This window comes from Microbulbifer halophilus, from assembly GCF_026183675.1.
Taxonomy (GTDB): domain Bacteria; phylum Pseudomonadota; class Gammaproteobacteria; order Pseudomonadales; family Cellvibrionaceae; genus Microbulbifer; species Microbulbifer halophilus.
The window spans coordinates 1-57,671 of sequence record NZ_JAPIVK010000026.1; the positions used below are offsets into that span (position 1 = coordinate 1).

General features: G+C 61.3%; 46 protein-coding genes (1 of these 46 running past the window's edge). 22 read left to right on the forward strand and 24 right to left on the reverse strand.

All coding sequences use genetic code 11. The annotated features are described in order from the left end of the window. The first annotated feature begins 82 nt into the window (after positions 1–82). From OQE62_RS13695 to OQE62_RS13735, 9 genes are all read left to right on the forward strand, one after another. Complete coding sequence (locus tag OQE62_RS13695; protein WP_265722606.1) at positions 83–568, forward strand: DUF6795 domain-containing protein; 486 nt, start codon at positions 83–85, stop codon at positions 566–568. Between the two features lie 60 nt (positions 569–628). Beyond that, on the forward strand, positions 629–1,093 hold the full coding sequence (locus OQE62_RS13700) for a DUF6795 domain-containing protein (RefSeq protein WP_265722607.1): 465 nt from the start codon (positions 629–631) through the stop codon (positions 1,091–1,093). A gap of 13 nt (positions 1,094–1,106) precedes the next feature. Then, entirely contained in the window at positions 1,107–2,279 is a 1,173-nt protein-coding gene (locus OQE62_RS13705) for a lipase family protein (RefSeq protein ID WP_265722608.1), read from the forward strand. Positions 2,280–2,502: 223 nt separating this feature from the next. Beyond that, on the forward strand, positions 2,503–4,284 hold the full coding sequence (locus tag OQE62_RS13710) for a trans-sulfuration enzyme family protein (protein WP_265722609.1): 1,782 nt from the start codon (positions 2,503–2,505) through the stop codon (positions 4,282–4,284). 329 nt (positions 4,285–4,613) lie between these two features. Next, positions 4,614–5,915 carry a S1C family serine protease gene (locus OQE62_RS13715; protein WP_265722610.1) on the forward strand — a complete coding sequence of 434 codons (1,302 nt, stop codon included), beginning with the start codon at positions 4,614–4,616 and terminating at the stop codon, positions 5,913–5,915. Then, entirely contained in the window at positions 5,906–6,982 is a 1,077-nt protein-coding gene (locus OQE62_RS13720; RefSeq protein WP_265722611.1) for an FHA domain-containing protein, read from the forward strand. Before OQE62_RS13715 ends, OQE62_RS13720 begins: the two co-directional genes overlap by 10 nt. Further along, entirely contained in the window at positions 6,979–8,079 is a 1,101-nt protein-coding gene (gene hisC / locus OQE62_RS13725) for a histidinol-phosphate transaminase (RefSeq protein WP_265722612.1), read from the forward strand. Before OQE62_RS13720 ends, hisC begins: the two co-directional genes overlap by 4 nt. Positions 8,080–8,328: 249 nt before the next feature. Beyond that, the gene (gene mepA, locus OQE62_RS13730) at positions 8,329–9,186 is read left to right on the forward strand and encodes a penicillin-insensitive murein endopeptidase (protein ID WP_265722613.1); all 858 of its coding nucleotides are present in this window, start codon (positions 8,329–8,331) and stop codon (positions 9,184–9,186) included. 174 nt (positions 9,187–9,360) lie between these two features. Further along, a complete protein-coding gene (locus OQE62_RS13735; RefSeq protein WP_265722614.1) occupies positions 9,361–10,386 on the forward strand; it encodes a D-alanine--D-alanine ligase in 1,026 nt (341 codons plus the stop codon). 150 nt (positions 10,387–10,536) lie between these two features. Here OQE62_RS13735 and OQE62_RS13740 read toward each other — a convergent pair whose 3' ends face one another. Continuing rightward, on the reverse strand, positions 10,537–11,109 hold the full coding sequence (locus OQE62_RS13740; RefSeq protein ID WP_265722615.1) for an HNH endonuclease: 573 nt from the start codon (positions 11,107–11,109) through the stop codon (positions 10,537–10,539). A gap of 653 nt (positions 11,110–11,762) precedes the next feature. Between OQE62_RS13740 and OQE62_RS13745 the strand changes: the two genes are divergently transcribed. The 5 genes from OQE62_RS13745 (at position 11,763) to OQE62_RS13765 (ending at position 18,557) form a co-directional block, all read left to right on the forward strand. Then, a complete protein-coding gene (locus OQE62_RS13745; RefSeq protein WP_265722616.1) occupies positions 11,763–13,283 on the forward strand; it encodes a PQQ-dependent sugar dehydrogenase in 1,521 nt (506 codons plus the stop codon). A 30-nt stretch (positions 13,284–13,313) separates the two neighbouring features. Continuing rightward, the gene (gene xseB, locus OQE62_RS13750) at positions 13,314–13,562 is read left to right on the forward strand and encodes an exodeoxyribonuclease VII small subunit (protein WP_265722617.1); all 249 of its coding nucleotides are present in this window, start codon (positions 13,314–13,316) and stop codon (positions 13,560–13,562) included. Positions 13,563–13,580: 18 nt separating this feature from the next. Further along, complete coding sequence (locus OQE62_RS13755) at positions 13,581–14,474, forward strand: polyprenyl synthetase family protein (RefSeq protein ID WP_265722618.1); 894 nt, start codon at positions 13,581–13,583, stop codon at positions 14,472–14,474. Between the two features lie 241 nt (positions 14,475–14,715). Next, positions 14,716–16,641 (forward strand): 1-deoxy-D-xylulose-5-phosphate synthase, encoded by a 1,926-nt coding sequence (gene dxs, locus OQE62_RS13760; RefSeq protein ID WP_265722619.1) that lies wholly within the window; start codon positions 14,716–14,718, stop codon positions 16,639–16,641. Positions 16,642–16,697: 56 nt separating this feature from the next. Further along, the gene (locus OQE62_RS13765; protein WP_265722620.1) at positions 16,698–18,557 is read left to right on the forward strand and encodes a DUF885 domain-containing protein; all 1,860 of its coding nucleotides are present in this window, start codon (positions 16,698–16,700) and stop codon (positions 18,555–18,557) included. Positions 18,558–19,029: 472 nt separating this feature from the next. Here OQE62_RS13765 and rsgA read toward each other — a convergent pair whose 3' ends face one another. Next, the gene (gene rsgA, locus OQE62_RS13770) at positions 19,030–20,154 is read right to left on the reverse strand and encodes a ribosome small subunit-dependent GTPase A (RefSeq protein ID WP_265722621.1); all 1,125 of its coding nucleotides are present in this window, start codon (positions 20,152–20,154) and stop codon (positions 19,030–19,032) included. A 567-nt stretch (positions 20,155–20,721) separates the two neighbouring features. Between rsgA and pulA the strand changes: the two genes are divergently transcribed. Beyond that, positions 20,722–24,078, forward strand: coding sequence for a pullulanase-type alpha-1,6-glucosidase (gene pulA / locus OQE62_RS13775; RefSeq protein WP_265722622.1), 3,357 nt, complete (start codon positions 20,722–20,724; stop codon positions 24,076–24,078). A gap of 466 nt (positions 24,079–24,544) precedes the next feature. Here pulA and ribA read toward each other — a convergent pair whose 3' ends face one another. From ribA to OQE62_RS13845, 14 genes are all read right to left on the reverse strand, one after another. Beyond that, positions 24,545–25,150 carry a GTP cyclohydrolase II gene (gene ribA / locus OQE62_RS13780; protein ID WP_265722623.1) on the reverse strand — a complete coding sequence of 202 codons (606 nt, stop codon included), beginning with the start codon at positions 25,148–25,150 and terminating at the stop codon, positions 24,545–24,547. A gap of 16 nt (positions 25,151–25,166) precedes the next feature. Next, positions 25,167–25,799: a retropepsin-like aspartic protease family protein gene (locus tag OQE62_RS13785; RefSeq protein WP_265722624.1), complete on the reverse strand. Its 633-nt coding sequence runs from the start codon at positions 25,797–25,799 to the stop codon at positions 25,167–25,169. A 21-nt stretch (positions 25,800–25,820) separates the two neighbouring features. Next, positions 25,821–26,300 (reverse strand): phosphatidylglycerophosphatase A family protein, encoded by a 480-nt coding sequence (locus OQE62_RS13790; RefSeq protein WP_265722625.1) that lies wholly within the window; start codon positions 26,298–26,300, stop codon positions 25,821–25,823. Between the two features lie 7 nt (positions 26,301–26,307). Continuing rightward, positions 26,308–27,243: a thiamine-phosphate kinase gene (thiL, locus tag OQE62_RS13795; RefSeq protein ID WP_265722626.1), complete on the reverse strand. Its 936-nt coding sequence runs from the start codon at positions 27,241–27,243 to the stop codon at positions 26,308–26,310. Positions 27,244–27,250: 7 nt separating this feature from the next. Next, positions 27,251–27,694: a transcription antitermination factor NusB gene (nusB, locus tag OQE62_RS13800; RefSeq protein ID WP_265722627.1), complete on the reverse strand. Its 444-nt coding sequence runs from the start codon at positions 27,692–27,694 to the stop codon at positions 27,251–27,253. A gap of 129 nt (positions 27,695–27,823) precedes the next feature. Then, positions 27,824–28,294, reverse strand: coding sequence for a 6,7-dimethyl-8-ribityllumazine synthase (gene ribH, locus OQE62_RS13805; protein WP_265722628.1), 471 nt, complete (start codon positions 28,292–28,294; stop codon positions 27,824–27,826). Positions 28,295–28,307: 13 nt separating this feature from the next. Further along, positions 28,308–29,423, reverse strand: coding sequence for a bifunctional 3,4-dihydroxy-2-butanone-4-phosphate synthase/GTP cyclohydrolase II (ribBA, locus tag OQE62_RS13810; protein WP_265722629.1), 1,116 nt, complete (start codon positions 29,421–29,423; stop codon positions 28,308–28,310). A 220-nt stretch (positions 29,424–29,643) separates the two neighbouring features. After that, a complete protein-coding gene (locus OQE62_RS13815; protein WP_265722630.1) occupies positions 29,644–30,300 on the reverse strand; it encodes a riboflavin synthase in 657 nt (218 codons plus the stop codon). A gap of 12 nt (positions 30,301–30,312) precedes the next feature. After that, on the reverse strand, positions 30,313–31,458 hold the full coding sequence (ribD, locus tag OQE62_RS13820) for a bifunctional diaminohydroxyphosphoribosylaminopyrimidine deaminase/5-amino-6-(5-phosphoribosylamino)uracil reductase RibD (protein WP_265722631.1): 1,146 nt from the start codon (positions 31,456–31,458) through the stop codon (positions 30,313–30,315). Continuing rightward, positions 31,458–31,934 (reverse strand): transcriptional regulator NrdR, encoded by a 477-nt coding sequence (gene nrdR, locus OQE62_RS13825; protein ID WP_265722632.1) that lies wholly within the window; start codon positions 31,932–31,934, stop codon positions 31,458–31,460. The genes ribD and nrdR overlap by 1 nt, the downstream gene beginning before the upstream one ends. A 127-nt stretch (positions 31,935–32,061) precedes the next feature. Next, positions 32,062–33,165 (reverse strand): extracellular solute-binding protein, encoded by a 1,104-nt coding sequence (locus OQE62_RS13830; protein ID WP_265722633.1) that lies wholly within the window; start codon positions 33,163–33,165, stop codon positions 32,062–32,064. 357 nt (positions 33,166–33,522) lie between these two features. Beyond that, complete coding sequence (gene glyA, locus OQE62_RS13835) at positions 33,523–34,785, reverse strand: serine hydroxymethyltransferase (RefSeq protein WP_265722634.1); 1,263 nt, start codon at positions 34,783–34,785, stop codon at positions 33,523–33,525. Between the two features lie 137 nt (positions 34,786–34,922). Next, the gene (locus OQE62_RS13840) at positions 34,923–35,414 is read right to left on the reverse strand and encodes an outer membrane beta-barrel protein (protein ID WP_265722635.1); all 492 of its coding nucleotides are present in this window, start codon (positions 35,412–35,414) and stop codon (positions 34,923–34,925) included. A 155-nt stretch (positions 35,415–35,569) separates the two neighbouring features. Further along, positions 35,570–36,058: an outer membrane beta-barrel protein gene (locus OQE62_RS13845; protein WP_265722636.1), complete on the reverse strand. Its 489-nt coding sequence runs from the start codon at positions 36,056–36,058 to the stop codon at positions 35,570–35,572. A gap of 353 nt (positions 36,059–36,411) precedes the next feature. Here OQE62_RS13845 and OQE62_RS13850 point away from each other — a divergent pair, with 353 nt between their 5' ends. Continuing rightward, on the forward strand, positions 36,412–36,813 hold the full coding sequence (locus OQE62_RS13850; RefSeq protein WP_265722637.1) for a hypothetical protein: 402 nt from the start codon (positions 36,412–36,414) through the stop codon (positions 36,811–36,813). A gap of 192 nt (positions 36,814–37,005) precedes the next feature. Here OQE62_RS13850 and mmsB read toward each other — a convergent pair whose 3' ends face one another. Continuing rightward, on the reverse strand, positions 37,006–37,908 hold the full coding sequence (gene mmsB / locus OQE62_RS13855) for a 3-hydroxyisobutyrate dehydrogenase (protein WP_265722638.1): 903 nt from the start codon (positions 37,906–37,908) through the stop codon (positions 37,006–37,008). 91 nt (positions 37,909–37,999) lie between these two features. Beyond that, positions 38,000–39,103, reverse strand: a complete 1,104-nt coding sequence (locus OQE62_RS13860) for an enoyl-CoA hydratase/isomerase family protein (RefSeq protein WP_265722639.1) — start codon at positions 39,101–39,103, stop codon at positions 38,000–38,002. A 164-nt stretch (positions 39,104–39,267) separates the two neighbouring features. Here OQE62_RS13860 and ettA point away from each other — a divergent pair, with 164 nt between their 5' ends. The 3 genes from ettA (at position 39,268) to OQE62_RS13875 (ending at position 42,907) form a co-directional block, all read left to right on the forward strand. Then, entirely contained in the window at positions 39,268–40,932 is a 1,665-nt protein-coding gene (ettA, locus tag OQE62_RS13865; RefSeq protein WP_265722640.1) for an energy-dependent translational throttle protein EttA, read from the forward strand. Positions 40,933–41,091: 159 nt separating this feature from the next. Next, positions 41,092–41,901 (forward strand): MOSC domain-containing protein, encoded by an 810-nt coding sequence (locus OQE62_RS13870; protein WP_265722641.1) that lies wholly within the window; start codon positions 41,092–41,094, stop codon positions 41,899–41,901. A gap of 10 nt (positions 41,902–41,911) precedes the next feature. Continuing rightward, positions 41,912–42,907, forward strand: a complete 996-nt coding sequence (locus OQE62_RS13875) for a questin oxidase family protein (RefSeq protein WP_265722642.1) — start codon at positions 41,912–41,914, stop codon at positions 42,905–42,907. A gap of 357 nt (positions 42,908–43,264) precedes the next feature. Here the strand turns inward: OQE62_RS13875 and OQE62_RS13880 are convergent, their stop codons facing one another. Then, entirely contained in the window at positions 43,265–46,210 is a 2,946-nt protein-coding gene (locus tag OQE62_RS13880) for a TonB-dependent receptor (RefSeq protein WP_265722643.1), read from the reverse strand. A 483-nt stretch (positions 46,211–46,693) separates the two neighbouring features. After that, complete coding sequence (locus OQE62_RS13885) at positions 46,694–49,753, reverse strand: TonB-dependent receptor (protein WP_265722644.1); 3,060 nt, start codon at positions 49,751–49,753, stop codon at positions 46,694–46,696. Between the two features lie 344 nt (positions 49,754–50,097). Here OQE62_RS13885 and OQE62_RS13890 point away from each other — a divergent pair, with 344 nt between their 5' ends. Further along, positions 50,098–50,625, forward strand: a complete 528-nt coding sequence (locus OQE62_RS13890; protein ID WP_265722667.1) for a thioredoxin family protein — start codon at positions 50,098–50,100, stop codon at positions 50,623–50,625. A gap of 66 nt (positions 50,626–50,691) precedes the next feature. On the opposite strand, the gene OQE62_RS13895 is transcribed toward OQE62_RS13890, so the two are convergent. Beyond that, positions 50,692–51,393 carry a glutamine amidotransferase-related protein gene (locus tag OQE62_RS13895; protein ID WP_265722645.1) on the reverse strand — a complete coding sequence of 234 codons (702 nt, stop codon included), beginning with the start codon at positions 51,391–51,393 and terminating at the stop codon, positions 50,692–50,694. A gap of 166 nt (positions 51,394–51,559) precedes the next feature. On the opposite strand from OQE62_RS13895, the gene OQE62_RS13900 reads away from it, so the two are divergent. Beyond that, a complete protein-coding gene (locus OQE62_RS13900) occupies positions 51,560–52,246 on the forward strand; it encodes an OmpW/AlkL family protein (RefSeq protein ID WP_265722646.1) in 687 nt (228 codons plus the stop codon). A gap of 10 nt (positions 52,247–52,256) precedes the next feature. On the opposite strand, the gene OQE62_RS13905 is transcribed toward OQE62_RS13900, so the two are convergent. The 3 genes from OQE62_RS13905 to OQE62_RS13915 all read right to left on the reverse strand — a co-directional run bounded on the left by OQE62_RS13905 (position 52,257) and on the right by OQE62_RS13915 (position 54,862). Further along, the gene (locus OQE62_RS13905; protein ID WP_265722647.1) at positions 52,257–54,140 is read right to left on the reverse strand and encodes an AMP-binding protein; all 1,884 of its coding nucleotides are present in this window, start codon (positions 54,138–54,140) and stop codon (positions 52,257–52,259) included. Positions 54,141–54,218: 78 nt separating this feature from the next. Beyond that, a complete protein-coding gene (locus OQE62_RS19440; RefSeq protein WP_322746580.1) occupies positions 54,219–54,443 on the reverse strand; it encodes an amidohydrolase family protein in 225 nt (74 codons plus the stop codon). Next, positions 54,356–54,862, reverse strand: a complete 507-nt coding sequence (locus tag OQE62_RS13915; protein ID WP_265722648.1) for a hypothetical protein — start codon at positions 54,860–54,862, stop codon at positions 54,356–54,358. Before OQE62_RS13915 ends, OQE62_RS19440 begins: the two co-directional genes overlap by 88 nt. A gap of 701 nt (positions 54,863–55,563) precedes the next feature. Between OQE62_RS13915 and OQE62_RS13920 the strand changes: the two genes are divergently transcribed. After that, positions 55,564–57,671 carry the 5' portion of a TonB-dependent receptor gene (locus OQE62_RS13920; RefSeq protein WP_265722649.1) on the forward strand. Its footprint extends 148 nt past the window's final position, so only the first 2,108 of its 2,256 coding nucleotides appear in the window; the start codon lies at positions 55,564–55,566; the stop codon falls past the right edge of the window.

Here is a 57,671-nt window from a genome sequence, read left to right on the forward strand (position 1 = left end):
CGCGGCGCGCATGGGAGACAGCACGGCGCACGGTGGGAAGATTGTTGTGGGGTGCCCGACCGTTCTTATTGGGGGCTAAAGTTTGAAATTTGCCACCCTTTCTATATTCGCTGTTTTTATTCTTACGGCAAATACAGGCTTCGCAATGTCACTTATAAAGACGAAAGAGGTTGACGCCATCCTATTCTCCGAGATGTCAGGCGTTATCACGTATAACGGCAAACCTGCAGAGGGCGTAGTATTAAACCTCTCCGTAAGATGGAATGAAGATGAGAGCATCAAGAAAACTTTTAAAACCGGTAAGAATGGTTACTTTCAAATACCACAAATTGAAAGAAAAATAACGACACACCCATTGGTACAATTATCCATAAGCCAGATAATAATTGCTCACTACAACGGAGAATCCTATAAATTATGGATCAGAGGAAAGCTTGATGCCAAAGAGCATTCAGAAACAGATGGCAAACCGGAGAACTTTCGCTGCGAACTAACCGATCCATTAATTAGAGTCGAAGTCAATAATGGACAACTAGGAACACCCTGCAAATGGGAAAAATCTAAGTAAGGAGCTGAAACATGGAAAGATTGTGGTCGAGCGCCCGGCTACTCTAATAGGGAGATAAAATTGAACAAGTTATTCTTACTCATAACTCTATTATCAATAGCTATTTCTGGAAACTCTATGTCTATTTTTTCAGCAAAAGAAACAATACTTTTCTCTCCAGTTGACGGTATTATCACATACAAAAACGAACCTGCAGGAAAAGCGATAGTTCACAGGCAGGTTAAGTACAATGACGAGGTCTATGAAGATAGTGCGGAGACAACGGATGATGGCCACTTTTCTTTCGAACCCATAGCAAAGAAAGAACGATATATCGTTCGGAACTCATTTGTGGCACATCAAAAAATATTCGTTGAGTATGACGGAAATCAGTTTTTAATATGGGAAACAGCCAAACGAGAAGAGGAAAAAAACTCAGAACTTGAAGGGAAGAATCTCTCCTTCAAATGTGAGCTAACAGATGAAAATCGATTTGTTCATCTAATGCTTAACTCCATTGAAACAAAATGCACCTGGAGCGGATAAAGGAACTAAAAGAATGAGTTTAATTTCAAACAAGGATGCTGCAAGCCTGGCAAGTGTTGTATACGAAATTGAGAACACATCCTTTGAAAAAAGGACTATCGATCGATTTAAGACTAAATGGGATTTTTCAAACCATGGCGATGTAGTAAATGGTTCATCAGGGACTCTATGGGTTATCAAAAAGGAAACGGGATTTGGAGTAATCGCCCAAGGCAAGGGTGAATTCGAAAACGACCTATTGATATTATTAAGAGGTACCTCTAATGCTTTTGACTGGGCCACTGATGGAACGGTAGGCTTTTCCCCATCCGAAACAGGAAGGTTTGTTCATACCGGATTCAATAAATGCTTTGGCTCTATGTTACCAGAGTTAAAGGAGCATCTTTCTAAAATCAAAGGTTCCGTGCGGACCATCCATTGTATAGGACATAGTCTGGGAGGAGCTCTAGCCACCTTAACCGTAGAGTGGCTAAAGAAATCCAACTTCGTAAGTGCAAGTAAAATAAAATTGTATACCTTTGGTAGCCCGAGGGTTGGGGCGCACAGCTTTGCGAAGTTGGTGACACAAGATCTATCGCAGGGTAAAGATATATACCGCGTTTACCATAAATCCGATGTGGTTCCTATGGTACCAATGTGGCCTTTCTATCATATTCCGGAGAAGAGTGGAGCCTTTTGCCTTGATAATTATGTAAACCCAGGAGACATGATCTCTTTCGCCGACCACAAGATGGAGAATTACGTTAAAAGTATTAGTAAAATATCCTCCTGGAAAACCATGCCACAACTAGAGCCTGAAGTTTCAGAGTCTGCTATCGAAAGGTGGCTATCATCAGACGGCCCTATAAGTTTCACATTTAACACAATGAATATGATACATAGAGCCATTGCATATGTAATATCAAAAGTTTTAAAGCTGACTGGTATTAGCGTGCAGTTCGGCATTGCGTCTGGGGTTACACTCCTTGACCTTTTGGCTTATGTACTTAAAAAAGGAATCGACTTTTCAAAGAGCTTATCAGGCTGGATATACAAACTTATTGTAAGAATAATGTCTGCACTAGGCATGAAAATAAAGAAAGATATTCAGCTTACAACGCAGTTTATAAGATATATTTTTACAACTCTAAAAAATAAAGTTGACCGCCTGGTCCAAGCTGCACTGCATGGAATTTTTGATCACTAAATTGCAATCACTCTGAGATTGATGGGCAAGTCGCTACGCCCCTTTGCCCATCCTACAAAACTATTGGCAGACATTGGCATCCAGTGGGGTGATGATCACCATCTAGCCGCGCCTTGCGCGGTCGCCCATCATGAGTCCGACACGACTCAACCGTTCTTTTTCTCCTTTTGTAAAGCCTGCTACAGTCAGTGCATAACAATAAATAGCAATTGAAGAGGACAGAATGAAACCCAAGCTGGACGACGCAAAAATACTCTCGCCGCGGCGCAATACCAGCTCCGCGTCGGACATCGAGGCGCTGGCGCGGGAGCAGCTCGAGCATTTCCATATCGCGCCAGACAGCGAGCACGGCCGCCTGCTGCTGGACACAGCCGGGCTGCTGTACCGCGCCCAGGGCAATATCGGCCAGTTGTGGGCGCAGAGTGCGGCGCTGCTGCCGCAGATGGATCGGGCCGATCGTGTCGCCTATTTCAACGCGAAGCGCTTCATAAGTTTCCAGTTGGCGAAGCTGCTGCACAATCTGCAGGACCCGCTGCGCGCCAGTTTTCAGAGCCTGCAGGGGGAGGATTTCAACAGCGCCACCCGCGGCGGCTACCCGCTGTTCGACAATATCCCGGCGATCTTTTCCGCCACGCCGGTGATCGCGCGTACCGCCACCTATATCTACGCCTGCACCGAGTGGATCGACGACGCCTTCCGCGGCCGCGAGTTGAGCCACGATATCTACTCGCGGCTGATGAACCCTACCTCCATCTCGCTGGCCAATGCCATGGTGGCGCTGGAGTGCGGCGCCAATGCCGGCGATTATATGGCCTGGAATTTCAATTCCGGCATGGCGGCCATCGACGCGCTGCTGGCCAACCAGTTGCGCCGCGGCGATATCCTGATCGTGTCGCGCAATGTCTACGGCGGTGTGCACCAGTTGCTCGCGGATTTCTACGCCCGCGGGGATCGCCTGGCGATTGAACTGGTGTGGTTCGACGGCACCGGCGGAGAGGAATTCGAGCAGCTATTGCAACGCACGCGATCGGACGGCGCGCAGGCCCTGGCGGACGGCGCGCAGATCCACGTCTATATCGAGTCTCCCTGCAATCCCCACGGCATTGTGCTGGATGTCCCCGCCATCTGCTCCATTGCCCATGCACAGGGCCTGCGCGTCACCCTTGACTCCACCCTGGCCACCCCCTATCTGCAGCGGCCGCTGCTGCGGGAAGACCCCGCCGAGCGGCCGGACTTTGTGGTGCATTCCTATACCAAGGATATCGGCGGCATCGGCGGCGCCACCGCCGGCGTGGTAATCGGCGAGAACCACCGTATGTTCATTCCCAAGGGCGACAGCGCCGGCGGGCTGGAATGGCACCAGTGTCTGTTCTGGGATGTGTACTACATCAAGGGCGGTTTCCTGGATGCGGACAAGGCCTGGGAGGTACACGCGGGCATGCGCACCCTGGAGATGCGCATGCTGAGCAAGTGCATCAACACCCTGTGCCTGAGCCATTTCTTTGCCAGCCACCCGCAGATCCGTGTCAACAGCCACGCGCTGGCGGAACACGACAACAGCGCCCTGCGGGAAAAGCTGCTGCGTTACGGCCTGCCGGTGCCACTGTTCAGTATCGATATGGAGGCGGCGGAGCTGCCCCTCGAGGCGTTCAAGCGCTTTTTCGATGCACTGGAACCGGCCTTCGGGCAGATGGTAAGCCTGGGGCAGACCAACACCATGGTGCTCTGCCCGGCGCTCACCTCCCACTCGGAGCTGTCGCCGGAGGCGCAGCGGGCAGCGGATATCCACCCCTCCACCATCCGTATTTCCGTGGGAGACGAGAATATGGCGCAGCTGGCGGCGCATGTGTTGTGTTGCACGCAATTGCACCTGGATCCGGCCTGCCCCGGATTCAGCGACGGATTTATGGCCGCCAATGAGATTGATGACATGTTTGCGCGGTTTTACCGGGAAGTCCACGAGAAGGTGGCGGAGGGGTTTCCGCGGGTGGTGGATTATCTTTGATTCCGACTTGGGGGCATCTCCAGGCGCCCTCTCCCCCGGCCCCTCTCCCGGTGGGAGAGGGGAGCTCAGTCGGAGGCATTCGGGTTTGAATTTACCCACCGGGTTTCGCTGAGGCTCGCACCAGTCCCCTCTCCCTCCGGGAGAGGGTTAGGGGGAGGGCTGGTTGGGAGGCTCCATAAGTTGAAGTGGCCACTCCAACCACCCTCTCCCCCGGCCCCTCTCCCGGCGGGAGAGGGGAGCTACGCTTTCAGGATCCGGGCTGACGCTTGTTGCACTATCCTATATCCCGTAATATCAACCGTCTTCTGCCCATAATTTAATCAAACAGGATGTCGACAATTTCCATGCGCCTACTGGCCCTGCTGTTGTGTTGTTTTTCCGGAATGGCGTTTTCGCAGAGCTATGAACAGCTCTACAGCGACTACCGCGGCAGTCTCTACCAGGTCCGGGTAATCGAGAAATCCTCCAATTCCAAGGCCGGGCTGGGTTCCGGCTTTCAGATCTCCGAAGACGGCCTGATCGCCACCAACTATCACGTGGTGGCCGGGGCGGTGAGCGATCCGGAAAAGTACCAGCTGGAGTACCTGTCGGTGGACGGCGACAGGGGCACACTCGAGCTGCTGAATATCGATGTGATCAACGACCTGGCGATACTGCGCCAGGAAACGCCCGGCCCGCAGTTCATGCAGCTGGCCGGGAGCACCCCCAGGAAGGGCGAGACCATCGCCGCCATGGGCAACCCGCTGGACCTGGGCATGACGCTGATTCCCGGTACCTACAACGGCATCGCCAGCGGCAGCTTCTACGACCGCATCCACTTCTCCGGCTCCATCAACCCCGGCATGAGCGGCGGCCCCACGGTGAATACCGACGGCGAGGTGGTGGGTATCAATGTGGCCACCGCCGGCAACCAGGTGAGCTTTCTGGTGCCGGTGGAAAAACTGTCGAAACTGTATCGGCATCTCCGCGAACACGGCAATCACACCGACCTCAAGGCAATGACCCACCGGCAACTGCTGGCCAACCAGAAGGCCATCATCGACACCATCCTCGATGCCGAATGGAAGACCCGCGCCCTGGGCGAGGCCAGGGTGGTGGGCGAAATCGTGCCGTCGATCCAGTGCTGGGGCAACACCCACGACGACGAAGACAGCGCGATCACACGTATCGACAAGGGTTGCACCGGCCAGGATGTGGTCTACCTGGAAGACGATTTCAACACCGGTCGTGTGGAGTACGAGTTCTTCTGGCTCGAGTCGAAGGACCTGCAGCCGTCGCGTTTCTACAGCGCTTACAAGCAGCAGATGAGCAGCTTTTATCCCGGCAATACCGCCGGCGAAGACGACGTCACCAATTTCCGTTGCCGCCAGAAATTCACCTCCCAGGAGCTCGGCGAGGCGCCGCCGGAATCCGACCCGGAACGGGAAGACGCGGAGCCGGTCATCGCCCGTACCAGTTACTGCGTGCGCCGCTACAAGGATTTCCCGGACCTCTACGACATTTTCTACCTGAGCCTGAGCGTGAATGAGAAGGACCGCGCCCTGGTGAGCCACTTTACCCTGTCCGGGTTCACCCGCGAGTCCGCTGCTGCCTTTACCGAGAAGTTCACAAGCGAGATCCAATGGCACTGATTATCGAAGAGCTGAACCGCGCCCAGCGGGTTCAGGCCCGCTATCGTATGGAGGAAGACCGACTCACCCTGGGCCGCGGCTACCACAACGACGTCATTGTCGACGACCCGCACGCGGATCCGGCACACGCCGAGATCCGCCGCGGCGAAGACGGCTGCTATTACCTGCGCGACCTGGACACGGTCAACGGCACGCAGCTGGTCCGCAACAGCCGCGACAAGTCCGTCAGGGCCACCAGTATCGACGAGCGGATGATCGAATCCGGCGACGAAATACAACTGGGCAAGACCCATTTCCGCATGACCGACAGCGATGCCGCCGCGGTGCCGACGGTGCCACTGCACTCGGTGGAAAACCTGTTCGGGCGGCTGTCGCACCCGGTGCCGGCCATCGGCCTGCTACTGGCGGTGGCGGGCAGCTTTGTGCTGGTCAGCTATTTCGGCAGCACCGGCGAGTACCGCTGGGGCACCGCCCTCAACCTGGTGGCCGGCACGTCGGTGGGCCTGCTGCTCTACGCCGCCGCCTGGGCGTTTATCGGCCGCGTGGTGCGCCACGAAATGCATTTCTTCACCCACCTGGCGATCGCCTCGCTGGCGGCGCTGACCTACCTGGGCTGGGAGCGTATCAGCGGCCTGCTGGGCTTCAATTACGCCATGGACCAGGCGATACCGCTGATCAACTTCGCCGTGCTGGCCGTGATCCTGCCGGCGATGCTCTGGTGCGCCTGCTACCTCGCCACAAACATCGGCCCGCGCTGGCGCTGGGGCGTGGCGCTGGCGCTGCCGCTCGCCTTCCTGGGGCTGGAACTGGTTAGCCTGGTGGGCAGCATCCGCGACTTCAACGGCGTACCGCAGATTTCCACCGAACTCAAACACGACAACCTGATGTGGCGCAGGCCGGTGCCGATGGAGGAGTTCCTCGCCGGTTCGCCGGAACTGTTCGATATCCCGATCGAAAAAGAAGAAGGCGAAGGGGATGTCGCCGCAGAGGCAGAAAATGCGCCGGACGAGGAGGACGGCGACGGCCCCCAGAGCCCGGCCACCGACAGCGAGGAGACCGCATCGTGAGCAATCCATTCTGGAGCCCGGCACTGGCCGGGCTCGAGCCCTATGTGCCCGGGGAGCAGCCCCGCGGCCGCAAGCTGATCAAACTGAACACCAACGAGAACCCCTACCCGCCGTCGCCGCGGATCCGGGAAGCGCTGGCCGACCCGGCGCTGGTGCAGGCGCTGCGCCGCTACCCGGATCCGGAATCGGCGGACCTGTGCGCCGCCATCGCCACACAGTACGGCGTGGAGAGCGACCAGGTGTTTGTCGGCAACGGCTCCGACGAGGTGCTGGCCCACAGTTTCTACAGTTTCTTCCGCCACGACGAACCGCTGCTGTTCCCGGATATCACCTACAGCTTCTACCCGGTCTACTGCCAGCTCTACGGCATCGACTACCGCACGCCGGCACTGCGGGACGACTTCAGTATCGCCGTGGAGGACTACGCCGGCCCCGCCGCCGGCGCCATACTGCCGAACCCCAACGCCCCCAGTGGCCGCTGCCTGTCCCTGGACGAGATCGAGAAACTGCTGCAACTGCAGCCCGAGCGGGTGGTGGCCATCGACGAGGCCTACATCGCCTTTTCCGGGGAGCGCGGCGGCGACAGCGCGATTTCCCTGATCGATCGCTACCCCAACCTGCTGGTGATCCAGACCCTGTCCAAGTCCCACGCACTGGCGGGCCTGCGCCTCGGTTTTGCGCTGGGGCAGAAACACCTGATCGAGGGCCTGAACCGCACCAAGAATTCCTTCAACTCCTACCCCATCGACAGCGTCGCCCAGCGCCTGGCCGTCGCCGCCATCGGCGACGGCGGCCACCTGGCCGAAAGCTGCAACAGGGTGGTTGCCACCCGCGAGCGGGTGGCCGCCGCACTGGCGGAACTGGATTTCGAGGTGGTGCCGTCCCGGGCCAATTTCCTGCTCGCCAGCCCCGGAACCATGGATGCGGAAGCGCTCTACCTGGCGCTGCGAGAACGGGATATCCTGGTGCGCCATTTCAACAAACCGCGACTGGCCGGCTACCTGCGTATTTCCATCGGCACCGACGAAGAAATGGACCAGTTGTTGGCCGCCGTGCGGGAGATCCAAACAGCGCAGGGCACTTCACAGACGCGCTGAAGTCAGATTCTATAATGGTTACCGCTGGCCTGGTCGGTGCGCACGGCGCACCCTACGCCACCCGAGAATGTCTCGAGACGCAGCACATCCCCTAAAAGCAAACTCCCCTCTCCCGCGGGACAAATTTGACGGGATCAAATTTGGACGCCGAAGGTGCCCGTAGGGTGGGCGCCAGGGATGGCGCCCATCGTGGGGCCGGGGGAGAGGGGAGCCGATCGAAGCCCAAAAAACCAACAGCAGTACGACCCCATGCGCCATTCCATCACCAGCATACTTGCCGCCGGCATCCTGCTTATCTCCAGCGCCGCCACCGCCAACCCTTGGGAAGAGGTACAGCACCCCTCCTCCCAGGTCTCCGCCAGCATCGGCAGCTACACCAACGGCTGCCTCAGCGGCGCTGAGGAAATGCCGCTGCGCGGCGAGGGCTTCCAGCTGGTGCGCACCGGGCGCGACCGCCACTACGGCCACCCCGCCACCATCAGGTTTCTCAAGGATTTCTCCCGCAACGTGGCGCACCACGACCTGGGCCGGCTGCAGATCGGCGATATGTCCATGGCCCGCGGCGGCCCCTTCTCATCGGGCCACAAAAGCCACCAGATGGGACTGGATGCGGATATCTGGTACTCCCAGGACTGGCGCGCGGCCAAGCGGCCGCTGAGCGAGTGGGAGCGCGACAATATCTCCGCCATCCCGCTGGCGGACGCGCGCGAGCACCGCCTGATCGAGGACAACTGGGATCCGAAGGTGCCAAAGATATTGCGCCTGGCGGCGGAGGACGAACGTGTGGCGCGCATCTTCGTGCACCCCACCATCAAGCGGCGCATGTGCAAAATGGCCGGAAACGACAACGAGTGGCTGCGCAAGATACGCCCCTGGTGGGGACACAACTATCATTTCCATGTGCGCCTCACTTGCCCCGAGGGCGACGACCACTGCAAGCCCCAACACCCGGTGCGCAACCCGCCCTGCGGCGAGGACCTGGACTGGTGGTTCAGCGACGAATTCTACGCACTGCTGAGGGGCGAGGCACCCAAGAGCAAGAAGCCGAAACCCAAAAAGCCGAAGCCGATGCCGGCGCAGTGCAAACAGGTGCTTGCCGCCCCATGACCTATTTATCGGTAGGATGCGCCGTGCGCACCGGACACTGCAGGCGGCGCCCTCTCCCCCGGCCCCTCTCCCGATGGGAGAGGGGAGCTACTCTTTGAACACTTGCACCGTTCATCCCGTTTCCCGGCATGAGCTGAAACAGGGCAGGCACAACACGAACATTCCGACATGAGCATGAACTCCCGAGTCCCGAATCCCGAGTCCCGAGTCCCGATCAACGTCCTGCTGATCTGCGGCGGTGGCGGCAGCGAGCACGACGTCTCCCTGCGTACCGCGGATTTTATCCAGCGCCACCTGGAAGCCGTGGACGATATCTCCCTGGCGCGCGCGGAGATGGACGGCAACGGCCGCCTGACCGCCCCCGACGGCCGCGAGCGCCGCCTGGGGCAGGACCGGATGCTGCGCGACGACAACGGCGCCTGGGAAGTGCACTATGTGGTGCCCTCCATCCACGGCTATCCCGGCGAGACCGGCGACCTGCAGTCGCAACTGGAGCTGTTCGGCATTCCCTACTACGGCTGCGGCCCCGAGGCGAGCAAGCTCTGCTTCAACAAGGTCACCACCAAGCTGTGGCTGAGTGCCCTGGGAATCGACAACAGTCCCTACCAGTTCCTGTGCAGCAACGAACCGGAGGAAATCGCCAAGGCGACCATGGCGCTGCAGCAGTGGGGAGCGGTGTTCGTGAAGGCCTCCAACCAGGGCTCGTCGGTGGGCTGCTACAAGGTAACGGCGAAGGAAGAACTGCAGCGGGCGCTGGCGCGGGCCTTCGAGCTGTCTCCCTACGTGCTGGTGGAGAAATGCCTGAAAGTGCGCGAGCTGGAAGTGGCCGCCTACACCTACGAGGGCGAGCTGATCATCACGCCGCCGGGGGAGGTCTGCGCGCCCTCCGACACCTTCTACAGTTACGAGGAAAAGTACGCCGAGGGCAGCCGCGCCGTCACCCACGTGGAGGCGCAGGGTCTCAGCAACGCGCAGCTCGGCTGGATTCGCGAGGCTTCACGGCGCGCTTTTGTCGGCCTGCAGTTAAAAGACCTGTCGCGTATCGACTTCTTCCTGACCGACGACGGCGGACTCTATCTCAACGAGGTCAATACTTTTCCCGGTATGACGTCCATCTCGATGTTCCCGAAAATGCTGGAGAACGCCGGCCACGACTTTTCCCGTTACCTGACCAGCCTGATTCGAGCGGCTGTGCGCTGATTTTGTAAATCTCCCGCTGCGGCAGCACAATAAACCGCGATCCACGTCTGGCTATCAAGGTTACCCTCCGTTTTTGCACTTCTGAAAAACTGCAGTAATGCAAGCCTGTTGCCGACGGCACCCCGCCCCGGCGCCCGGAAAAGAACAGATCTAACAATGCTGCAACCAGCCCTCCTTCCGCCGCCGGGAAAACTGGCCGCGCAGAAACTCCATCTGGTCGCCGCGAATCCGCTCGCTGTTGATCAGCGCCAGGTACTCCGCCGCATTGGGGCAGAAAGGCAGCGCCAGCAGGTCCATCTCCATGTCCTGCAGCAAGCGGTTGCCCTTGTGCTGGTTGCAGCGCCGACAGGCGGTCACCACGTTTTCCCACACGTCGCGCCCGCCCTTCGAAACCGGGTAGACATGGTCGCGGGTGAGTTCGCGGGTCGGAAACCCCTGGCCGCAATAGAGACAGGTGTGGATGTCGCGGAAAAACAGCGCGCGATTGGTCAGCGGCGGCCGCCGCCGCGGGCGGGCCATCCGCTCGCCACCGCAGGCGATGATCGCCGCCAGGTCCAGCGACGAACGCTCCCCGAAGCGATTGATGCCCCCGTGTACCCGCTGCACCACACCGCCAAGGGACCAGGTCACCAGATCGCGCACATACAGACAGGCCGCCTCCTGCCAGTTCAACCACTCCAGCGGCTGGCCCGCCAGGTTCAGACGCAGGATTCTCGCTTGCATCAGTTCGCCTCCCCACCAATGGATTCTTCCGGCAACCGGGTGCGCTGCCGGAAAGCGCACATACAAAAAAGCCCCGCAGGCGCGCCTGTGGGGCTTTCGTGAAAATTCGGGGGTGAGAGGGGCATCGCCCGCCACTGAACTGGAGGCTGTTGGGAAACGGACGTGTCTGGTATTGACTTACTGAATGCGTCACCCTCCGCCGGCCGACGGGTTTTGTGGCCGTACTGCCCTGATTAAAGCGGATAATTGTTTCAATTTCCAGACAGGAAGAGTAGGAGAGGAGGAATTTTCAGGAGAGGAGGTGGCGCCCGGAATTTTCCGGTTCCCGAATAAAACACCGCCCAGGCAATCCGGCCCGGGCGGTGCGTCTCACAGGATGGTGCCAATGTCCTTTTGGCGAGCGGCGCAATCCCTTTATCCCTTGCCGCTTAAGTGCAGTCCCTTATGCATCCTTGCAACTTCATTATGGCAACTGATTGAAGAAAAGGTAGGGGCAATCGGCTGAATTTATTGTGCGAGATATCTCACAAAGCTGCGATATATCTCACGCCCGGGTGATGGCAGAGACGAGAGGCGACCGATGTGGTAAAACTGGCGCCCGATAAAGGAGAGCGACAACTATAGCCACTTTGTTTACAGGATCAATCGCCACCGTGAATCGCTTGTTGAAATACACGCTAATTTTTTCATTTTCTGTGGTCGCGGCCCTTCCCCTCGTCATCTTCTTCTACCCCGGCGTCAGTATCCCCTGGAAACAACTGACCGGCAGCATCGGTACCGATACCGCTACCGTAGAAAGGCAACTGCACACAGCCGCCGGTTTTCACGTTGAACTCTTCGCCGGGGATCTCCCCAACGCGCGCTGGTTGGCAGTGACCCGCCGCGGCGACCTGCTGGTGTCCCAACCCAAACACGGCCGGGTGAGCCTGCTGACAGCCGACGGGGATGGCGACGGTCGCGCCGATGGCCAGCGGGTACTGATCGACGACCTCACCCGCCCGCACGGACTTTTCCTTTACGAGGACTGGCTGTATATCGCCGAGAGCGACAGCGTCGGCCGCGTCGCGTTCGATCACTCCGACGGCCGCCTGGCCGGCAGCTACCGGAAAATCGTCACCGACCTCGCCGACAGCGGCAACCACTGGACCAAGACCATCGCCATGGGGCCGGACGGCCGGGTCTACCTCACCGCCGGCTCCAGCTGCAATGTCTGCGTCGAGGAGGACCCGAGGCGCGCCGCGATGATGCGCTTCCGCCCCGACGGCAGCAACTTCGAGATCTTCGCCAGCGGCCTGCGCAACGCCGTCGGCTTCGACTGGTCGCCAAAAGACGGCGCCCTCTACGCCACCGACAACGGCCGCGACTGGCTCGGCGACGACTTTCCGCCCTGCGAACTGAACCGCGTGGAAAAGGGCGGCTTCTACGGCTGGCCCTACGCCAACGGCGACCGGGTACCCGATCCGGACTTCGGCGTCGACGCAGGACGGGAAGTGCAACGGAAAATCGCCAATTCGATCCCGCCCGTGCACAATTTCCCGGCTCACAATGCGCCGCTGGGCATCACCTTCCTGCGCAGTCCCACCCAGCCGGCCGACTACCGCGACGCCGCGCTGGTGGCCCTGCACGGCTCCTGGAACCGCAGCGTCAAGGACGGCTACAAGGTGGTGTCCCTGCACTGGGACGAACAGGGCAATATCCGCCGGGAAGATTTCCTGTGGGGCTTCCTCGGCGAGGACAGAAAGGAAGTGCACGGCCGCCCGGTGGCCATCGCCGAGGACGCCGATGGTAATATCTATATTTCCGACGACTATGCCGGGGCCGTCTACCGGGTTGCCGGCGGTGACGGCAGTTCAACGGCGCCCACCGCGGCCGGCGACAAACCGCGTATGCGGGCACCGCGAAAACCCCTCGCCATCGACAGCGGCGCGGCCCGTCGGGGCGAGGAACTCTACCGGCGTCACGGCTGCGCCGAATGCCACGCGGAGCAGATCCCGCTGCGGGAGCTGTCGAAAAAATACAGCCTGCAGACACTGGCGGACTACTTTGACAACCCCACACCGCCGATGCCCGACTACGGCTTCAGCGGCACCCAGAAACGCGCCCTGGCGCACTACCTGATGTCCCTGGAAGCCGGGATATCATCCTCAATTGACCAGTTACCCGCCAGCGGCTAAGGTTGCGCGGCGATTGAGAGAGGCGAGGCAATGGCAGCGAAAAAACAAGCGGCAACCTTTGAACAGGCCCTGGAAGAACTGGAACAGCTGGTGGAACGCCTCGAGGCGGGCGATCTGCCGCTGGAGGAAGCACTGTCGGATTTCGAGCGCGGTGTGAAACTGACCCGCGAATGCCAGCGGAAACTCGCCAACGCCGAGCAGAAGGTCAAGGTGCTGATGGAGGAAAACGGCAATATCCGCGAGCTGCCGTTTGACGAAGATGACGCGGAAGACGCCTGAGTGGCCGAGACAGCCCCCATGTCCCCACAACTGCAGGACTTCCTGCAACAGGCCGCCGGCCGCGTGGAAGCCGCACTGCAGCGGGCCCTCGCCGGCACGGTGCCCGGGGCCGAAACCCTGTCCGCCGCCATGCGCTACGCCGCGCTCGGCCCCGGCAAGCGCCTGCGCCCGGCGCTGGTCTATGCCAGCGCCAGGACACTGCGCGGCGACACCTTCGATCCCGCCGCCTGCGACGCTGCGGCTGCCGCGCTGGAATGCATCCACGCCTACTCCCTGGTGCACGACGACCTGCCGGCAATGGACGACGACGACCTGCGCCGCGGCCGCCCCACCTGCCACATCGAATTCGACCAGGCCAGCGCGATTCTCGCCGGCGACGCCCTTCAGACCCGCGCCTTCGAATTGCTGCTCGCGGGCGACGCCGGCAGCGAGCTGAAACTGCGCCTGCTGACCGAACTGGCCGGCGCCGCCGGCGTCAGCGGCATGGTGGCCGGCCAGGCCATCGACCTGGCGGCCGTGGACCGCAGCCTCGACCTGCCGCAACTGGAGGCCATGCACCGCCTCAAGACCGGCGCCCTGATCCGCGCCAGCGCCCGCATCGGCGCCCTGCTCGGCGGCGCCGACGAAACCCGACTGGGCGCCGTCAGCCGTTACGCAGAGGCCATCGGCCTGGCCTTCCAGGTGCAGGACGACATCCTCGATGTCACCGTCGACACCGCCACCCTGGGCAAGACCCAGGGCGCCGACGCGGCGCGCAACAAGCCCACCTATGTCTCCCTGCTGGGGCTCGACGGCGCGCGGGAAAAGCTGGAGGACCTGCACCGGCGGGCCCTCGAAGCCCTCTCGCAACTGGACCGCGATACCGACCTGCTGCGGCAGTTGGCGGATTATGTAGTGCGGCGCAGCCACTGAGCCCCCCGGGCGCCCCACCGCCCCTCTCCCCCGGCCCCTCTCCCGGCGGGAGAGGGGAGCTCGGTCGGAAGCATCGCGGGTAAATCGGCCTACAGGGCCTCGTCCACCCCCGTGCCAGTACCCTCTCCCACCGGGAGAGGGTTAGGGAGAGGGCGGTCGAACGCGCCCCAACGGGATGCAATCTCCCCGTCACAGGCATACAATCCCTTTTTCTACCGTTCAGTTGCACTTGATACGTTTGATGTTCAACGAGATTCCACGCACACGCCCGCAGACCCCGCTGCTGGACGCCATCGACGAGCCGGCGCAGCTGCGCGCCCTGGATGAGCGCCAGTTGCCGGAGCTGGCCAGTCAGTTGCGCGAATACCTGCTGTACTGCGTCGGCCAGACCGGCGGCCACTTCGGCGCCGGCCTGGGCGTGGTGGAGCTGACGCTGGCCCTGCACTACATCTACAACACCCCGGAAGACCGGCTGGTGTGGGACGTGGGCCACCAGACCTACCCGCACAAGATTCTCACCGGTCGCCGCGAGCAGATGCTGACCATGCGCCAGCAGGGCGGCCTGTCGGGCTTCCCCAAGCGCAGCGAGAGCCCCTACGACACCTTCGGCGTGGGCCACTCCAGCACCTCCATCAGCGCCGCCCTGGGCATGGCGCTGGGCTCGCCGGACGAGCGCAAGGTGGTGGCCGTGATCGGCGACGGCGCCATGACGGCGGGCATGGCCTTCGAGGCCCTGAACCACGCCGCCCATACCGGCAAGGACCTGGTTGTCGTGCTCAATGACAATCGCATGTCCATCGGCCGCAACGTGGGTGGCCTGGCCACCTACTTCGCCAAGATCCTCGCCAGCAAGACCTACCTGTCCATGCGCGAGGGCAGCCGCAAGATACTCTCGGCGATTCCCAAGGCCTGGCAACTGGCGCGGCGCACCGAGGAACACGTCAAGGGCATGATCACCCCCGGCACCCTGTTCGAGGAGCTGGGTTTCAACTACGTGGGCCCCATGGACGGCCACAATGTGCACGACCTGGTGCACACGCTGCGCAACCTGCGCAACCAGCGCGGCCCGCAGCTGGTGCATATCGTCACCACCAAGGGCAAGGGCTTCGGCCCCGCCGAAGAGGACCCGGTGGGCTACCACGCCCTGAACAAGCTGGAGCCCGAACCCAAGGTGCAGGTGGCCATGCCCGCCGAGAAAAAACCGGGGAAGAAAGCGCCCAAATACCAGCAAGTGTTCGGCAGCTGGCTCTGCGACATGGCCGAGCGCGACGAAAAGCTGGTCGGTATCACGCCGGCCATGTGCGAGGGCTCCGGTATGGTGGCGTTCGCCGAACGCTTCCCCGAGCGGTTCCACGACGTGGCCATCGCCGAACAGCACTCGGTGACCCTCGCCGCCGGCCTCGCCTGCGAGGAACAGAAACCGGTGGTGGCCATCTACTCCACCTTCCTGCAACGCGGTTACGACCAGTTGATCCACGATGTAGCCATCCAGAACCTGGACGTGACTTTCGCCATCGACCGCGCCGGCCTGGTGGGCGAGGACGGCCAGACCCACGCCGGTAGCTTCGACCTGACCTACATGCGCTGCCTGCCCAATATGGTCATCGCCGCGCCCAGCGACGAGAACGAGTGCCGCCAACTGCTCTACACCACCTACCGGCACAAGGGCCCATCCGCAGTGCGCTATCCCCGCGGCACGGGCCCGGGCGCCGAAATTGCCACGGAAATGACCGAGCTGCCCATCGGCAGGGGCCGTATCCTGCGCGAGGGCAGCGGGGTGGCGATCCTGAACTTCGGCACACTGCTGGCACCGGCGCTGGAGGCGGCCTCCAGCCTCGGCGCCACTGTCGCCGATATGCGCTGGGTCAAGCCGCTGGATGAGGCGCTGGTCGAGGAGCTGGCGGCGAACCACCAGTTGCTGGTGACACTGGAGGAAAATACCGTTGCCGGCGGCGCCGGCAGCGCGGTAACGGAATACCTGAACAGTGTCGGCACGCCGATGCCAGTACTGCAACTGGGCCTGCCCGACAAAACCATCGAACACGGCAAACACAAGGACCTGCTCGCCGGCGTCGGCCTCGATGCCGCCGGTATCGAAAAACAGATAGCGCGTCGCCAGCAACTGCTGGGCGACAAGCACTACAAGGGCCAGGCCGCCGCATTCTGATGTCCGCTGGCGGGCAAACCGCCGCGTGGAGTTGAACGATTTCCCGAGGGGGGACCATGTCCGTATTTCGCAAACTCCTGATCGCCACCGCGGGGATGGCACTCACCGCCAGTGTCGCGGCAATGGAGAAAAGTGCCTTCGACCAGGCACTCGATGACCTGCCGAAAAACGACCCACCGGCGCGCCTGGCCGCGCTGCAGGATCTGCGCTACCGCTGGCTGATGGAGAGCCACCCGGAGAGCGCCACCTATGAGGGTTACCCGGGTGTCGACACCCGCTGGACCGACACCTCCATGGACGGCATCGAGCGCCGCCGCGAGCAGACCCGCCGCCTGCTGGCAGCCAGCCGCCACCTCGACATCGACAGACTGCCGGAAGCCAGGCAGCTGGATTACCAGTTGCTGTACCAGGACCTGTTATCCGAGGTGAAGGGCTTCCAGTTCCCGGACCTCCTGCTGCCGGTCACGCATATGAGCGGTATCCAGCGCAATGTTCCGGGCGTGCTGAACAGCATGGCCAAGCGCAGCGAGTCCGATTACGACAAAATCCTCGAGCGCCTGGAAAAACTGCCGGAACTGGTGGCACAGACACGGGCGCTGATGGAGCTGGGCCTGGAGAGGAAAATCACCCCGCCGCAGATCACCCTGCGCGACCTGCCGGGCCAAATCCGCGCGCTGATTCCCGACGAGCCCAAGCGGAGCCCGCTGCTGAAAGCCTTCAACGAGATGCCCGACAGCATTTCCGCCGGCACCCGGCGCCGCCTGCAGCAGCGGGCCGACGCGCTCTATCACAAGGAACTGGTGCCCGCCTGGCGCGGCCTGGTGGAGTTTGTCGAGCGCGATTACATTCCCGGCGCCGCCGTGGACACCGCCTTTACCAACAGGCCCGACGGCCTGCGCTGGTATGCCCACAAGGTGCGCGAAAACACCACCACCGACCTGAGCCCGGAAGAGATCCACCGCATCGGCCTGTCCGAGGTGCAACGCATCCGCGCCGAGATGGACAAGGTAATCGACAGGACCGGCTTCGACGGCGACTTCAAGGCATTCACCGAATTCCTGCGCACCGATCCGCAGTTCTACTACCAGGATGAAGAGGAACTGCTGAAAAACTACCGCGATATCGCCAAGCGCATCGACGGCGAGCTGCCGGCGCTGTTCGGCAAGCTGCCGCGCCTGCCCTACGGCGTAAAACCGATCCCGGCCTACGCGGAGAAGTCCCAGACTACCGCCTACTACATGCCCGGCTCCAATGAGGCCGGCCGTGCGGGCGTCTTCTTTGCCAATACCTACAACCTGCCCAGCCGCCCGAAATGGGAAATGGAAGCGCTGACCGTGCACGAGGCCATGCCCGGCCACCACCTGCAGATAGCGCTGGCCCAGGAGCAGGACGACCTGCACCCGCTGCGCCGCACCAAGTTCTACACCGCCTTCGTGGAGGGCTGGGGCCTCTACTCCGAGAGCCTCGGCCACGACCTGGGGCTCTACAAGGATCCCTACAGCAAGTTCGGCGCCCTGAGCTACGACATGTGGCGCGCCGTGCGCCTGGTGGTAGACACCGGCATGCACCAGCTGGGCTGGAGCCGCGAGCAAGCGATCGAGTACTTCGCCAGCAACAGCGCCAAGCCGATCCACGATATCACCGTGGAAATCGACCGCTACCTGGTCTGGCCCGGTCAGGCGCTGGCCTACAAACTGGGGCAGTTGAAGATCAAGGAGCTGCGCGCGAAAGCGGAGGAAGCGCTGGCGGATGATTTCGATATCCGCAGTTTCCACGACCAGCTGTTAAGCGCCGGTGCACTGCCGCTGAATGTACTGGAGGCGCGGATGGACGGCTGGATCGCAGATCGGGGCGGCGAGACAGCCGCGGCGCCGAACGAGCCGGCCCAGGCGGGTGAAGTGACACCCAGTAGCTGAGCCCTCCCCCCCCTTCACCGTAGGGGCGAACCTTGTGTTCGCCCTTTTTGATTGTGGCTCCATTAACCTTTTTGTTGTTAGAGAGTTCGGTGGCGGCGCTGCTACCGGTATGGGTTTGCCAGACACGCTGTAAATACGTCCCTGTACGCTCTAATCGGCATCCATGCCTCATAAGGTCTGGCAAACCCATACCGGTAGCAGCGCCTTCGCATCGACACTAGAGCTCTATTTGACTATCTGGATTGTTCGAAAAGAACACCAAAGCCGATGCAAAGGCCCTGCTGCCGGGAACACCTTGTGGGACTGTCTGCGAGAGGGACCTCGCGGACAAGCCTCCAGGGATGGATTTACGGCGTGTCCCACAAGGTGTTCCCGGCAGCAGGGCCGCCCCTGAACCTGCTTACGCTACTTGGTTTCGGTGCCACAAAAAAAGGGCGAACACCAGGTTCGCCCCCACATTAGTAACGGCAGATCAGTCCCCACACTGTTTGCGCGACCGCGCATGGCTCTGCACTGCGCGGTAGAACTGCCCCAGCGCCCGATCCCCGGCGCGCTGCTCGGCCAGGGTGCGATTGTTGCGCGCCATTTCCCGCTTCAGCTTGCGCCAGTTCCGCAGGCGCCGTTCGTCCAGTTCGCCGGACTCCAGCGCCGCCCGAACGGTACAGCCCGGTTCGCTTTCGTGCCGGCAGTCGGAGAAACGGCAATCCTCTGCGAGACGACCAATGTCGTCGAAGGTTGCCGCCAGGCCCTGGGCCACATTCGCCAGCCCCAGTTCGCGCATGCCCGGACTGTCCAACAGCAGGCCGCCATCCGGCAGCGGGTAGAGTGCACGGTGGCGAGTGGTGTGCCGGCCCTTGCTGTCGTCTTCGCGGATACCGGCCGTGGCTGCCCGCTCCGAATCGGACAGGGTATTCAGCAGCGTCGATTTGCCCACCCCGGAAGATCCCAGCAGCGCCACCGTCTCACCGGCGGCACACCAGTCGCGCAGCGGCGCGACGCTGTCCGCATCCAGCGCATTGACCATCGCCAGCGGCAGATCCCCGTGGTCGCGCAGGGCGTCTGTGTAGACAGACGTATCATCGCACTGGTCCATCCTGGTCAGCACCAGGCAGGCCCGGCAACCGGCCTCCCGCACCAGCGCCAGATAGCGCTCGATACGTGACAGATTGAAGTCGTCATTGCACGACGACACCATCAGCACACTATCGATATTGGCAGCGATCAGCTGCGAGCGCGACGCGCCCGGCGCCATGCGCTGAAAGAGGCTGCTGCGCTCCAGCATGCGCTGCGGCCGGCGCGACTCTCGCGCCAGCAACAGCCAGTCGCCGACCGTGGGGCGCTGTTCGGTCTCCAGCTCCCGGGGCAGTAGCGCCAACGGCAGTGGCTCATCGCCCGACTCGCCGCTGACATCGAGCTGGCTGCGGTGCACCGCCATCACGCGCACCGGCTCGCTGTCGCTCAACTCTTCCAGTGTCAGCTGCTGTTGGAAAAACGGCTTCCAGCCCAGACACTGCAGCGCCGATGGGGCGGGTTTTGCGTCGGATACAGAAGCGCCGCGCCCGAAGCGGGGGCGGCGGGAAATCAGTGATCTACTCAAGGTAGTAACCCTCTATGTCTCGATACACAGGGGTTTCCTCTGGTGGGGAAGCCCGACAATCAGGAAGAATCCTGTGCCGGGCGCAGGTCCGAGCCGAGTGGTTTACTGGCTCCAGGAGGCCCGGCGAAGGCTGGATACAATCATCTGCTGTCCTCCGCTGGTGAATAATCGACCGTAATTTAGCACCGGTGCCAACACCGCACAATGGCCCATAAAAGAAAAGCCGGCATTAAGCCGGCCTTCGATATCCGATCACAGCGGGTGCATCACCTTTCTCGACCCACCGTAACCTGATGCTTTTGAGTATAGCCGCCGGGGAAGGTTCCGTTGGGGAAATCCCCGCTGCGCTTTACTCGGAAATCATAGTGCCCCCGGCAGGTTGCCACGCCGTGACGTTTTTATAAAAGTTTTGTGACAGGCATCCCGCTTTCTCGGCAACCGGCCCCCGTGCGCCATCTACTCCCCCCGGGGTGGGAGGCCCCACCCCAACCACTGCGTTTCAATGGTTGCGGGATGATGTCTCTACCCGACTTTCAACCGCATAAAAATAATCAGGGAGACGCCTCGATGCGATCGATGAAAACCGCAGTTGCGCGCCTGCGCGCGCCGTTTCTGTTGAGCGGCCTGTTCGCCGCCATCCACTTACCGGCGCAAGGCGCCGATACCCCCGACCCCGCGGCGGTCAATATTCCAGGCTCCATTCAGAGCCAGATCGGTTGCCCCGGCGACTGGCAGCCGGAGTGCGCCGTCAGCATGTTGACCTACGACCCCGCAGACGACAAATGGCGCGGCCGCTTTTTCATTCCCGCCGGCGACTGGGAGTACAAGGCGGCCTTGAATGGAAGCTGGAATGAAAACTACGGCCAGAACGCCGTACGCAACGGCGGCAATATCCCGCTCAACCTGGCCACCGGCCGCCAGGTCAAATTCATTTACGACCACGAGAGCCACTGGATCGCCGACGATGTGAACGCCACCATCGCCACCGCCGCCGGCAACTTCCAGAGCCAGCTCGACTGCCCCGGCAATTGGCAGCCGGACTGCCTGGCCAGCTGGATGCAGGATGCCGATGGCGACGGCATCTACACCTTCATCACCGATGGCCTGAGTGCCGGTAGTTACGAGTTCAAGGTGGCCCTCAACGAAAACTGGGACCAAAGCTACGGCAAAGACGGCGACAATCTGCCCTTTACCGTGGCGGCGGATAACGACGAAATCTATTTCGCCTTCGATCCGATCAGCAAGCAGGTCAGCGTCAGTGCCGACGGCATTCCCCGCGGCGATCTCAGCCTAGACAGGGCGCACTGGGTCGATGCCGAGACTTTCGCCTGGAATATTGCCGTCAATCCCGGCGATACCGTCAAGCTGCATTACAGCGCCGACGCCGAGCTGCAGTTGGGGGCAGACGGCGTCAGTGGCGACGGTGAGGTAACGCTTGAGTATCTGGGCGACCAGCTCGGTGGCGAGGCCGGGCAGAAATTCCCGCACCTGTCCGACTTCACCGCGCTACAGCTGCCCACCGGCAGCCCGTCGCTCACCGAGCTGGTTACCAGACAGCTGGCACTGGCGGTCTACGGGGAAGACGGCAAGGTGCGCGATGCCACCGGTGTACAACTGGCCGGCGCCCTCGACGACCGCTTCTACTACGACGGCGAGCTGGGCGCCCGGGTCGGCGAAAATGGTGTGCATTTCAACCTCTGGGCGCCCACCGCGCGCTCGGTCAAATTGCACCTGTTCAGTGACGCGTCCGCAGAGGCCGCGGATCGGGTCGTGTCGATGACCCGCGATGCGGACACCGGCGTCTGGTCCGCCGACGTGGGCACCGACTGGGATCGCAAATTCTACCTGTACGAAGTCGAAGTCTATTCCTACTTCAGCCGCGAGGAGGAAACCAACCTGGTTACCGACCCCTACTCCCTGAGCCTGTCGATCAACAGTGGCAAGAGCCAGATCGTCAACCTCGACGACCGCGACCTGAAACCCCGCGGCTGGGACCGGTTGCGCAAACCGCCGCTGGAGCGCCCGGAAGACATTTCCGTCTACGAGCTGCACGTGCGGGATTTCAGCATCGAGGACGGGACCGTCGACGAAACGGCGCGCGGCACCTTCGCCGCCTTTGCCGATCGCCGCAGCCGCGGTATGCGCCACCTGAAAAGGCTGTCCCGTTCCGGCCTGACCCATGTGCACCTGCTGCCGGCTTTCGACTTTGCCACCGTCAATGAAGACCGCTCGCAACAGGAGCGGACACCGGATCTGTCCGACTTTGCGCCCGACAGCACCGAGCAGCAGGCGGCGGTCAATGCGGTGCGCGATACGGACGGCTTCAACTGGGGCTACGATCCGCTGCACTTCACCGTGCCGGAAGGCAGCTACAGCACGGAACCGGACGGCACCGCCCGCATCCGCGAATTCCGCCAGATGGTGCAGGCGCTGTCCCGCTCCAATCTGCGTGTGATCATGGATGTGGTCTACAACCACACCAGCTCCTTCGGCCAGTACGACAACTCCGTGCTGGATAAAATCGTGCCCGGCTACTACCACCGCCGCAACGGCGAGGGCGCCGTGGAGATGAGCAGCTGCTGCGCCAACACCGCCAGCGAACACGCGATGATGGAAAAGCTGATGCTGGACTCGCTGGAAACCTGGGCCAGCGCCTACAAGGTGGACGGTTTCCGCTTCGACCTGATGGGCCATCACAGCCTGGACAATATCCTCAAGGCCAAAGCCCGGCTGCAGACACTGACGCCGGAGGAAGACGGCGTGGAAGGTGACAGCATCTACCTCTACGGCGAGGGCTGGAATTTCGGCGAAGTGGCCGACGACGCCCGCTTCGTGCAGGCGCGCCAGTGGAATATGGCCGGCTCCGGTGTGGGTACCTTCAACGACCGCATCCGCGACAGCGTGCGCGGCGGCAACCCGTTCGACGGTTACGAGGAGCAGGGTTTTGGCAACGGCCTGTTTACCGATTCCAACGGAAAGTTCGGTGGCGGGGACGAGCGCGCAACACTGCTGACCCTGGCCGACAAGGTACGCATCTCCCTGGCCGGCAACTTGGCCGACTATCCCCTGGAAGACTCCAACGGCAATATGATTACCGGTGCCGAACTGGTCTACAACGGCCAGCCCACCGGCTACACCGCCGACCCGCAGGAGTCGATCAACTATATCGCCGCCCACGACAACGAGACCCTGTTCGACAGTGTGCAGATCAAGGCACCGGCCGATGCGTCGCTGGCGGAGCGGATGCGCATGCACAGCTTCAGCAACTCGCTGGTGCTGTTCGCCCAGGGCATTCCGTTTATTCACGCCGGGCAGGAATTCCTGCGCTCCAAATCCCTGGATCGGGACAGCTACAATTCCGGCGACTGGTTCAATGCGCTGGATTTCAGTTTCAGGACCGGCAACTGGGGCAAAGGCCTGCCGATTGCGGACAAGAACGAGGACAAGTGGCCGCTGATGGCACCGCTGCTGGCCGCCCCGGAACTGGCGCCGGAGCGCAAACACCGCCTCTGGTCCATCGCCCTGTTCCGCGAGCAACTGGCGATCCGCAACAGCTCGCCGCTGTTCCGCCTGCCCGATGCAGAGTCGGTGGAAAAGCACCTGAGTTTCCTCAACACCGGTCCGGAACAGGTGCCCGGTCTGATTGCGATGCAACTGCGGGATACGGAAGGGGATATTGACCCCCGCTACGAGCGTATTCTGGTGCTGTTCAACGGCGACGATGACGCGGTTGAGTTCAGTCACGACAGTTTGCGCGGCAGCCACCTGATGTTGCACCCGAGACAGTGGGTTTCCGCCGACTGGCGTCTACATCAAGCAGACTTCGATCGCCACAGCGGCACCTTCACCCTGCCCGGGCGCAGTACTGTGGTTTTTGTGAAGAAGCGACGCGGTGGATGGAAGCTGCCGTGGCTGTGGGATTAAGCCGCGGCTGACCGTAGGGGCGAACCTTGTGTTCGCCCTTTTTGCTGGCCTCGAACCAGTTATCGTAAGCAAACTCAGTGGCGGCCCTGCTGCCGGGAGCACCTTGTGGGACACGCCGTGAATCCATCCCTGGAGGCTTGTCTGCGAGGTCCCTCTCGCAGACAGTCCCACAAGGTGCTCCCGGCAGCAGGGCCTTCGCATCGGCCTCAGTATTCTTTTTGAACAATCTGGGTAGCCAAATAGAACTCGAATGTCGATGCGAAGGCGCTGATACCGATAGCGGTTTGTCAGACCTTATGAGACAGGGATGTCGATTAGAGCGTACAGGGATGTATTCACCGCGTGTCTGGCAAACCGCTATCGGTAGCAGCGCCGCTACCAAACTTGCTAACGAGGACTACCCCCGGGGCGAAATCAAAAAGGGCGAACACAAGGTTCGCCCCTACAGGTGAATGGCCGGCTTCGGCTATTCCTGGTCTTCATCGTCTTCGAACAGATGCCCGAGCTTGCCCTTCTTGGTGGAGAGGTATTTGACGTTATGCGGGTTGCGGCCGGTCTGGTGTGGCAGGCGCTCCGCGACTTCGATGCCCAAGTCTTCCAGCGCCTTCACCTTTTTCGGGTTGTTGGTCATCAGGCGGATGGATTTTACCTTCAGGTGGTCCAGCATCGCCTGCAGGATGGAGTAGTCGCGCATATCGGCGCCGAAACCGAGCTGTTCGTTGGCTTCCACCGTATCGGCGCCGCAGTCCTGCAGGTGATAGGCGCGGATCTTGTTCAGCAGGCCGATACCGCGGCCCTCCTGGCGCAGGTAGAAAACCGCACCGCGCCCCTCGATGGCAATCCGGTGCAGGGCGTGCTGCAGCTGGGCGCCGCAGTCACAGCGCAGGGAGAAAAGCGCATCGCCGGTCAGGCACTCGGAGTGGATGCGGGCCAGTAGCGGCTCGTCGGTTCCCGCGTCCCCCATGGTCAGCACCAGGTGCTCCTTGCCGGTCTCCACTTCCTCGAAGCCGTGCATTTCAAACATGCCCCAGGGAGTCGGCAGCTTGGAGGATTCCACGTAACGAATGGTCAAGTTGATACCTCTGTGTTCAATTCCGCGCGCGCAGAATCAGCATGCCGCGCTGCTGTTCCATATCCACCCGGCTGAGAAAGCTGTTGCCAAGCAGAGTGGTTTCGGGAAAGTCGTCCGGCAGTACCGTGGCTTCCACATTGTGCACCTTGATACCGCCGATGGTGACGCTGTTCAGATTCAGTTTATAGCCGCGGGCCACACCGCTGGCGGTGGATACCTGGATCGGCTGTGCCCGGTCCAGGTCCAGCCCGAGACTGCGGGCCGTCGGGTAATTGAAGGCAACACTGGTCGCGCCGGTATCCACCATCACCGGTACGCGGCGGCCATTGACCCACACCCGGGTACTGAAATGGCCCTGCTTGTCCGCCACCAATCGCACCTCGGGGCGCTTGGAGCGCGCATAGCTGGCCGCCACCGGTGCATCCAGGGTCAGCTTCTGTTGCCGCCCGTCCACCGCAACGCGCGCGTAATCGGTGGTCGCCTCCAGCAGTTTCACCCCCTCCGGTGACGACTGCCCCGCTTTCAGCAGCCGCTGCTCGCCGTCTATCTCCAGCATGGCGCTGCTGCCGAAGAGGCCCTTCAACTGTACCTGCTGGGCCGCGGCCGCCAGTGGCAGCAGGCACAGCAGTGAGAGCAAAAAATTACGCATTGGAATTCCCTTCCCCACCGATCAACCCATCCAGAATGCGGTCAGCTGCAGTAGCAGCGCCGCGTAACCAGCCGCCATTATATCGTCGAGCATAATTCCAACACCACCGTGCAGGCGGCGGTCCACCCAGCCGATCGGCTGCGGCTTGGCGATATCGAACAGGCGGAAGAGCACAAAACCGTACAGGGCCCAGCCCCAGCCGGCCGGGGCCATGAACATGGTGAGCCAGTAGCCCACCATCTCGTCCCAGACGATACCGCCGTGATCGTGCACACCCAGCTTTTTTGATGCGGCGCCGCACAGATAGCAGCCCACCAGCGCCGCCACGATCACGATTCCCAGGTAGACGGCGGGCGTCAGCCCCTGCATCAGCCACCAGAAGGGTATCGCGGCCAGGGTGCCAAAGGTGCCCGGCGCTTTGGGCGACAGGCCAGAGCCGAAGCCGAAGGCCAGTAGCATGGTGGGGCTGCGCAGCAGCTGCGATGCGGTCGGTTGGTTCATTGTTCGGTCAAAAGTGTTGGAAGCCTGCGGACGGGTGAACCCAGGGTTCGCCCTTCAGACGGGGCCGAACCTCGCCCTGCCCCTCGGTCAGGGTGCCGATACACACGGCCCCCAGTTTCTCTGCCGCCTCGGCGTGCTCCGGCGGCAGGGTAAAACAGAGCTGGTAGTCGTCGCCGCCGGTGGCGGCCAGCTGCAGTGCGCGCTCCCCGGCAAGTGTCTGTGCCAGCGCCGCTACCGGCAACTTTTCCATCTGCACTTCGGCAGTCAGGCCGCTGGCTTTGCAGATATGCCCCAGGTCCGCCAGCAGGCCGTCGGAGATATCCACCGCGGCGCTGGCGATATCGCCCAGTGCAGCGGCCATCGACAACTGTGGCTGCGGTCGGTAGTAGGCCTCTTCCGCCGCACGGCGCTCGGATTCTGTCACCTCGCGTTCGTTCAGCACCACCGGCAGCGCCGCCGCGGCGGCCCCCAGGGGGCCGCTGACATGGATTCCGTGGCCGACACCAGCGCCGTCGCGGCGCAGCGGTTTGTGCGTGCTGCCGATGACTTCAACCGTGATCGACAACGGACCGCGGGTGGTATCCCCGCCGACCAGTGAAATACCGAACGCCTCCGCTGTCTGCAGCAGGCCGTCGGCAAACCTTCGCAGCCAGTCGGGATTGCTGTCCGGCAGGGTCAGGGCGAGGGTGAACCACAGCGGGCGGGCGTTCATCGCCGCCAGGTCGCTCAGGTTGACCCGCAGGGCGCGGGAGGCGATCAGCCCCGGATTGGCATCCGCCGGGAAATGCCGGTCGGCCACCAGGGTGTCCACGCTGGTGGCCAGCAACCCCGGCGGCGGCTGCAGCAGGGCACAGTCGTCACCGATCCCCAGCGCCACGCCCTCGCCCTGCGGGGCGCCGCTGAAATAGTCGCGGATAATCTGAAACTCGCCAGGGCCGGGCATGGAGCGGTTACTGCTGTCTGTCCGCGGCCACTTCGGCGGCGCGCAGGTCTGCGGCGGTCTTGTCCAGGATGCCGTTGATGAACTTGTAGGCGTCGGTGGGACCGAACTTTTTCGCCAGCGCCACGGATTCGTTGATGACCACCTTGTAGGGCACGTCGATGCGGCTTTTCAGCTCGTAGCTGGCCATGCGCAACAGCGCGCGGGAAACCGGGTCCAGTTCCTCCACGCCGCGGTCCAGGTGCGGGATATAGGCGGCTTCCACCTCGTCGAGGTTCTTTGCCACGCCGTGGAAGAGATCGCGGAAGTACTCTACGTCCGTCTTGCTCATATCGTTGTCGGCGTGGAACTCGGCCTCGATCGTATTGAGGCTGGCGCCGGCAATCTGCCACTGGTAGAGCGCCTGCATGGCGTAGTGGCGCGCCTTGCGGCGCGCGGATGCGGTTACGGTCATTCTGTGGTTCCGATCAATTTGGGTTTTCCCCCGGGGCGGTGCCGCGTTCGGCGCCCTCTCCCCCGGCCCCTCTCCCGGGGGGAGAAGGGAGCTATATTTTCGACTTTCGCGGGCGGCCTCGCCCGAGTCTCAAATCTTGCCCAGCAGGGAAACCATTTCCAGGGCGGTTTCCGCGGCTTCGCAGCCCTTGTTGCCGGCCTTGGTGCCGGAGCGTTCGATGGCCTGCTCGATGGAGTCCACAGTCAGTACGCCGAAGGTCACCGGCACGCCGCTGTTCAGGGATACCTGGGCCAGGCCCTTGGTGCACTCGCCGGCGACGTAGTCGAAGTGCGGCGTGCCGCCGCGGATCACGGCGCCCAGGGCGATGATGGCATCGAACTTTTTGCTCTCGGCCAGCTTCTGGGCCGCAAGCGGAAACTCGAATGCGCCCGGGGCATAGTAGATGGTGATGTCTTCGTCCTTGATGCCCTTGCGGCGCAGCGTGTCCAGCGCGCCGTTTTTCAGGCTCTCCACCACAAAGCTGTTCCAGCGGCTGACCAGCAGCGCGAACTTGCCTTTGTTGTCGATGAAATCGCCTTCGATTATCTGGATATTGCTCATGATTGTTCCTTGATTATTCGTCGTCGGCGTTCAGGTAGTCTTCCACTTCCAGGTCGAAACCGGAGATGGCGCTGAACTTGAACGGCGCGCTCATCAGGCGCATTTTGCGTACTTTCAGGTCGCGCAGTATCTGCGAGCCGGTGCCCACCTGCTTGTAGACCAGGTCGGAGCTGGGGCGCTGCTGCTTGCCGCTGATCAGCCAGTCGATGCTCTCCTCGATTTCCTCGGTGGTCTCGTTGTGGCAGATCAGCACCACCACGCCCTTGCCCTCCCGGGCCACGCGCTCCATGGCGCGGCGGAAGGTCCAGGGGGTGAACTTTTCGTCGCCGCGGCGGATGGTGAGTACATCGCGCAGGGTATTGCCCACGTGTACGCGAACCAGGGTCGGTTCTTCCGGTGTCGGGTTGCCCAGCACAAAAGCGAAGTGGCGCTCGCGGCGGGCCTTGTCGAGGTAAGTGCGCAATGTGAACTCGCCGAACTCGGTGTGCACCTGGCGCTCGTTGGTGCACTCGACGGTCTTCTCGTTGAGCGCGCGGTAGTTGATCAGATCGGCGATGGTGCCGATCTTCAAGTTGTGCTCTTGGGCGAAGGTTTCCAGATCCGGGCGGCGCGCCATGGTGCCGTCTTCGTTCATGATCTCGACGATCACCGCGGCCTGTTCGAAACCCGCCAGGCGCGACAGGTCCGTGCTGGCCTCGGTGTGGCCGGCGCGGCTGAGGACGCCACCGGGCTGGGCCATGATCGGGAAGATATGGCCGGGCTGCACGATATCGCTGGGTCTGGCGTTGCGGGCCACGGCGGCGCGCACGGTGCGGGCGCGGTCGGCGGCAGAGATGCCGGTGGTGACGCCCTCGGCGGCCTCGATGGAGACGGTGAAGTTGGTGCTGAACTGGGCGCCGTTATCCTGGGACATCAGCGGCAGGTCCAGCTGCTGGCAGCGCTCGCGGCTCATCGGCATGCAGATCAGGCCGCGGGCGTGGGTGGCCATGAAATTGATGTCCTCGGCGCGAATCTGCTCCGCGGCCATCACCAGGTCGCCCTCGTTCTCGCGGTCTTCGTCATCCATCAGGATCACCATCTTGCCCTGGCGGATATCGTCGATCAGTTCTTCTACCGTGTTGAGTTCCATAAATCTCTCTAATGTCGAAATGGGGCCTTGTAAAGGCCTTCGCGGCGCGGCGCCCTCTCCCCCGGCCCCTCTCCCGGGGGGAGAGGGGAGCCAGGTAGAAAGCACCGGAGCCGCTTCGGGCACCGTACAGTCCCCTCTCCCTCCGGGAGAGGGTTAGAGCCTGCCCCGGACTTGATCCGGGGGAGAGGGCGGCCGATCGAGACCCCTCCCCCATGCGTCGTCAGCTAAATCCGTGCCTCGCCAGAAACTCCACCGTCAGGCCATCGCTGTCCGGCTCGGCAGCTTTGTCGCCCAGCAGCAGCCGCTCCAGGTAGCGGGCGATCAGGTCCACCTCCAGGTTGACCCGGGTACCGGCGTTGTAGTCGCCCATCACGGTTTCCCGCAGCGTGTGCGGCACGATGGTCAGTTCGAACTCGGCGCCGTCCACGGCGTTGACCGTGAGGCTGGTGCCGTCGACGGTGATCGAGCCCTTGTGGGCGATGTATTTTGCCAGGTGATCCGGCGCGCGCAGGCGGAAGCGCTCGGCGCGGGCCTCTTTCCTGCGCCAGACGACTTCGCCGATGCCGTCCACATGGCCGCTGACGATATGGCCACCGAGGCGGGTCCGGGGCGTCAGCGCCTTTTCCAGGTTGACACGGTCGCCGGTCTTCCAGCTTTTCACGCTGGTCACGTCCAGGGTTTCGGCGGAGACATCGGCCCAGTAGCCGTCGCCGGGCAGGTCCACCACCGTCAGGCAGACGCCGTTGGTGGCGATGCTGTCGCCCAACTGCACGTCGGACAGATCCAGCTTGCCGCTTTTGACCCGCACACGCAGGTCGCCGCCCTGGGGCTTCAATTCGGTGATTTCGCCGACGGCTTCAATGATTCCGGTAAACATCAGCGGGCACCTCTAGCGCTCAATGTCCGTGGTGGCGGTAATGCGCCAGTCGTGGCCGACCGCGCGCATCTCGGTAATGGTGATCGGCAGCACCGACCCCATACGCTCGATCGGCAGCTCGAACAGCGGCCGGGCGCTGGAGCCCAGCAGCTTGGGCGCCATATAGACGATCAGTTCGTCCAGGTGGCCGCGGTACAGGAATTCGCCGGACAGGGTAGCGCCACTTTCCACCAGTATCTCGTTGCATTCGCGCTGCGCCAGTTCTTTCAGCAGCGCCAGCAGGTCCACGCGGCCGTCGCCGCCCGCCGGCAGTACCAGTACCTCGGCGCCGGTCTCTTCCAGCCGCTCGCGTCGCGCCGGCTCCGCCCGCTCGGTGGTGACCACCAATGTGGGGGCGTCGCCCTGCAGAATAAAGGCTTTCGCCGGGGTGCGCAGCCCGCTGTCGACGATCACCCGCAGCGGCTGTATGACGGCGGCGGCCTCGGCAACCGCCGCTTCCAGCGCCATGTCGCCGGCGCGCACATTCATGTTGGGATTGTCGAAGCGCACCGTGTCCACGCCGGTGACAATGGCGCAACTGCGCGCGCGCAGCCGCTGCACATCGGCGCGGGCGGCGGGGCCGGTGACCCACTTTGACTCCCCGCTGGCCATACCGGTGCGGCCATCCAGGCTCATGGCCGATTTGCTGCGCACCAGCGGCAGCCCCAGGGTCATGCGTTTGATAAAGCCCGGGTTCAGGGCGCGGCACTGTTCCTCCAGCAGCGGGCCCTCCACCTCGATACCGGCATCGCGCAGCTTCTGCAGGCCGGCGCCGGCGACGGACGGATTCGGATCCTGCATACCGTAGACCACCCTCGCCACGCCGGCCTCCACCAGCGCCGTAGCGCAGGGGCCAGTCCTGCCGGTGTGGCTGCAGGGCTCCAGGGTCACGTAGGCGGTGGCGCCGCGGGCGCGCTCACCGGCATCGTTCAGCGCCTCGATCTCGGCGTGGGGCTGCCCGGCGCGGCGGTGCCAGCCCTCGCCGACGACGGCGCCGCCGGCGTCGGCGATCACACAGCCGACACGGGGGTTGGGCATGGTGGTATAGAGGCCGCGTTCCGCCAGCGCAACGGCGCGGGCCATCAGCGCCCGGGGGCTGCTGTCGGGACTGGAACTCATCACTTCTCCGCTCTTCGCTCCCCGGTCTTGCTGGTCAGGCGCTCGATTTCCTCGCTGAACTCGCTCAGGTCCTCGAAGCGGCGGTAGACCGAGGCAAAGCGCACATAGGCCACCTGGTCCAGCTCACGCAATTGCTCCATGACCAGTTCGCCGATACGCATCGCCGGCAGCTCGCGCTCGCCGGAGGCCTGCAGGGCGTGCTTGATCTGCGCCACCGCCGTCTCCACCCGCTCGGTGCTGACCGGGCGTTTCTCCACCGCGCGCTGAATACCCGCGCGCAGCTTTTCCTCGTTGAAGGGTTCGCGCTGGCCGTTCTGCTTGATCACCCGCGGCAACAGCAGTTCGGCGGTTTCGAAAGTGGTGAAGCGCTCGTGGCACTCGAGACACTCGCGCCGGCGGCGCACCTGGTCGCCCTCGGCCACCAGGCGGGAATCGACGACTTTGGTTTCTTCCGCGCTGCAGAAAGGACAGTGCATCTTGAGGCCCTGTGGAAAAATTGGGCGCAGTTTATCACAGTGGCCGGTGGCCAGTGAGTGGTTGGGTTGGTAGATGGTTGTCGGCGGTCAGTGGATGGATGGTGCCGCACCACCGACCAATCGCCCACTACAGGGCCTTGCGCTCGACAATGCGGTTCCAGAGCTTGTGGCGCAGAGCCAGCACACCGCTCTCGGTGGATTCGGGAATCCAGACATTGTCCAGCTCGGCCGGATCCGGGTAGACGATGGGGTTGGCCAGCAACTCCGGATCCACAAACTCGCGCGCCTCCAGGTTGGCGTTGGCGAACTGCACTTGGTTGGTGATGGCGGCAATCACCGAGGGCTTGAGCAGGTAGTTCATGAGCTTGTAGGCGGCATCCCTGTTGGGCGCATTGGCCGGCATGGCCAGCACATCGATCCACAGCGGGAAGCCCTCCCGGGGCATGATATAGCGCACATCAAACGGTTTGCCGGCCTCGCGCGCCATCTGCTGGGCCTGCAGCACGTCCCCGCTCCAACCGTGCACCATGCAGTGCCGGCCGCTGGCCAGGTTTTCCGCGTACTCGCCGGAGTCGAAGTCGGTCACGTGCAGGCGCACCTTGGCCAGCAGGTTGGCCACCATCAACTGGTGGGCCATGCTCATGCTGTCGGGTTCCTTGCCCAGGTATTTGAGCCCCACATCGAAGATCTCCTCCGGCGAGCGCATCAGGGTCACGCCGCAGTGATCCAGCTTGGCCAGGTTGTCGGGATCGAACAGCAGATTCCAGCTGTCCTTGTCCTCCGGCAGGCTGCCGCCGAAGGCCTCGCGCACCGCCTGCACGTTGTAGCCGATCCCGACGGTGCCCCAGAGATAGGGGAAGGCGTATTCGTTGTCCGGGTCGGAGCTCTGCAACCGCTGCATGAACTGCGGATCGTTGCGCGACCAGCCCGGCAGGCGCTCGCGATCCAGCTTGCTCAACAGCCCGGCGCGGATGTAGCCGGGGAGGTTCTCGGAGCTGGGCACGACCAGGTCGAACTTCCGCCCCTCCTCGATCCATACCCGCTCGAGCTCCTCGATATCGTCGAACTCGAAGTAGTGCACTTCGATGCCCGTCTGCGCCTCGAAATCGGCGATGGTGTCCTCGCCGATATAGTCGGACCAGTTGGCGAAATACAGCTCCTCGGCCGCGGCGCCCTGCACGAGGCCGGCTACCAGCAGCAGAGCGCCCAGAGTATTCCCGATGGTGCGCATCGCGCTCTCCTTTCTGTCGCAGTCGCGCTGCGGATTGACTGGCACAACCCCGCAGCGGCAATCCGGCCACTGGAGGCAGCGGTGAGCCCGGTAACCGCTTGGACTCAGACAGGTTTCCGCGCTGGCGCGGAGAGAGCAGCACCACCCTGAGCTGCCCGGCCCGGTCAAAGCCGAACCATTATTCAGTTTTTGGAGGGCGCTTATTAAAGCAGAATCGGGAAGGAGACTCACGAACCTGGAGCAAAATGTTTCACAAAAACGACGGTAGGAACAAAAAAACCCCGGAAGAACCGGGGTTTTTGTGGTGATTTAGTGTTGGGTGGTTCGTGGCGGGCCCGGAGGCTTTCCCGCCACTAGTCACTGATATACCGGGAATTTCGCGCAGATTTCCAGCACTTTTCCCTTCACGTCTTCGATGGTCGCCTCGGCGTCGCCCTTCTCCAGCGCGTCCAGCACATCGCAGATCCAGTGGGTCAGCTGCCGGGTCTCCTCGACACCGAAGCCGCGGGTAGTAATGGCCGGGGTGCCGACGCGCAGGCCGCTGGTGATGAACGGCGAGCGCGGGTCGTTGGGCACGGCGTTCTTGTTAACGGTGATATTGGCGCGGCCCAGGGCCTCGTCCGCGTCCTTGCCGGTGTACTCCTTGCCGATCAGGTCCACCAGCATCAGGTGGTCGTCGGTACCGCCGGAGACGATATTGATACCGCGGTCGAGGAAAGTCTCGGCCATGGCGCGGGCGTTTTCCACCACCTTCTTCTGGTAGGCCTTGTACTCGGGGCCCATGGCCTCCTTGAAGGACACCGCCTTGGCCGCGATCACGTGCATCAGCGGGCCGCCCTGGCCGCCGGGGAATACCGCACTGTTGAGCTTCTTCTCGATCTCCTCGTTGGCCTTCGCCAGGATGATGCCGCCGCGCGGGCCGCGCAGGGTCTTGTGGGTGGTGGAAGTCACCACGTCGGCGTGCTCGATCGGCGAGGGGTATTCGCCGGCGGCCACCAGGCCCGCCACATGGGCCATGTCCACCATCAGGTAGGCGCCCACCTTGTCGGCGATCTCACGAAAACGCGCCCAGTCCATCACGCGCGAGTAGGCGGAAAAGCCGGCCACGATCATCTTCGGCTTGTGCTCCTCGGCCAGGCGCTCGACTTCCTCGTAGTCCACCTCGCCGGTTTCCGGGTTCAGGCCGTACTGCACGGCGCTGTAGATCTTGCCGGAGAAGTTGACCCGCGCGCCGTGGGTCAGGTGGCCGCCGTGGGCCAGGCTCATGCCCAGCACGGTGTCGCCCGGGGCGCACAGCGCCTGGTAGACGGCGGCGTTGGCCTGGGAGCCGGAGTGCGGCTGCACATTGGCGTAGTCGGCGCCGAACAGCTCCTTGGCCCGCTCGATGGCCAGCACTTCCACCTTGTCCACATATTCACAACCGCCGTAGTAGCGCTTGCCCGGGTAGCCTTCCGCGTACTTGTTGGTCAGGCTGGTGCCCTGCGCCTCCATCACCAGCGGGCTGGTGTAGTTCTCGGAAGCGATCAGCTCGATATGTTCTTCCTGACGGCGATCCTCTTCCTGAATGGCGTTCCAGACATCCGAATCGAAAGAGGAGAGCGTGACTGATTGATCAAACATGGGGTTCCCTCGGTAAAGCGGGCTGAATGACTGACAAGGTGAAAGAATAGAAAGGCGCGCATTGTACACCAAGGAGAGGGGCACTGCGCGAACGCTAAAACGCGGCCGGGGCCGCGCTGTCAAACGGTGGAATCGACTCAGAAACGGAAAACGACCGAGCCGGACCAGAAGTTCACATCCTCTTCCACCAAGGTGTATTCCGCTTCCATGGTGGCGTTCTCGGAGACTTTGAAGCCGAAGCCCAGGCCCGCGGAAGCGCCGCTGTCGCTGGCGCTTCCAAAACCATCGAAATCCACTTTTTCATTCAGGTAGCCCAGCCGCCCCTTGAAGTACAGGTCGCCGTGGCTGCGATAAGTACCATAAAGCGCTGCGGTGGAAATCGAGTAATCCTGTTCACCATACCAATAGGTGTCCACCTCGCCATCGACGATGGAACCGGTAAACTCGCCCTCGATCCCCCAACCCGAGGCCCCGCTATAACCGATGCGGAAGCCGCCATTGAACGGGCTGTCGCCTTCGATATCGGTGCTCATCACGCCCGCGACACCGCCGAAGTAGCCGCCTTCAGCGTGAGCAACCCCGGACCAGAGCAGCACCATCGCTGCCAGAGATTTGACCGGAAAACGCATAGATCCCCCTTTTAAAGATTTTTTGTGCAATCAAACGGCGGGGGATTATATACGCGCCAAGACAGGACGGATAGCGGATCGGCGAATAATGACGCCGCAGTACATTTTCTGGCCGGATGGCAGGCGCGGCCGGACGGCCGCGCTCAGGAAGGGGATCAGAAGTTCAACGTCATGGTGCCGGACCAAAAGCCCACGTCTTCCTCGATCATGGTGTATTCCAGTTCCACATTGGTGTTAGGGCCAAAATCGAAGCCCACGCCACCGCCTAGGGAGACACCGGTATCGTCTTCGCTGAAACCGCCGACATCCACATCTTCGTACAGCAGCCCCAGGCGGCCCTTGAAATAGATGTTGCCGTAGCTGCGGTAGGTACCGTAGCCGGCCAGGGTCTGGATATCCACATCCGCATCGCCACTGAACGCGTCGGCCTCGCCGCTGATCAGGGAGTTGGTGTACTCGGCCTCGAAGCCCCAGCCGGAAGGCAGGGTCAAACCACCGCGCAGCCCCAGGTTTACGGGGCTGTCGGCATTGCGCATGTCGATATCCATCAGGCCGATGGTGCCACCCCAGTAGGTATCCTGGGCGCTGGCGCCAGCGGAAAAGGCCAGCGCCAGTGTAGCGGCGCCCTTGGCAAGATTGTGCATAGGGATTCCCCAATATTGTTGTTCGAGCAAAGTTTGCGCGAATTCTAGCCGCCCCCTCTTCCGGGAACAGTTACCCGGATCACAGTAGTGCGTGCTAATCGCCGCAGGGCAACATCCGACTCCGATGATTGCAGATTGGTTCCGCAGGCCACCGATCGGCATCACCGGGCAATCGGGCAGGCACACACAAGTTCGGCTCGACGACAGCGGCGTGCAACAGATCTTTCGGGCCCCTCCCGCTGAAATAAAACTGTCACCGCGTTTTCATTCCCCGCCGCTATTTTGATCCCCAGCCTGCGCCGACTCTGTGCGGTCGGCAGCAATCGACCATAATCATCACAAAGGGGGCCCCAATGCGAACTGCCATTCCACTTCTCGCCGCACTATTCATCTCCGCCTGCAGCCATATTGAAACCGCACAGCAGGTCACCGTCAGCGGCACCGTGATCGAGGAGGCCGGCAAATACTATCTCCAGGACGCCGATGCCCGTTACCACCTGAATCCCATGCCGCAACTACAGTACCGCAGGTACCTGGACCGGGAGCTTGTGATCCGGGGAGAGGTACCGACAGAGTGCGCCCAGGCCTGGCAGGATGCCGTGGTCCGGGTGGGCGACGAGGGCTCGGTAGTCGATTGGGAAAAAGTGGACTGGTCGCCCTGCCTGGCACCGCACAAGGTCAACCTGGTGACCGCCGATGGCAGGGAACTGGTCTACGACTGGGAAAAAATCGACCTGGAAGATTACTACTTCTGACGCGATGGGTGGAGACAGCCCCTGTGTCCGTCCTTGTTCCAACCTATGCCCCTCCCCCTAACCCTCTCCCGGTGGGAGAGGGGCCGGGGGGAGAGGGCGGTGAAGGGCCCCGTTGGTTCCGCGGCCCCGATATTGGACTTTGCTGCACTCACTCCAACCGACGGGCTGAGGCACCGCCAGCAAAACCAGCGTTTATTCCTCGCCAGCCGGCCGCCGGAACATATTCTGGATACTGGAAAAATCCCGCTGCCGGTTTTTCTCACAGCCACCGTGCAGCTGGTAGAGATTTTTCGCCAGCGCCCCCAGCGGCGTGGACGAGGCGCTGCCAGCGGCGGTGTCCATCGCCAGCCCCAGATCTTTCAGCATCAGGGCCACCGTGAAACCGCCGCTGTAGTCCCGCGAGGCGGGCACACCATCCATCACACCCGGATAGGGATTGTATTTTTCCAACGACCAGTTGCCGCCGGAGCTGGCTTTCATGATGTCCGAGAGCACCTTCGGGTCCAGGCCGTTGTCCACACCCAACTGTAATGCCTCGGCGGTACCGATCATGTGGACTGCCAACAGCATGTTGTTGCAGATCTTGGCCACCTGACCGGCACCGGCCGGGCCGGCATGGAAGGTATTGGCGCCCATTGCGGCAAGTACCGGCCGCGCCGACTCGACTGCATCGGCTGCACCGCCACACATAAAGGACAGGCTGCCAGCTGCAGCCGCAGCGGTACCGCCGGACACCGGCGCGTCGATAGCGCGGATACCGCGCTCGCCGGCCGCGGCGATCAGTTGGCGGGCGTCGTTGGCGGCGATGGTGGAACAGTCGATCACCAGGGTTTCGGGTTCCAGCACCTGCAAAAGGCCGCGGGCGCCGAGGTAGAGACCCTTTACCGCATCGCCGTGCGGCAACATCGATACCACCGCACGGGCGCCCTGCACTGCCTGCCGGGCGCTATCCGCGCGTTCACAGCCGTTTTCCGCAGCTTGCGCCAGTGCCGGTTCGGAGGGATCGAAGGCCGATACCGCAAAACCGGCCTCAACCAGATTCGCAGCCATGGGGCCGCCCATATTGCCGAGGCCCAGAAAGGCGATTTTTTCCATGTTGTATTCTCCCTTTCGATTATTTTTTTATTTCCTGTTGTGGTGGGCCTGCGGCCCGTGGGCCGAGCGGAAGCTCGGCGCTCCCGGGCGCCTACAGATCCGCCAGCGGATTCTCCGCCCAGGGTTCACTGAAACACGCTTCCACCTGTTCCGCCGAAACTTCGTCCAGGGACGCCGGCTGCCACTGAGGTTTTCGATCCTTGTCGATCAGCAGCGCGCGCACGCCTTCCCTGACATGGCCGCTGGCACAGAGATTCACCGCCAGCGCCAGCTCCATCCGGAACACTTCCGCAAGGGACAGATAGCGACCGCGCTCGAGCTGTTCCCAGACGATCCATGGCGTCAGCGGCGAGCCGGCGGCGAGGGTGGCGGCGGCCTTCTGCAGCCATTTGTCGTCGCCATCGTAGCTGCGGATCGCCTGGCAGACGTCCGGCAGCGTGGCAAAATCGGTGAGGTTCTGGACCTGATCGTAGTGCTCGCGCAATATCGATGGCGGGCGCTCGTCCTGCGGCAGCTCCAGCCGTTTCAGGCAGTTGCTCACCTGTTCGCGGTTGCGTTTGCTGTCGGCAAAGAACTCCAGCCCGGCCAGCTCTGTCAGTACCGACTCGCGTCGTTCATTCGGCAACATGCGATCCGCCAGGCCGGCAAAAAGCGCATCGCTGCCGTTGAACTGGGCCCCGGTCAGGCCCAGGAACAGACCCAGCCGGCCGGGCATGCGATTCAGGAACCAGCTGCCGCCCACATCCGGAAACAGGCCGATGGTCACCTCCGGCATCGCCATGCGGGTGGTCTCGGTGGCGATGCGGTGGCTGGCGCCGGCCACGATACCGATACCGCCCCCCATCACGATGCCGCCGCCCCAGACGACGATCGGCTTTTCATAGGTGTGAATCCGGTAATCGAGGCGGTACTCGCGGGAGAAAAAGCGGGTGGTGAAATCGTAGTCCGGTTTCTCGCCGTAAGCCGGGGATTCCCGGTACAGCGACACCACATCGCCGCCGGCGCAGAGGCCCTTGTCGCCGCTGCCGTCGATCCAGACACAGGCCACGCTGTCGTCGTCGGCCCAGTCGTCGAGCTGCCGGGACAGCAGCTCGATCATCTCCAGGTTGAGCGCATTGAGCGCCTTGGGCAGATTGAGGGTGGCGGTGGCCACGGCGCCGCGGCGCCCGAAGAGTACGGGGGAATCCTGATCCATCTCTCTGTTTCTTTGTCTGTGATCTCAGTCAGTGCCGCAGTTAAGCACAGTTTCGCGCGCAACCTCCAGTGGGGCGCGCCGGGAACAGTTGATTGTAATGCGGCTTTTGGCTAACGTGCGCGCAAATTCTGATCGATTCCATCAAGCTTACTGGACCCCTTTCAATGGCCGAATACGTATACACCATGAACCGGGTGGGCAAGGTAGTGCCGCCCAAGCGAGAAATCCTCAAGGATATCTCCCTCTCCTTCTTTCCCGGCGCCAAGATCGGCGTGCTGGGCCTGAACGGCGCCGGCAAGTCCACCCTGCTGCGCATCATGGCCGGCCTGGATGAGGACTATAACGGCGAGGCCCGAGCCATGCCGGGCCTCAAGGTAGGCTACCTGCCGCAGGAGCCGCAGCTGGACCCGGCCAAGAATGTGCGCGGCAACGTCGAGGACGGCGTGCGCGAGGCCATCGACGCCCTGGCCGGCCTGGAACAGGTCTACGCCGACTACGCCGAGCCGGATGCGGATTTCGATGCGCTGGCCAAGAAGCAGCAGCAGTTCGAAGACATCATCCAGGCCTGGGATGGCCACAACCTGGAACACCGCCTGGAAGTGGCCGCCGACGCCCTGCGCCTGCCGCCATGGGATGCCGACGTAAACAACCTGTCCGGCGGTGAGAAGCGCCGCGTGGCCCTGTGCCGCCTGCTGCTGTCGCGTCCGGACATGCTGCTGCTGGACGAACCCACCAACCACCTGGACGCGGAGAGTGTCTACTGGCTGGAGCGCTTCCTGCACGACTTCACCGGCACCGTGGTGGCCATTACCCACGACCGCTACTTCCTCGACAATGTGGCCGGGTGGATCCTGGAACTGGACCGCGGCCACGGCATTCCCTGGGAGGGCAACTACACCTCCTGGCTGGAACAGAAGGAGACCCGCCTGGAGCAGGAACAGAAATCCGAACAGGCGCGTATGAAGTCGATGAAAAAGGAACTGGAGTGGGCGCGCCAGAACCCCAAGGGTCGCCAGTCCAAGAACAAGGCGCGCCTGTCCCGCCTGGAAGAGATGCAGTCCCAGGATTTCCAGGCCCGCAACGAGACCAACGAGATCTACATTCCGCCGGGCGAGCGTCTGGGCGACAACGTGATCGAATTCGACAACGTCAGCAAGGGCTTCGGCGACCGCCTGCTGGTGGAGAACCTGTCCTTCCGCGTGCCCAAGGGCGCGATCGTGGGTATCGTCGGCGGCAACGGCGCGGGTAAGTCCACGCTTTTCCGTATGATTACCGGCAGCGAGCAACCGGACAGCGGCGAGATCAAGATCGGCGAGACGGTGCAGGTAGCCTATGTGGAACAGGGCCGCGAGAACCTGGACGACAACAAGACCGTCTGGGAAGCCATCTCCGACGGCCACGACATGCTCAAGATCAACAACTACGAAGTGGGCTCGCGCAACTATGTGGGCCGTTTCAACTTCAAGGGCTCCGATCAGCAGAAGCGCGTGGGCGAACTGTCCGGCGGCGAGCGCGGCCGCCTGCACCTGGCCTACACCCTGAAACAGGGCGCCAACGTGCTGCTACTGGACGAACCCTCCAACGACCTCGATATCGAGACGCTGCGCGCCCTGGAAGAGGCCCTGCTGACCTACCCCGGCTGCGCCCTGGTGATCTCCCACGACCGCTGGTTCCTGGATCGCGTCGCCACCCATATCCTCGCCTACGAGGGCGAGAGCGAGGCCGTCTTCTTCGAGGGCAACTACACCGAGTACCACGAGGACTTCATTGAGCGCAAAGGCGAAGACGCCACACCACACCGCATGCAGTACAAAAAACTCAAAACCTGATATAAAAGCCCGCTGACGCGGGCTTTTTTGTGTGCCGGGAGCGCGTAGCCCCAGCTGCGCTTGCGGGCCGCAGGACCGCCCCTGGGAACGCCGAGCTCCAGCTCGGCAAGCGGTCCGCAGGACCGCCCCGGGCGAATAGACAACCAAACCAGTATCACCATGCACATATCAGCCCTCTACCACTTCCCCGTCAAATCCCTACAGGGCCACCCGTGCGACTCCCTGACCCTTGACCGGTTCGGCGCCGCCGGCGACCGCCGCTGGATGCTGGTGGACGGCGACAACCAGTTCGTCACCCAGCGCCGCCTGCGCGCCATGGCCCGCCTGAAGGCCACCAATATCCACGGCGGCCTGCACATCGAAAATCACAGCGGTGAACAGATCGAAATCGACCACCCCGGCGCGTCCGCCCCCTGCCGGGAAGTCACCGTCTGGCGCGACACGGTCACTGCCCGCGACGCTGGCGACACCGCCGCCACCTGGCTCAGTGAGCAGTTACAAACCCCGGTGCGCCTGGTGGCCATGGGCGATGAGTTCCGACGCCCGCTGCGATCGCCGCGCAGTCGGATACAGGTCGGCTTCGCCGACGCCGCGCCGCTGCTGCTGATCGGCCAGGGCTCGCTGGACGACCTGAACGCGCGCCTCGACACCCCGGTATCCACGCTGCGCTTCCGCCCCAACCTCATCCTCGACGGCGCCGCCCCCTTTGCCGAGGACGACTGGACACGGATCCGCATTCACACCGCCACCGGCCCGCTGGAGCTCGAATGCACCCACACCTGCTCCCGCTGCGCCATTCCCGGCCTGGACCCGTTCACCGGCAAGCCCGGCAAGGAACCGCTGCGCACCCTGGCCCGATACCGGCGCGGCGAGGGCGGCCAGATCCATTTCGGCGTCAACCTCGCACCGCTCCTTCGCGACCCGGGCGGCGTGACCATAAACTCGGGGGATAGAGTCGAAGTGGAGTAACCCTCCAACCATGAGCATCACCCGCTACTGTACAGAACTGCTCGAAGCGGCCAGCCACTACCACGTCCGCTACGGCGACCGCCTCGCCAATCACCTGCCGATGGTATTGATTGCGCTGGACAAGATGGGGGGCACACACAAGCAGATGCGACGCGCATTCGACCGCTCGATTCCGCACCTGGAGAGGCCACAACTGCCGCCGCCGGACCCGGGCATTCCGATTGAGGAATGCCGCAATCGGGAGGAACTCTTCCCGACCGCCCTGCAATACTACGAAACGCAGGTCAAACAACATGGCATCGCCGGCTGCCTGCACCGCGAACTGCCGCCACTGCTCCCCGCCATCGCCACCGCCGCCTTCCATCCCCTGATCCGCACCGCCTACGGCGTGGATGCCCGCCACCAGGAAGAAGTCGCCGCAGGGCTCGCCTACTGGAATCTCGAATACCACAAACTGCCGGCCAGCGAAGAACGAGTGGCTTTAAGCGCGGACGAGATACTGCCCGAGCTGGCACAGCGATATCCGTTGATATCAATCGCTCCGGGAAATATTGCCGATCATATGGTTGCAGTTACTCGCCAGCAGGGATGGATGGAAACGCCGGTTCAGTCGGAGCAGCTAGGATTGGAGGATATCGCGCGGGTGGCGATCAAAGCCTACCTCGGGACCGGAGACTTTACACTGCTACATGGTGTCACAGGCTGCCATGCACTGCGGCTACTTCTGCCTTTTTGTGCGGAGCCCGAACATGCATTGCGGTATTTCTGGGCAGGGCTGGCTATAGCCTATCTGAGCACTGGACCGAAAAAGCTCCGGGAAGTCGCGGAAACCGGAATTGTTCTGGACTGGAGAGGAATCAGGGAAAAGGCTCGCCGCAGCGATGATGATCATGAAATAAAACTCACTTACAGCTGCCTGCGGGAATTCAGGCAATACGGATCCCAAGAGTACCAGCATGTAGCAGAGCACGTTACCAGAAATACTGAAAATCCTGAGCCTCTATGAAAACCACCTTTCTCCTCCCACTTCTGAAAACTCAGTAGAAACCGGGATTATTACACTGCAAGCTGGCACTCCATTCGGCTTTTTCCACTTCCGGCAATGCCCACTTTTACACTGCAACTTTAACATTTGACAGTGAGAGCCAGATTCGAGATAGCTCTTCGTCTATTTCCCCAGCTTTTCACGAAAAAGACTGTTCCCAATAGCTGAAGAACCATAAAACTGTCACTACAACAAAAAAACCCCTGTTTTTTCATCCATTCTCATGACCTGCTTTTAGCGCAGCCGCCTACAATTTGACAATGCTTACGCAAAAAAGCCCCGCATAGCGGGGCTTAAACTTCACTATTCAACCAACGATCAGTTGAAGTCGTAGCGAACTCCCAAACGGATGCTGCGTGGATCCTGGTATTGCTCAGGAAGACCGTACTGGTCGCCATTCAGCTCCTCAGTCTCGGTAACGGCATCGCTATCGAAGAGATTGAACACATCCAGAGATAGCAGCAACTGCTGGTTGTTGCCGAACGCCACCGGATACTGGGCATTCAAATCCATCTTCCAGTAGTTATCGGTACGCCCCCTGCTGGCGCGCGGAGCCAGTTCGCCATCGCAGTAGAAGGATTCACGGCCGTAGGCGGCGGCGAAAACATCTGTCGGGTGAACACCGAAACAGTTCTTCGGGCGACCGGACTGCCACATGAAGTTCGCCCCTACACGCAGCCCCATATCAAACGCATAAGTGCCGAATGCCTTAACGGTGTGACGGCGGTCGTTGGGCAGATCACCGTAGCCTCCGTCCAGCAGTCCCGGCTGGTCGAAATTGGTGGTAATACCCGCATCATTTTGGCCGTTGTCGGAGCGTACATAGCCTTCATTGTTACCCCAGCTGTGCGCCCAGGTATATGAGGCATCCAGAGACCATCTGCCATCAAATGGACGCTTGAAAGTGAACTCCAAGGCACCATACTGGCGCTTGGCCTCCGGGTAACGCAGTTGATCGGCGGTCAGGGAGATATATTCATCCATTTCCGGGATATAGGTCCGCATCTCACTGCCCGGATTGGTCAGTACATATTGGTGGAAACCGGTAAATACCTCTTCGACGGAACAGGGATGCGTTCCGATTACATCTCCAGAATCGTTGGTGGTGTCACAACTTCCAGACCTGCTGGTATCCCAATTCCCAGTGGAATTGTAGTAATCGATCACTGCCGCATCGATGGCCACATCCTCCATGGAGGTTTCCAGGTTACGGTAGATGCCCCTCGCACCCAGCTCGTACCCCTGCTCGGTCACAAATTCGTAGCCGAGGATAAACTCGGACTGGTACATGGGTTCGATATTAGTGTCCACCAGACTACGGGTATCCGGTACCTCGCCGTTACCGTATGTGACACGGCCTATATAGTCTCCGACATTACAGGGGGTTCCATCCTCGTTTAAGCAGTCACCATCCCAATCATAGAAATCCCTGACATAGTATTCCGGTGCGGACATACGGATATTGGTGTTGGCGGCGATCGGCAGGTAGTAATGGCCGTAGTTGGCATAAACCTTCTGGTTGCCCGCTCCGGTCGGATCCCAGACCGCGGAGAGACGCGGTGCCCATTGGTCTTTGACCTCGATAAAGGACTCGCCTTCGGCGTTCAGGTTCTTGAAGGTCTCATTGCGAAGGCCCACCTGCAGAGAGAGAGTATCGGTGACATCCCAGGTATCCTGGATATAGAAGGCCGAGGACTCCGTCTCAAAGCTGCCGACATTATCGTAATGAGTCTCGACCACCAGCGGCAGCCCCAGTGACTCATCGTTCTCGTCACAGAAGCCCCACTCATCACAGGCCCACTGGCCATAAGGATCGTTTTGCCACTGGACACCACCGGACCGGTGGACGTCATTGCTGGCGGTGTTGATTTCACGGTCAAGCCCAACTTCTACGAAGTGATCGCCAATGTCCCAGGTGAAATCCACCCGTGTCATCTCGCGCTCATCAAGCCCACGTTCCACGTTGCCAGTAATCCATTGGCCTGTCCGCTGCAGCACACCATTCTCATCTGCAAGCTCGGTAAGAGGCGGCGTGATATCCTCCGGGACATCGGAACGGTCCGCCTCGTTACGGCCATAGGATACGGTCAACTCCATGGTGTCAGTCAGGTTGCCGATATAGCTGGCAATCCAGTTCACACCACCCCGGCCGTAAATGGTGTCACCAAAATACTGTCCCGATGTATCGGTTTCACCATCGTACGCATAAGTAGATTCAACGGTTTCACGATCGTCACTGAAGGCCGTCAATTCAACGCGGTGATTCTCAGTGATATAACCATCCAGCTTCAAACCCCAGAAATCGGTTTCAACTTCCTGCTTCCAAGCACTACCGGTGAAATTGTAGATATCCTCATTTTCGGTCTTATGGTTGTACAGGGCGTAGAAAAACACACGATCCTGAACCAGAGCACCAGAGGCGTATACATTGTAATTGCTTTCCTCAAACGCATCCTTGTCATTGTTGTTCCAGTGAGTATTGGGAACCGTGGACACTTCCTCATCGTAGTAAAAACTGGAACCGAACTTAAACTCATTGCTACCGCTCTTGGTAGTGGCATTCATTACACCGCCGGTGGAGCGCCCAAACTTCGCGGAGTAACCGCCGGTTTTTACCTGAATATTTTCATAAAACTCGAAAGGGACCTCTGAGAACCCGAGGCCGTTACGGAAATTGGTGGTATTCAGACCATTGATATAGCTGACATTTTCCGCAACGGAAGCACCGGCAAAACTGGCGTTGTTGCCGAACGCGGAATCTCCTTTGCTAACACTTGGTGCGAGCATGGTTACGGAAGTCAGATCGCGAGCAACCGGAAGCTCTACTAGTTGGTCGGCGGACATAACCATGCCGGTCTCTGCAATGCCGGTATCCACCTGGGCAATGCGCTCCCCCTGAACAACCACCTCTTCAACTTCTGAACCATGGCCCATAACGATGCTAGCGGTTCCACCCAGGGTAACATTTACGGTCTGGGTGTCGACGACACTTCCACCGGAAACCACCTGCACTTTATACTGACCTGGCGTCAGGCTACCAAAACGGAATTCACCACCGGAGTCCACATTCATGGTCTTGGTGATGCCGCGTTCAACATTGGTTATCTTGATTTCACTGACGTTTTCGACACCAACTACACTACCGCGCACGGTACCGGTAATTTCATCGGCAAAAACTGTCGGGGTGGAAATGGTGGTTGCCCCCACGGCCAGAGCAAGCACGCTCTTGGCGAGCGTTTTTCGCGAAAACAGGGTTGAGCTCATAAGAAAATCCCTCTTGATCGTTAGATCATTATTGGTTTTGCTTTTATCTGTTTGAAAAGGCAACCGCCCCCCAGCGGCCACCTCCTTCCCAACACATATCATTTGACGAACAGACCAGGCCCACCCTCAAAATGAATATAAAGTTTTTCCATCTTCCGGAATTCGGGAAGCGTTCCTTTTGAATAACCATCACTTTGGGAACACCCATCCACGCCCCGGTTATGGCGCGAAATAAGACTTAAAACTTATACCGATCAAATTTTCATGACTAAAGTTACAATTCGAACTTTCCGCACGAGAAACTGAGACATGTGGCAAATCTACGCTCCTTAAGCCCGCACATCACAGGGAAAGGGATCTATGACAGCTGGCCGGAAAGTGGCGGGCCGGGGGTTGGGATAGTTCAGCACAAAATCCACAAAAAAACCGGCCCCATTGCTGGGGCCGGTTTTCGGTACTGGTAAATGACCAGTGTGCTATCGATCAGAAATCCAGCGACGCAGTAAACATCACGTAACGCGGAGTCTGATAGCCCAGCGGTACCTTGTAGGTGTTGCTGACCGTGTACGGGCTTTCTTCCGAGGTAACGTCCAGTTGCAGCGGCTCCTGCTCGTTGAGAACATTGAACACCTGCAGGCTCAGATTCAACCGCTCCTCGAGGGCCGCGGGGGTATAAGTCACGCCCATATCCAGACTGCGGGTCCAGGGTGTGCGCTCTTTACCCGGTGTGGCCACTTCGCCGAAGCAGGTGTGATAGCTGGCTCCATAACCCACCGGGTCGCCCGCTTCCGACGCCTCATCGGTGCTGCCATCCGGGTTGTAGTAGCCCAGGCAGCTGACCGGCATGCCGGATTTGATATTGGCGTTGGCACTTAGCAGAAGCTCTTCGGTGAGTGCATAGCTGCCGCGAATCTTCAATTGATGCCGACGGTCGTTGGCGAGGTAACCATCGGAGTGTCTCATCAGTTCCGATACGTCCCAGTCCTGGGTCTTGGAGATGCTGTCCTGACCGAACTCGGATTTTACCTGACCTTCGTTGTTCCCCTGCAACTTGCTGTAGGTATAGTCGACACGGGCTTCCCATTTACCGTCAAACGGGCGCTCCAGGAACAGGTCGATCGCCTTGTATTCGCGCTTCAGGTTGGGCATTTCCCAGTCGTCGGCGCTCATGGTCACCTCGGTACGGGTACCATCCGGATTTCCTGCAGCGTCGAGGTTGGCGAGACTGAAGGTATTGGAACCACCGGGATTGAACATGTAGCAGTACTGCCAGTCGACGGTGTCGGACTCCACTCCCATCGCAGCCAGCTTGTCGAGCATACGGTTCGGGTCACATACATCGTCAATCGCGGACTTCAGGTCGCGGAAGATGAACTTGGCACCGTAGGTCCAGTCTTCTCCCAGCGTCTTCTCAAACCCGAGAATGTACTCGTCCTGATACATGTTCTCCAGGTCTGACGGGGCAAAGGCCTGCGGGTCCACGGGTTCGCCATACTCTCCATTGGCCGACACCGGGCCCGGGCCGAGCGCCGTCAAATCGAGCGGGGCACCAGTTTCCGGATCCACGTCTTCGTAAGTGAAGTACTCGCGGGTGTAAGTCGAGGCGGATGCGCCGCGGATCGCTACGCTGTTCGGCATGGCCAGGTAGTAGCGGCCGGCATTGGCAAACAGTTTGAGAGAGGAGTCCCCAAATACGTCCCAGGTTCCCCCGAGGCGCGGGGCCCACTGGTCGTCGGATTCCATGTAGGGCACACCGACATTGTTGTAGTTGGTGAACTTATCGTTACGCAGGCCCAACGACAACAGCACATCGTCAGTTACCTGCCAGCGGTCCTCTATGTAATAGGCATCCTGTTCCAGCTTCATGCTGGTCGCATCTTCATAGAGATACTTTTGCACATAGTAGCCGTCGCCTCCCGGGGCCCCTACCCCCAGCGCCGCATTGATGTCTTTCGACGGGTCATCCGCGCTGCTGTAGATCCACAGGTCTGTCAGCTGTGTCGTGCCCTCGTTGGCGGCCTCGAACTCCATATTGTCCACACCGACAGTCAGGGTGTGGTCGCCCAGCAGCCATTCCAGGTTCACGCGCAGACCATCGGTGTAGTCGCGCGCGTTGCGGGCATCGTAACCACCTGCCAGCCCTGGTATCGGGCTGTCGTCGACGATGGATGGGTCCTGGTTTGTATAACTGGAAATGTACGGGTTGACCACTTCCTCAGCCGGCTCATCCTTATAGGAAAAGCTGCCGTGGCCATACGTGGCACTCAGGGTCAGCGTGTCGGTCAGATAGCCGGTGTAGCTGAGAATCGAAAACTCGCTGCGATTGTTTTCCGTATTTGGAAGAGAATCCAGGCGTTCACCGCGGCTACCGTTTTCGAAATCCCAGGCGCTGTAGGTGCCATCCAGCTCGTACTCCTCCCGCATATAGGTGTATTCGAGCAGGTGATCCTGGGTAATGAACCAGTCGAGCTTGGCGTAAATCTTGGTGTTATCGCTTTCGCTGTCTTCCACCCTGGGAGCTCCCTCGGCGGTCGGCGCATCCTGGGATTCCTCGGTTTCCCCTTCCATGGACACAAAGCCAAACAGCTTGTCCTCGATCAGCGGCCCGCTGACATAGGCGCTGTAAGTCTGGCTCCAGCTGTAGTCATCGCTGGTGCGCTCATACAGGGTGCCGGCCTTGTCCGGATCTTCATATCCATAGCCTTCCGGCAGATTCAGGTTGGAGTAGTAGGCCCTGGGCCCACCGGCACGCAGACTTTTGGGAACATACACGACCTGAGTGCCGTACTTCAGTTCATTACTGCCGCTCTGGCCGACCTGGTTGATCACACCGCCGGAAGATCGGCCGTACTTGGAACCGTAGCCACCGGTGTAGGTCTCCTGCTGTTCAATCGAAGCATATGGCAGGCTGAAACCGCCGAGATTGGACAGAGGATCGTTGGCGAGGAAACCATTGATATAGTAGGCATTTTCGGAAACACCGGCGCCGCCAAAGGAAACCATGTCATCGAAGTAACCCTCGGCACCGGCATTGACCCCGGGGGCCAGCAGGGCAATATTCTCGGCTGAACGCCCCAGTGGCAGGCGCTCCAGTTGCTCGGCGTTGAGCACAACCCGGGTATCCGTCGAGCTCACATCAATGGCCGGCGTGATATTACTACCAACCACCGTTACTGTTTCGAGCATCTCGTCGTTATGGAACGAAACGTCGGCACCCGCGCCGATACGCACGGGAACGGTACGCGAGCCAACCGTCTCGCCGTCCTGTTTCGCAGTGACGACGTAGGTACCAACCGGCAGAGAGCCGACACGGTATTCGCCAGAATCATCCACCGTCACGGTGCGGCTGAAGCCGCTGTTGTTTTTGATGACGACGGTGGCGCCTGCGGGAGCATCCCCGAAGATACTGCCGGTGGTGCTCTGCGCCTGCACGCCGCCCGCCACGCTCAGGCCGAGCGCAACGCTCAGCGCGGTACGCTTGAGAAACCTGGGCCCGGGATTCGTTGTATACCTCTCTTCCCTATGAAAGTTAGGCTGTGTCATACAGTCCCCTCTTGTATTGTTGGATATTCTTAGTGGTTAAGTAACGATCGCCCCCCAGCAATCGTCTTTACCCCAACACACCTGACTTAATGCACAATCCGAACCAACTTTTGTAACAAATACGACATTTGTGAAGTTCAGAAGGTTTTTGTCAGCACTCCTTCACTCCAGAAGCGGTCTGTAGCCGAAGTGTCACTCACTTCACTGAATCCGGACTTATCCGCGTCAGTGCCCGGATTTATCCACAAAAATGCCCGTATTTACCCACTCCGTTACGCCAGTGTTACCCTGCCCAACATGTCATGCACAAATAAGGAGCATTTATGGCCCTCACGCCCTCGACTATGCCCCCTCTAGATACCCCCAGTCCGAAATTCGAGTTGCCGGACGCAAATGGTACCAATGTTCGCAGTACCGATCTGAGGGCGCAGCCGCTGCTGGTGGCCTTTATCTGCAACCACTGCCCCTACGTAAAACACATCGCCCCGGCCCTGTCCGAATTTGCACGAGAGTACCGGGAAGCCGGGCTGACGATCATCGCCATCAACAGCAACGACTCCGCAAACTACCCGGAGGACAGCCCGGAACGGATGCGGGAGGAAATTGCGGCGCGGGGTTATACCTTTCCCTATCTCGTCGACGAGACACAGGAGGTGGCGCACGCATTTGGTGCGGCCTGTACGCCGGATTTTTTCCTGTACGACGCCGGGCACAAGCTGGTGTATCGCGGACAGTTCGATGACAGCCGACCGGGGAGCGACGAGCCGGTGACGGGGAAGGATCTGCGCGCGGCAGTGGATGCGGTGCTGGCGGGGGAGAAACCCGGCGGGGATCAGACGCCCTCGATGGGGTGCAATATCAAGTGGAAGTGAGGGGCTCCGGCCATCGCCCTCTCCCCCAACCCCTCTCCCAAAGGGAGAGGGGAGTATAGACGGGCCTTACTGGCGCAGGAATTCCAGCATCCACCGGGCCACGGTACTCTCGTGGATATCGTTCTGCAGTGACGTCTGGCCCTTTTCCACCACGTCTTCACCGAACGCCTCGCGGCGCAGTTCCATCAGGCTGTTGGAGTAGGGTTTGGTGAACTCCGGATGGGCCTGGAAGGTGAGCATATGGTCGCCGATCTGCATCATTGCCATGGGGCAGAAATCGCTGGAGGCAAGGATTTTTGCGTCCGGCGGTGCCTCCTCGACCTGGTCCTGGTGGCTGACCAGCAGGCTGAACGACTCCTGCGGCTCGCTCATCCAGGAGGGGCTCTCCTGTATCTCGTAGCTGTGCACGCCGACACCCCAGCCCTTGTCGGACTTGCGGGCCCGACCGCCCAGGGCCTCGGCGATCAACTGATGGCCGAAGCAGATGCCGATGGTCGGCTTCTTGCGATTGTGCAGCTCGCGCACAAAATCCATCAGGGGCGCGATCCACTCCTTGTCCTCATAGATACCGGTCTTGCTGCCGGTGATCAGGTAGGCATCCACTTCGTCGATATCCGCCGGGTAGTGGCCGCGCTGTACTTCGTAGGTGACAAACTCCAGCGCCGGATCCTGGGCGCGCAACAGCTCGGCGAACATGTCCGGGTACTCACCGAATTCGCCGACCAGTTCCTTGCGTACATCGTCGGTTTTCAATACACCTATCTTCATTCTCTCACCGCTGAATTGACTGCTCGAGGTGCGAATTATTGCATATCCACCATGAGTCGTCGGCACTGCCGCCAAATACAACCTGAATACGGCGTAGCGCAAGCGCCGTGACTAAACTGACAGAACGGAACCACAGGAAAGTCCCCGTTCACGGAGCGATACACCGATGAAAGTCGTCATTCTCTGCGCCGCTGCGCTGGCCGCCGTGCTGGCTTCCGCGCAGGTACTGGCCGAATACGAAAAGAGCAGTGTTCTCGTGCGTATCGGCGCCGGCTGGGAAGCCCCCGACAACGGCTCCAACTGGCTGCGCCTCCACGGCACCGAACTCGCCGATCCCCCCGCCATGGACAGCGGGGCCACCCCGACCCTGCCCAGAGGCTGGCTGCTCACCGGGCAGCGGACACTGCCGACGGCCATTCCGCTCGATCACGACAGAGGGGTATCCACCTCGCCCTACAGCCCGACGCGGAGCGGTTTCAAACAACTGGCACCGGTCCTGACGATGCAGTGGTATCCGGTCTACAGCGAATCCCGGGTACAGCCCTATGTGGGGCTGGGCGTGCGTTATATCACCGTTGTGGACGAAACGGCCGCCAGCCGGGGCCGCACCACCGCGTTCGGGGTCGTCGGCGATACCCGCCCGGAAGCGGGGGATTCCTGGGGAGCGACCGGTGAAATGGGCGTGGATATCACTCTCGGCCGCGACAGTCGCTGGTGGATGAACGCCGCCGTCTGGTACCTGGACGGCGATGCGAAAATCCGCCTCCCGGCCAACGACGACGCCAAGCGGATCGAGAACAAGCTGGACGAGGATCCCTGGGCTTACTCGGTGGGCGTCGGCTACCGCTTCTGAACTGCCCGGCTCAGGTACTCTCCGCCGGCTCGACAATCTCCAGCGCCAGTGGCAACTGCTCCAGCAGGCGCCGGGCCCCGGCCGCCTGTGGGGCCTCCACCTCCAACCGCAACCGCAGGCTGCCGCCGGAAAGCACCACTTCCGCAGAGGCGTCGACACCGGCCTCCTGCAGCAGATCGCGAACGGCCGCCTGCGCCGCCATCCGCCGCAACTCCGGCTTGAAGATCTTGCCCACGGCGGTGAGCGGCATCTCCTCCAGCGGGAAGACCCGCTTGGGCACCGCGGCGCGCTCGCCGATCTGCGCCGCGGCGAACGCCAGCAGCGCGTCTTCGTCCACACTCCGGCCGGCGCGCGGCTGCACGAACACCACCGGCAGTTCGCCGGCACGGGTATCCGGCATGCCCACGGCCACCACTTCGGCAACCGCCCCGTGCCCGCGCAGCGGCTCCTCGATGGTCAGCGGATCGATATTGTGGCCACCCCGGATGATCAGGTCCTTGGCGCGCCCGGTGATAAACAGGTACCCCCGCGCATCCAGGTAGCCGCAGTCACCGGTATCGAACCAGCGGCGGCCGGCCCGGTCTGTGTGCCAGACGCTGCGGTTGTCCTCCTCGTGCAGGTAGCCGGCAAACAGGTTGGGGCCGCTGATCAGGATACTGCCCACCTGCCCGTCCGGCAGCGGCGAAACCTCACCGCCGGCGAGGCTCGCCACCTGCAGCCCGGTATAGGGTAACCGCAGCCCGACGCTGCCGGCGGGCGCGGCCTGCGCCTCCGGCGCCGGGGAACCGGCCGCGCGGGCAATCAGGCAACAGCTCTCGGTCATGCCGTAGCCCTCGACGATGGGCACATCGAAACGCGCCCGGAAGCGCCGTTTCAGCCCCGGCGGCATGGGCGCGGCGCCGCAGCCCAGCTCCCACAGGCAGGACAGGTCCAGGCCCTCGGCATCGGCATCCAGCAGCAGCCCGAACAGGGTGGGGACCAGGGGCACCACATTGGCGCGGTGGGCGGCCACCAGGTGCCAGAAATTCTCGATCACCGCCGGTGTGCGGTAGCCGGCCGGCGTCAGTTGCACCACCCGGTTGCCTTTGATCAGGCTGGCCAGCCCCGCCACCATGTTGCCGTAGATATGGAACAGCGGCAGGCCGTTGAGCATCGTGTGGCGGGGCAACCCCGTGACCTGCTCGATCTGCTGCGCGATAAAGGCGAAATTGCGCTGGCTCAGGCGCGCGATCTTGGGCCTGCCGGTGGTGCCGCCGGTGTGGAAATAGGCGGCAATATCCGCGCCGTCGGGCATTCGCGCCAGGGGTTCCGGATTGCACTCCGCCATCAGGGCGCGGTAATCCAGCACTTCGACCCGCGCCGGCACCCCGTCCGTTTCCGCGACCCCGCCCGGCGGCCCGATAACCAGCAGCTTTTCCAGCGCCGGACAGCGGGCCAGCAGCGACGGCACCCTGGCCCAGAGTTCCGGGGCCAATTGCGGCGCGCACACCGCCAGTATCCGCGCGCCTGTCTCGTTCAGGATACCGGCGAGATGCTCCACCTCCAGCATCGGATTCAGCGGGTTGACGATACCGCCGCACTGGGCGGCAAAGCCGAGAATATGGGTCTCGGGAATCATCGGCAGCATCAGCGCCAGTACCTGGCCATCGGCAAAGCCGGCCCGCAGCAGTAACTGGCGCGCTTTCAGTACCTCTTCGAACAGTTGCCGGTAGGACAGGCACTGGGAAGCTTCGCCGGGCTCGCCGGTCCACAGCATTTCCAGGGCGATATCGTCGGCGAAACGCTCTGCCGACGCCTGCAGCAACGCGGGAATATTCTGTTCCGGAAACCGCTCGTCGAGCGGGCGCTGTTCGTAGTGACGGATATCCTCGAGAGTGTATATTGAAGTCATCATCGCCATCCGGTTTTATTCTTGTGGTGGCAATAAGTTGGCCCAGGCCCGGGGCCGGTGCCATTACCTCTCAGGTAGCGGTCAGCGAGTGTAGAGCCGCTCGCCGGCCACCCAGGTTTCCAGCACGCGGGTGCGCCACAGGTCCTGCGGGTCGGCGGCAAAAATATCCCGGTCCAGCAACAGAAAATCGGCCGCCTTGCCCGGCGCCAGGTTGCCGATTACCGTTTCCTGGTGGGCCGCGTAGGCGGCGTCCAGGGGGAAGCCTGCAGGGCCTCGGCCAGGCGCATTTTCTGCTCCTGTATCCAGCCGTCTGCGGGTTCTCCCTGCCTGCCGCGGCGTGGATTCCGATAAAGGGATTCACCGGCTTCTACCGGAAAATCGGAACCGGCGGCAATCCGCGTGCCCTGGTCCAGCAAGGTGCGCCAGGCGTAGGCCCCTGTGGCCGTGCTGGTTGCGGTACTCTTCCAGCATTGCGGCACCGCGGCTGCCCAGGGCGCCGTCGATACGCCGCAGCCACACCGGCCGGGCAATCCAATCTCCAGCGCGTCCAGGCCGGCTCCCGCAGACCAGCGCTTGCCGGACCAGAACACCGGGTTCCAGCCGCGACCGGTGATCCAGCTATTCGACGGGCAGCTGGCAGAAAATTCATCCACTACCTTCAGGATCTCGTCGAAGATTTTGTCGCGCAGGTCGATTTCATTCCGCAGAAAACCCAGTGCGCTCATATGGCCCTGGGCGTCGATCCGGCGGGCATTCTCATAGCGCGCCGAAGTTGCCCGGCCTCGCCCAGCGCCAACACTCTGCCCTGTTCAAATACGATCGCCGAAAAGCGTTCCACTTCGGCGCAGGGCGCATCGCTGTCGACGATATGGGCTCCGCAAATATTGTGCAGCGTGTCTCGCAGACGGCATTGAATGGCAGCAACAGGGCCGCGAACAGCAGGCCCGACAACGGCGGGATACGCATGGAATCACCGTCTTATTCTGTTCGTGTTATCCATTAAAACGCGAGTGCCAGCACTGTGCCAAGCATTCAACACCAGCTCCCCGTCCGACTGGCCATCCAACTGGATTGGTACGACAAAGTCGCCCGACCTGATCATCCGCAATAGATAGTCAGGGATGTCCGTTTCGTGCGGTACAACCTTGCGCGGTACTCTGTAAATGGGTATCTTGAAGAAGACTCATAAAAATATGGGCCGATTTTTGCATAGTCGATAGGATATCGCGACCAAAACAAGGAAAGTTATTACCTCCCTATTCTCATTCAATCAACCTCAGATTTCATTCGGTGAAGCGCCCTGTGCGGCTTTCACATCATTAAATTCGGGTAGCCCGCAACGGGACCCGTTCAGGTTCTGTACCGGACGTTTTATCCGGCCGGTATACAGTGCCCACGGACATAGTAAAAATAAAAGGAGCTCATCATGACTTCACCATTCAAAACCGGTATTTCATCGATTGCCAGACCGCGTTTACTGCCGCTGGTTATCGCCCTGGCCAGCGCCACCGCCGCCCAGGCCGATCAGCAATCGGTCATTGAAGAGGTCACCGTTACCGCACAAAAACGCCAGCAGTCGATGCAGGATGTATCGGTTGCCGTGAGTGCATTTTCCGGCGACGCCATCGAGAAAATGGGTTTCGAGGAAGGGTTGGATATTACCCAGCAGGTACCCAACATGAACTTCTTCGCCATTTTCGGTGAAGCTTCCAGTCCGTCCGTCAGCCTGCGCGGTATCAGCCTGGTGAACTTCTCCGACTCCTGGGAATCCCCCGTTGCCATCTACGTGGACGACGTCTACCGCGGCAACCCTGCCGGCTCCGCAATCCAGCTTTTCGACCTGGAGCGGGTGGAAGTGCTGCGCGGCCCCCAGGGCACGCTCTACGGCCGCAATACCACCGGTGGCCTGGTGCACTATGTCTCGCGCAAGCCCACCGACGATTTCGAGGCCAGCGCCAGTGCCAGTTACGGCAGCTATTCGGAGCGCATCGTCGAGGGCATGGTGAGTGGCCCCATCAGTGACGGCGTGCGCGGGCGCGTTGCGGTCAAGAGCACCGTTAACGACGGCTGGCAGACCAACACGTTTAACGGTGAGAAGCTGAACGATACCGACAGCTTCGGCTACCGCACCCAACTGGAATTCGACCTGGCCGACAGCGGCAGCCTGCTGCTGAATGTGCATGGCAGCGAGGCCGACCAGAGTACTGTCGGCTTTGCTCATATGGGTTACAAGGAAGCCCCCGATCCCGATGCGGCGACCTGCTCGGTGCCGGATATCCAGAGCGGTAAGTGTTATGCCAGCTCGGGCTTTGAAGGCATGTCCGGAGAAGATGCCGTGAACGGCAAGTACGACCCGGAGCATGTGGCCAGTGGCGCCACTGGCGGCCTCGGCACCACAATCGATACATTCGGTAGTTCCGCAACGCTGAATTGGGATTTCGAGAATTTCAGCCTGACCTCAATCACTGCCTATGAGGAGTTGGACAAATTCATGCAGGATGACGGCGACGGCACACCCGTGGTCTACTTCGATGAACAATACTCCGTGGACGCCGAGCAGTACACCCAGGAAATCCGGTTAAACGGCAGCACCGACAACGTCACCTGGGTGACCGGCTTTTACTACTACAAGGACGACCGCGGCCTGTTTACCGAAGCGCCCACTACTGCCGACTGGGGCGAAAATGAAGAGGACCTCTGGCACCGCGAACGGGTAACGCTGGACAGCACATCCTGGGCCCTGTTCGGGCAAACGGAGTACGACCTGAATCCGGAGCTGACACTGGTAACAGGCCTGCGCTACACGGAAGAAGATCGCGACTTCTCCCAGGATGTCGGCCCCTCGTTCTACACCGAGGCTGTAGACGTACCCCATCACAACCTTTCCGACAGCGCCACTACCGGCCGTATCGGTCTCGACTGGCGCCCGGATGAAATAACCCTCGCCTACGCCAGCTTTTCCACCGGTTTCAAGAGCGGCGGCTATTCCGGCAGTTACAACCGCAACCTGGAAGCCACCCTGCCGGTGGACGCCGAAACCATTTCCAACTTCGAGCTCGGCGTAAAGACCACGCTCGCCGACCGCTTCCGCGTCAATGCCGCCGCCTTCCGTTACACAGTAGAAGGCTTCCAGGCACAGCGTTTTATCAGCGTTGAAGGTGGCAGCGAGATTGTAAACGCTGGCGACGTCACCGGTACCGGCGCCGAGGTGGAAATAACTGCACCTTTTACCGAAAGTTTCGAGATAATCGGCGGCGCGGGCTGGCTGGATACCGAATTCGACTCCCAACTGAATTTCGGGGTCGCGGGTGACGACTACCTACTGGATGGCAACGAGCTTCCCTCTGCACCGGGCCTCACCTGGAACCTGGTGGCCCGCTACTATCAGAGCCTGGAAGAGGCCGGCGAACTGGTGTTCCAGATGGATTACACTTGGCAGGATGACCACTACCTGCAGGTAGAGAACGACCCCTACTCTCACCACGACGCCTACGGCCTGGCCAACGCCAGTGTCAGCTGGCACTCACCCTCGGA

Bases quoted from the DNA above. Each gene is read 5' to 3' on its own strand.
- OQE62_RS13895 (WP_265722645.1), bottom strand. From the start codon at position 51,393: ATGAAGATAGGTGTATTGAAAACCGACGATGTACGCAAGGAACTGGTC.
- OQE62_RS13830 (WP_265722633.1), bottom strand. From the start codon at position 33,165: ATGCGCACCATCGGGAATACTCTGGGCGCTCTGCTGCTGGTAGCCGGC.
- OQE62_RS13720 (WP_265722611.1), top strand. From the start codon at position 5,906: ATGGCACTGATTATCGAAGAGCTGAACCGCGCCCAGCGGGTTCAGGCC.
- glyA (WP_265722634.1), bottom strand. From the start codon at position 34,785: ATGTTTGATCAATCAGTCACGCTCTCCTCTTTCGATTCGGATGTCTGG.
- dxs (WP_265722619.1), top strand. From the start codon at position 14,716: ATGTTCAACGAGATTCCACGCACACGCCCGCAGACCCCGCTGCTGGAC.
- OQE62_RS13840 (WP_265722635.1), bottom strand. From the start codon at position 35,414: ATGCGTTTTCCGGTCAAATCTCTGGCAGCGATGGTGCTGCTCTGGTCC.
- OQE62_RS13880 (WP_265722643.1), bottom strand. From the start codon at position 46,210: ATGAGCTCAACCCTGTTTTCGCGAAAAACGCTCGCCAAGAGCGTGCTT.
- OQE62_RS13845 (WP_265722636.1), bottom strand. From the start codon at position 36,058: ATGCACAATCTTGCCAAGGGCGCCGCTACACTGGCGCTGGCCTTTTCC.
- OQE62_RS13815 (WP_265722630.1), bottom strand. From the start codon at position 30,300: ATGTTTACCGGAATCATTGAAGCCGTCGGCGAAATCACCGAATTGAAG.
- ribH (WP_265722628.1), bottom strand. From the start codon at position 28,294: ATGAGCAATATCCAGATAATCGAAGGCGATTTCATCGACAACAAAGGC.
- OQE62_RS13715 (WP_265722610.1), top strand. From the start codon at position 4,614: ATGTCGACAATTTCCATGCGCCTACTGGCCCTGCTGTTGTGTTGTTTT.
- OQE62_RS13705 (WP_265722608.1), top strand. From the start codon at position 1,107: ATGAGTTTAATTTCAAACAAGGATGCTGCAAGCCTGGCAAGTGTTGTA.
- ribBA (WP_265722629.1), bottom strand. From the start codon at position 29,423: ATGGAACTCAACACGGTAGAAGAACTGATCGACGATATCCGCCAGGGC.
- OQE62_RS13790 (WP_265722625.1), bottom strand. From the start codon at position 26,300: ATGAACCAACCGACCGCATCGCAGCTGCTGCGCAGCCCCACCATGCTA.
- xseB (WP_265722617.1), top strand. From the start codon at position 13,314: ATGGCAGCGAAAAAACAAGCGGCAACCTTTGAACAGGCCCTGGAAGAA.
- mepA (WP_265722613.1), top strand. From the start codon at position 8,329: ATGCGCCATTCCATCACCAGCATACTTGCCGCCGGCATCCTGCTTATC.
- ettA (WP_265722640.1), top strand. From the start codon at position 39,268: ATGGCCGAATACGTATACACCATGAACCGGGTGGGCAAGGTAGTGCCG.
- OQE62_RS13885 (WP_265722644.1), bottom strand. From the start codon at position 49,753: ATGACACAGCCTAACTTTCATAGGGAAGAGAGGTATACAACGAATCCC.
- OQE62_RS13785 (WP_265722624.1), bottom strand. From the start codon at position 25,799: ATGCGTAATTTTTTGCTCTCACTGCTGTGCCTGCTGCCACTGGCGGCC.
- OQE62_RS13765 (WP_265722620.1), top strand. From the start codon at position 16,698: ATGTCCGTATTTCGCAAACTCCTGATCGCCACCGCGGGGATGGCACTC.
- nrdR (WP_265722632.1), bottom strand. From the start codon at position 31,934: ATGCACTGTCCTTTCTGCAGCGCGGAAGAAACCAAAGTCGTCGATTCC.
- OQE62_RS13870 (WP_265722641.1), top strand. From the start codon at position 41,092: ATGCACATATCAGCCCTCTACCACTTCCCCGTCAAATCCCTACAGGGC.
- OQE62_RS13710 (WP_265722609.1), top strand. From the start codon at position 2,503: ATGAAACCCAAGCTGGACGACGCAAAAATACTCTCGCCGCGGCGCAAT.
- OQE62_RS13900 (WP_265722646.1), top strand. From the start codon at position 51,560: ATGAAAGTCGTCATTCTCTGCGCCGCTGCGCTGGCCGCCGTGCTGGCT.
- OQE62_RS13875 (WP_265722642.1), top strand. From the start codon at position 41,912: ATGAGCATCACCCGCTACTGTACAGAACTGCTCGAAGCGGCCAGCCAC.
- ribD (WP_265722631.1), bottom strand. From the start codon at position 31,458: ATGAGTTCCAGTCCCGACAGCAGCCCCCGGGCGCTGATGGCCCGCGCC.
- OQE62_RS13915 (WP_265722648.1), bottom strand. From the start codon at position 54,862: ATGAGCGCACTGGGTTTTCTGCGGAATGAAATCGACCTGCGCGACAAA.
- mmsB (WP_265722638.1), bottom strand. From the start codon at position 37,908: ATGGAAAAAATCGCCTTTCTGGGCCTCGGCAATATGGGCGGCCCCATG.
- OQE62_RS13905 (WP_265722647.1), bottom strand. From the start codon at position 54,140: ATGATGACTTCAATATACACTCTCGAGGATATCCGTCACTACGAACAG.
- OQE62_RS13735 (WP_265722614.1), top strand. From the start codon at position 9,361: ATGAACTCCCGAGTCCCGAATCCCGAGTCCCGAGTCCCGATCAACGTC.
- nusB (WP_265722627.1), bottom strand. From the start codon at position 27,694: ATGACCGTAACCGCATCCGCGCGCCGCAAGGCGCGCCACTACGCCATG.
- thiL (WP_265722626.1), bottom strand. From the start codon at position 27,243: ATGCCCGGCCCTGGCGAGTTTCAGATTATCCGCGACTATTTCAGCGGC.
- OQE62_RS13850 (WP_265722637.1), top strand. From the start codon at position 36,412: ATGCGAACTGCCATTCCACTTCTCGCCGCACTATTCATCTCCGCCTGC.
- OQE62_RS13755 (WP_265722618.1), top strand. From the start codon at position 13,581: ATGTCCCCACAACTGCAGGACTTCCTGCAACAGGCCGCCGGCCGCGTG.
- pulA (WP_265722622.1), top strand. From the start codon at position 20,722: ATGCGATCGATGAAAACCGCAGTTGCGCGCCTGCGCGCGCCGTTTCTG.
- OQE62_RS13860 (WP_265722639.1), bottom strand. From the start codon at position 39,103: ATGGATCAGGATTCCCCCGTACTCTTCGGGCGCCGCGGCGCCGTGGCC.
- OQE62_RS13890 (WP_265722667.1), top strand. From the start codon at position 50,098: ATGCCCCCTCTAGATACCCCCAGTCCGAAATTCGAGTTGCCGGACGCA.
- OQE62_RS13740 (WP_265722615.1), bottom strand. From the start codon at position 11,109: ATGCAAGCGAGAATCCTGCGTCTGAACCTGGCGGGCCAGCCGCTGGAG.